Annotated in this window: 49 protein-coding genes, 1 tRNA gene and 1 riboswitch (2 of these 51 cut by a window edge); of the genes, 21 read left to right on the top strand and 29 right to left on the bottom strand. The window is 69.0% G+C overall.

The window, feature by feature from the left end:
- The 3 genes from IBX18_RS38915 to IBX18_RS38905 all read left to right on the top strand — a co-directional run.
- Window positions 1-682, top strand: the end of a protein-coding gene (locus IBX18_RS38915) for an aldehyde dehydrogenase family protein (protein ID WP_194838395.1). Its footprint begins 935 nt before the window's first position; 682 of the gene's 1617 nt are visible here — the last part of the coding sequence; its start codon lies beyond the left edge, outside the window; it ends in the stop codon at window positions 680-682.
- Window positions 679-1512 (top strand): SDR family oxidoreductase, encoded by an 834-nt coding sequence (locus tag IBX18_RS38910; RefSeq protein WP_194838394.1) that lies wholly within the window; start codon window positions 679-681, stop codon window positions 1510-1512. The genes IBX18_RS38915 and IBX18_RS38910 overlap by 4 nt, the downstream gene beginning before the upstream one ends.
- Before the next feature lie 434 nt (window positions 1513-1946).
- Window positions 1947-2840, top strand: a complete 894-nt coding sequence (locus tag IBX18_RS38905; protein ID WP_194838393.1) for a LysR family transcriptional regulator — start codon at window positions 1947-1949, stop codon at window positions 2838-2840.
- On the opposite strand, the gene IBX18_RS38900 is transcribed toward IBX18_RS38905, so the two are convergent.
- Window positions 2841-4406, bottom strand: a complete 1566-nt coding sequence (locus tag IBX18_RS38900; RefSeq protein WP_194838392.1) for an amidase — start codon at window positions 4404-4406, stop codon at window positions 2841-2843.
- Window positions 4407-4586: 180 nt separating this feature from the next.
- Between IBX18_RS38900 and IBX18_RS38895 the strand changes: the two genes are divergently transcribed.
- The 3 genes from IBX18_RS38895 to IBX18_RS38885 are packed head-to-tail and all read left to right on the top strand — an operon-like array spanning window position 4587 to window position 10095.
- Complete coding sequence (locus IBX18_RS38895; RefSeq protein WP_194838391.1) at window positions 4587-7157, top strand: serine/threonine-protein kinase; 2571 nt, start codon at window positions 4587-4589, stop codon at window positions 7155-7157.
- The gene (locus tag IBX18_RS38890) at window positions 7154-9379 is read left to right on the top strand and encodes a protein kinase (protein WP_194838390.1); all 2226 of its coding nucleotides are present in this window, start codon (window positions 7154-7156) and stop codon (window positions 9377-9379) included. The genes IBX18_RS38895 and IBX18_RS38890 overlap by 4 nt, the downstream gene beginning before the upstream one ends.
- Complete coding sequence (locus IBX18_RS38885) at window positions 9376-10095, top strand: cyclase family protein (RefSeq protein ID WP_194838389.1); 720 nt, start codon at window positions 9376-9378, stop codon at window positions 10093-10095. Before IBX18_RS38890 ends, IBX18_RS38885 begins: the two co-directional genes overlap by 4 nt.
- 5 nt (window positions 10096-10100) lie before the next feature.
- Here IBX18_RS38885 and hpt read toward each other — a convergent pair whose 3' ends face one another.
- From hpt to dacB, 4 genes are read right to left on the bottom strand one after another with little or no spacing between them, the layout of a single operon-like run.
- Entirely contained in the window at window positions 10101-10652 is a 552-nt protein-coding gene (hpt, locus tag IBX18_RS38880; RefSeq protein ID WP_107653817.1) for a hypoxanthine phosphoribosyltransferase, read from the bottom strand.
- A 54-nt stretch (window positions 10653-10706) separates the two neighbouring features.
- On the bottom strand, window positions 10707-11729 hold the full coding sequence (gene tilS, locus IBX18_RS38875) for a tRNA lysidine(34) synthetase TilS (protein ID WP_194838388.1): 1023 nt from the start codon (window positions 11727-11729) through the stop codon (window positions 10707-10709).
- A gap of 60 nt (window positions 11730-11789) precedes the next feature.
- Complete coding sequence (locus IBX18_RS38870) at window positions 11790-12923, bottom strand: zinc-dependent metalloprotease (protein ID WP_194838387.1); 1134 nt, start codon at window positions 12921-12923, stop codon at window positions 11790-11792.
- 13 nt (window positions 12924-12936) lie between these two features.
- Window positions 12937-14391 (bottom strand): D-alanyl-D-alanine carboxypeptidase/D-alanyl-D-alanine-endopeptidase, encoded by a 1455-nt coding sequence (gene dacB, locus IBX18_RS38865; RefSeq protein ID WP_373889269.1) that lies wholly within the window; start codon window positions 14389-14391, stop codon window positions 12937-12939.
- Between the two features lie 158 nt (window positions 14392-14549).
- Here dacB and IBX18_RS38860 point away from each other — a divergent pair, with 158 nt between their 5' ends.
- Entirely contained in the window at window positions 14550-15041 is a 492-nt protein-coding gene (locus tag IBX18_RS38860; RefSeq protein WP_107653814.1) for an inorganic diphosphatase, read from the top strand.
- A gap of 55 nt (window positions 15042-15096) precedes the next feature.
- On the opposite strand, the gene IBX18_RS38855 is transcribed toward IBX18_RS38860, so the two are convergent.
- Window positions 15097-18141 (bottom strand): BTAD domain-containing putative transcriptional regulator, encoded by a 3045-nt coding sequence (locus IBX18_RS38855; protein ID WP_194838386.1) that lies wholly within the window; start codon window positions 18139-18141, stop codon window positions 15097-15099.
- A gap of 319 nt (window positions 18142-18460) precedes the next feature.
- On the opposite strand from IBX18_RS38855, the gene IBX18_RS38850 reads away from it, so the two are divergent.
- Both IBX18_RS38850 and IBX18_RS38845 read left to right on the top strand, forming a co-directional pair.
- Window positions 18461-19651: a serine hydrolase gene (locus IBX18_RS38850; RefSeq protein ID WP_228542439.1), complete on the top strand. Its 1191-nt coding sequence runs from the start codon at window positions 18461-18463 to the stop codon at window positions 19649-19651.
- A 67-nt stretch (window positions 19652-19718) separates the two neighbouring features.
- Window positions 19719-21230, top strand: a complete 1512-nt coding sequence (locus IBX18_RS38845) for an alpha/beta fold hydrolase (protein WP_306796595.1) — start codon at window positions 19719-19721, stop codon at window positions 21228-21230.
- A 39-nt stretch (window positions 21231-21269) separates the two neighbouring features.
- On the opposite strand, the gene IBX18_RS38840 is transcribed toward IBX18_RS38845, so the two are convergent.
- From IBX18_RS38840 to IBX18_RS38820, 5 genes are all read right to left on the bottom strand, one after another.
- On the bottom strand, window positions 21270-21914 hold the full coding sequence (locus tag IBX18_RS38840; protein WP_194838384.1) for a response regulator transcription factor: 645 nt from the start codon (window positions 21912-21914) through the stop codon (window positions 21270-21272).
- A complete protein-coding gene (locus IBX18_RS38835; protein ID WP_194838383.1) occupies window positions 21902-23161 on the bottom strand; it encodes a sensor domain-containing protein in 1260 nt (419 codons plus the stop codon). The genes IBX18_RS38840 and IBX18_RS38835 overlap by 13 nt, the downstream gene beginning before the upstream one ends.
- Before the next feature lie 70 nt (window positions 23162-23231).
- Entirely contained in the window at window positions 23232-25040 is a 1809-nt protein-coding gene (locus IBX18_RS38830; protein ID WP_306796594.1) for an MDR family MFS transporter, read from the bottom strand.
- Complete coding sequence (locus tag IBX18_RS38825) at window positions 25037-25543, bottom strand: MarR family transcriptional regulator (RefSeq protein WP_306796593.1); 507 nt, start codon at window positions 25541-25543, stop codon at window positions 25037-25039. Before IBX18_RS38825 ends, IBX18_RS38830 begins: the two co-directional genes overlap by 4 nt.
- A gap of 87 nt (window positions 25544-25630) precedes the next feature.
- Window positions 25631-26452 (bottom strand): crotonase/enoyl-CoA hydratase family protein, encoded by an 822-nt coding sequence (locus tag IBX18_RS38820; protein ID WP_194838382.1) that lies wholly within the window; start codon window positions 26450-26452, stop codon window positions 25631-25633.
- A gap of 252 nt (window positions 26453-26704) precedes the next feature.
- Between IBX18_RS38820 and IBX18_RS38815 the strand changes: the two genes are divergently transcribed.
- From IBX18_RS38815 to IBX18_RS38805, 3 genes are read left to right on the top strand one after another with little or no spacing between them, the layout of a single operon-like run.
- On the top strand, window positions 26705-27025 hold the full coding sequence (locus tag IBX18_RS38815; RefSeq protein WP_147129503.1) for a 2-oxo-4-hydroxy-4-carboxy-5-ureidoimidazoline decarboxylase: 321 nt from the start codon (window positions 26705-26707) through the stop codon (window positions 27023-27025).
- Between the two features lie 53 nt (window positions 27026-27078).
- A complete protein-coding gene (locus tag IBX18_RS38810) occupies window positions 27079-27555 on the top strand; it encodes a YbaK/EbsC family protein (protein WP_107653807.1) in 477 nt (158 codons plus the stop codon).
- Window positions 27556-27614: 59 nt separating this feature from the next.
- Window positions 27615-28166, top strand: coding sequence for a flavin reductase family protein (locus IBX18_RS38805; RefSeq protein WP_135234466.1), 552 nt, complete (start codon window positions 27615-27617; stop codon window positions 28164-28166).
- A gap of 57 nt (window positions 28167-28223) precedes the next feature.
- Here the strand turns inward: IBX18_RS38805 and IBX18_RS38800 are convergent, their stop codons facing one another.
- The gene (locus IBX18_RS38800) at window positions 28224-29543 is read right to left on the bottom strand and encodes an aminotransferase class V-fold PLP-dependent enzyme (RefSeq protein WP_194838381.1); all 1320 of its coding nucleotides are present in this window, start codon (window positions 29541-29543) and stop codon (window positions 28224-28226) included.
- A gap of 47 nt (window positions 29544-29590) precedes the next feature.
- Window positions 29591-29704: riboswitch (SAM riboswitch) on the bottom strand.
- 108 nt (window positions 29705-29812) lie between these two features.
- On the opposite strand from IBX18_RS38800, the gene IBX18_RS38795 reads away from it, so the two are divergent.
- From IBX18_RS38795 to IBX18_RS38785, 3 genes are all read left to right on the top strand, one after another.
- The gene (locus tag IBX18_RS38795; RefSeq protein WP_194838380.1) at window positions 29813-30460 is read left to right on the top strand and encodes a LysE family translocator; all 648 of its coding nucleotides are present in this window, start codon (window positions 29813-29815) and stop codon (window positions 30458-30460) included.
- 338 nt (window positions 30461-30798) lie between these two features.
- Window positions 30799-34716: a Pls/PosA family non-ribosomal peptide synthetase gene (locus IBX18_RS38790; RefSeq protein ID WP_194838379.1), complete on the top strand. Its 3918-nt coding sequence runs from the start codon at window positions 30799-30801 to the stop codon at window positions 34714-34716.
- The gene (locus IBX18_RS38785; RefSeq protein ID WP_194838378.1) at window positions 34716-36050 is read left to right on the top strand and encodes a M1 family metallopeptidase; all 1335 of its coding nucleotides are present in this window, start codon (window positions 34716-34718) and stop codon (window positions 36048-36050) included. The genes IBX18_RS38790 and IBX18_RS38785 overlap by 1 nt, the downstream gene beginning before the upstream one ends.
- 1 nt (window position 36051) lies before the next feature.
- On the opposite strand, the gene IBX18_RS38780 is transcribed toward IBX18_RS38785, so the two are convergent.
- The 3 genes from IBX18_RS38780 to IBX18_RS38770 are packed head-to-tail and all read right to left on the bottom strand — an operon-like array spanning window position 36052 to window position 37221.
- Entirely contained in the window at window positions 36052-36240 is a 189-nt protein-coding gene (locus tag IBX18_RS38780) for a hypothetical protein (protein WP_194838377.1), read from the bottom strand.
- Between the two features lie 55 nt (window positions 36241-36295).
- Entirely contained in the window at window positions 36296-36760 is a 465-nt protein-coding gene (locus IBX18_RS42620; RefSeq protein WP_194838376.1) for a DUF2752 domain-containing protein, read from the bottom strand.
- 53 nt (window positions 36761-36813) lie between these two features.
- Window positions 36814-37221, bottom strand: coding sequence for a glyoxalase superfamily protein (locus IBX18_RS38770; protein ID WP_228542438.1), 408 nt, complete (start codon window positions 37219-37221; stop codon window positions 36814-36816).
- A gap of 252 nt (window positions 37222-37473) precedes the next feature.
- Between IBX18_RS38770 and IBX18_RS38765 the strand changes: the two genes are divergently transcribed.
- From IBX18_RS38765 to IBX18_RS38755, 3 genes are all read left to right on the top strand, one after another.
- Complete coding sequence (locus IBX18_RS38765; RefSeq protein ID WP_194838375.1) at window positions 37474-38526, top strand: alpha/beta fold hydrolase; 1053 nt, start codon at window positions 37474-37476, stop codon at window positions 38524-38526.
- A gap of 143 nt (window positions 38527-38669) precedes the next feature.
- Window positions 38670-38960, top strand: coding sequence for an antibiotic biosynthesis monooxygenase family protein (locus IBX18_RS38760; protein WP_194838374.1), 291 nt, complete (start codon window positions 38670-38672; stop codon window positions 38958-38960).
- A 172-nt stretch (window positions 38961-39132) separates the two neighbouring features.
- Window positions 39133-39621 carry a hypothetical protein gene (locus IBX18_RS38755; RefSeq protein ID WP_228542437.1) on the top strand — a complete coding sequence of 163 codons (489 nt, stop codon included), beginning with the start codon at window positions 39133-39135 and terminating at the stop codon, window positions 39619-39621.
- 37 nt (window positions 39622-39658) lie between these two features.
- Here IBX18_RS38755 and IBX18_RS38750 read toward each other — a convergent pair.
- Together IBX18_RS38750 and IBX18_RS38745 are read right to left on the bottom strand one after the other, a co-directional pair.
- Window positions 39659-39734: transfer RNA gene (locus IBX18_RS38750), tRNA-Thr, on the bottom strand.
- An 80-nt stretch (window positions 39735-39814) separates the two neighbouring features.
- Entirely contained in the window at window positions 39815-41020 is a 1206-nt protein-coding gene (locus IBX18_RS38745) for a DNA polymerase III subunit delta' (protein ID WP_107659953.1), read from the bottom strand.
- A gap of 119 nt (window positions 41021-41139) precedes the next feature.
- Here IBX18_RS38745 and IBX18_RS38740 point away from each other — a divergent pair, with 119 nt between their 5' ends.
- A complete protein-coding gene (locus tag IBX18_RS38740) occupies window positions 41140-41685 on the top strand; it encodes a DJ-1/PfpI family protein (RefSeq protein WP_222595013.1) in 546 nt (181 codons plus the stop codon).
- 19 nt (window positions 41686-41704) lie between these two features.
- Here IBX18_RS38740 and IBX18_RS38735 read toward each other — a convergent pair whose 3' ends face one another.
- From IBX18_RS38735 to IBX18_RS38725, 3 genes are all read right to left on the bottom strand, one after another.
- On the bottom strand, window positions 41705-42208 hold the full coding sequence (locus tag IBX18_RS38735) for a DUF664 domain-containing protein (protein WP_194838373.1): 504 nt from the start codon (window positions 42206-42208) through the stop codon (window positions 41705-41707).
- A 64-nt stretch (window positions 42209-42272) separates the two neighbouring features.
- A complete protein-coding gene (topA, locus tag IBX18_RS38730) occupies window positions 42273-45179 on the bottom strand; it encodes a type I DNA topoisomerase (RefSeq protein ID WP_194838372.1) in 2907 nt (968 codons plus the stop codon).
- A gap of 323 nt (window positions 45180-45502) precedes the next feature.
- Window positions 45503-45709, bottom strand: a complete 207-nt coding sequence (locus IBX18_RS38725; RefSeq protein WP_011206895.1) for a cold-shock protein — start codon at window positions 45707-45709, stop codon at window positions 45503-45505.
- A 436-nt stretch (window positions 45710-46145) separates the two neighbouring features.
- On the opposite strand from IBX18_RS38725, the gene IBX18_RS38720 reads away from it, so the two are divergent.
- Window positions 46146-48518: a DEAD/DEAH box helicase gene (locus IBX18_RS38720; RefSeq protein ID WP_194838371.1), complete on the top strand. Its 2373-nt coding sequence runs from the start codon at window positions 46146-46148 to the stop codon at window positions 48516-48518.
- Window positions 48519-48833: 315 nt separating this feature from the next.
- Here IBX18_RS38720 and IBX18_RS38715 read toward each other — a convergent pair whose 3' ends face one another.
- From IBX18_RS38715 to ssd, 7 genes are all read right to left on the bottom strand, one after another.
- Window positions 48834-49193 carry an Rv3654c family TadE-like protein gene (locus IBX18_RS38715; protein ID WP_194838370.1) on the bottom strand — a complete coding sequence of 120 codons (360 nt, stop codon included), beginning with the start codon at window positions 49191-49193 and terminating at the stop codon, window positions 48834-48836.
- A 52-nt stretch (window positions 49194-49245) separates the two neighbouring features.
- Window positions 49246-49560 (bottom strand): TadE family type IV pilus minor pilin, encoded by a 315-nt coding sequence (locus IBX18_RS38710; protein WP_194838369.1) that lies wholly within the window; start codon window positions 49558-49560, stop codon window positions 49246-49248.
- 62 nt (window positions 49561-49622) lie between these two features.
- On the bottom strand, window positions 49623-49808 hold the full coding sequence (locus IBX18_RS38705; protein ID WP_135237768.1) for a DUF4244 domain-containing protein: 186 nt from the start codon (window positions 49806-49808) through the stop codon (window positions 49623-49625).
- Window positions 49809-50206: 398 nt separating this feature from the next.
- Window positions 50207-50827, bottom strand: coding sequence for a type II secretion system F family protein (locus tag IBX18_RS38700; RefSeq protein WP_228542436.1), 621 nt, complete (start codon window positions 50825-50827; stop codon window positions 50207-50209).
- 153 nt (window positions 50828-50980) lie between these two features.
- A complete protein-coding gene (locus IBX18_RS38695; RefSeq protein WP_194838368.1) occupies window positions 50981-51772 on the bottom strand; it encodes a hypothetical protein in 792 nt (263 codons plus the stop codon).
- Window positions 51769-52953, bottom strand: coding sequence for a TadA family conjugal transfer-associated ATPase (locus IBX18_RS38690; protein WP_194838367.1), 1185 nt, complete (start codon window positions 52951-52953; stop codon window positions 51769-51771). Before IBX18_RS38690 ends, IBX18_RS38695 begins: the two co-directional genes overlap by 4 nt.
- A complete protein-coding gene (gene ssd / locus IBX18_RS38685) occupies window positions 52950-54062 on the bottom strand; it encodes a septum site-determining protein Ssd (RefSeq protein ID WP_194838366.1) in 1113 nt (370 codons plus the stop codon). The genes IBX18_RS38690 and ssd overlap by 4 nt, the downstream gene beginning before the upstream one ends.
- 449 nt (window positions 54063-54511) lie before the next feature.
- On the opposite strand from ssd, the gene IBX18_RS38680 reads away from it, so the two are divergent.
- Window positions 54512-55357 carry an HAD-IB family hydrolase gene (locus tag IBX18_RS38680; protein ID WP_373889268.1) on the top strand — a complete coding sequence of 282 codons (846 nt, stop codon included), beginning with the start codon at window positions 54512-54514 and terminating at the stop codon, window positions 55355-55357.
- Window positions 55358-55860: 503 nt separating this feature from the next.
- Here the strand turns inward: IBX18_RS38680 and IBX18_RS38675 are convergent.
- Together IBX18_RS38675 and IBX18_RS38670 are read right to left on the bottom strand one after the other, a co-directional pair.
- Entirely contained in the window at window positions 55861-56607 is a 747-nt protein-coding gene (locus IBX18_RS38675) for an oxidoreductase (protein ID WP_194838364.1), read from the bottom strand.
- A 368-nt stretch (window positions 56608-56975) separates the two neighbouring features.
- Window positions 56976-57671, bottom strand: the 3' end of a protein-coding gene (locus IBX18_RS38670; protein ID WP_194838363.1) for an ABC transporter ATP-binding protein. It continues 1011 nt past the right edge of the window; the window shows 696 of its 1707 coding nt (coding positions 1012-1707); its start codon lies beyond the right edge, outside the window — the gene reads right to left on this strand; it ends in the stop codon at window positions 56976-56978.

Below are 57671 nucleotides of genomic sequence, written 5' to 3'. Positions count from 1 at the left end.
GCTGACCGCGAACGTCAAGGCGCTGCGCCAGGGCATCGACGGCCGCGAGTCCAAGCACGATGTCGGCGCGCTGGCCAACGAGAACCAGACCTCCATCGTGCAGCGCCATGTCGACGAGGCCGTCGCGGCCGGAGCGAAGGTGCTCACCGGCGGCAAGCGGGCCGGGTTCGGCACCGCGTTCGAGCCGACGGTGCTCGTCGATGTCGACCACACCATGTCCTGCGTCGCCGAGGAGACCTTCGGCCCGACCCTGCCGGTGATGAAGGTGGCCGACGAGGCGGAAGCCGTTCGGCTGGCCAATGATTCGATCTACGGGCTGTCCGCGTCGGTGTGGACCGGCGACAAGGAACGCGGCGAGCGGATCGCCCGCCAGCTCAACGCGGGCGCGGTGAACATCAACGACGTCTTCGTCAACCTGTTCAGCTTCGCCCTGCCGATGGGCGGCTGGGGCCAGTCCGGCGTCGGCGCGCGCTGGGGCGGCGCCAACGGTGTCCGCAAGTACTGCCGTCAGCAGGCGATCACCACCCCGCTGCTGCCGACCCAGGAAAAGGAACTGTTCTGGTTCCCCTATCAGATGCCCAAATTGCTGTTCGCCGTCGCCGCGATGCGGGCCGCCGGGGCGCGCGGGCTGCGCCGGATCGACATTCCCGCTGTGCTGAAACTCAAGGGAGACAACAAGTGACCGACACTTCGAAGATTCGCGGCAAGGTCGTCGTCATCACCGGCGGCGCCCGCGGCATCGGGCTGGCCACCGCGACCGCGCTGCAGGCGCTCGGCGCCAAGGTCGCGATCGGCGATATCGACGAGGCCACGGTCAAGGAGTCCGGCACCGCCCGCGGCTTCGAGCTGTACGGCAAGCTCGATGTCACCGACGCCACCTCGTTCGAGAGCTTCCTGGACGAGGTCGAGCGCACCGTCGGCCCGATCGACGTGCTGATCAACAACGCGGGCATCATGCCGACCGGCAAGCTGGTGGACGAGCCGGACCAGATCACCCGGCGGATCCTGGACATCAATGTCTACGGCGTAATCCTGGGCTCCAAGCTGGGTCTGGCCCGGATGCTGCCGCGCGGCAGCGGCCACGTCATCAATATCGCCTCGCTCGCCGGCGAGACGCACATCCCCGGCCTGGCCACCTACAACGCGAGCAAGCACGCGGTGCTCGGCTTCACCGACACGCTGCGCGAGGAGTACCGGGAATCCGGTGTGCGCTTCTCCTCGGTGCTGCCGACACTGACCAATACCGAGCTCGGTGCGGGCGTCACCGCGCCGAAGTTGCTGCGCCCGGCCGAGCCGGAGGAGATCGCCGACGCCATCGTCGGGCTGATCGTCGCGCCGAAGTCGAAGGTCAGGGTGACCGCCGTGGCGGGCTTCATCTCGCAGGTCGTCGGCCTGCTGCCGGACGCGGTCGGCGACGGCATCGCCAGGGCGCTCGGCGCGGGTCACGCGTTCCTCGACTACGTCGACGCCGAGAAGCGCAAGGCGTACGAGGACCGGGCACGCAGCGTCTGATCCCGGTTCGGCAGCGGCGCCGCGGTTCAGGATTCGTCCGGGCCGCGGCGCTTTTACATGCGTAGCGAAGGTCCGAATTGCGAGTCTTGCAGCAATACAAACCAAAATGTGATGAAAGTCACTACGGAGGGGGCAAATGACCGCTGGTCGGCCAGATGGGGGTGTCCAGCGGACGAACGGCAACCGTACAGACCGCCAGTTCGGGCTTGCTCGACGCACCCCAAGCGAACATCATTGCTGGTCAAGCGCCCAGATGCGGTTCGCCGCCGAGACGAGCGGTTGCATGCCGAACATTCGCGGAGTCGATGGTGCATCACACCATCACAAGCAATATGCTGTCCCTAACAAACCTGTCGAATGTTTTGGTACCCGTATCCGAACTTTCTGGCCTGATAAGGCTGGAAATTCAGGACTGATTCTGATAGCAAGGGGCTATGGACCCGCATTTGCGCGACCTGCGGTATTTCGTCGCCGTCGCTGAGGAACTGCACTTCACCAACGCCGCTCAGCGGCTGCACATCGCTCAACCCACCCTGTCGCGTCAGATCCGGCAGCTGGAACGCCAGCTCGACGTGGTCCTGTTCGACCGCAACCAGCGCAGCGTCGCCCTGACCGTGGCGGGCAAGGAACTGCTCGAGGGCGCGCGCAAGATCCTGGAGCTGTGGGAGGTCACCAACGTCTCACTGCAGGAGGCGGGCGAGGTGCTGCGCGTCGGCATCCAATCCGCGCTCGGGCGTGGACTGTTGAACGATCTGGAGAGCGCCAGCGGTCACCGGCTCGCGCTGCACGCGGCCTCGTGGACCGACCCGTCCAGCGGCCTGTCCGGTCGGCAAGCCGACCTGTCGCTGGTGTGGCTGCCGCTGCCCGACCCGAACCGCTACCGCTGGCAGGTGCTGCGCACCGAGCCGCGCTGGGTGCTGCTCCCGGAGAACCACCCGCTGGCCGATCGGGAAACCATCGAGTTCACCGACCTGCTCGACGAGCCGTTCATCGCGCTGCCCACCGAAGCCGGTGCGGTGCGCGACTTCTGGCTCGGCAACGACGCACGCAACGGACGCCAGCCCAAGATCGGCGCCGAGGCGGCGACCCCCGAGGACAAGCTGGAGGCCGTGAGTCTCGGCCTCGGTGTCTGCCTGCTCGCCGAGAACAACGTGCCGATGTACCGCTGGCCCGGCCTCACCGCGCGACCGGTGGCCGGCCTCGCGCCGTGCGAGCTGGCCGTGGCGTGGCGCGCCGACGACCAGCGGCCGACCATTCTGGAGTTCGCCGGACGCGCCGTCGACGGTGGATTTTCGGTACAGCAGCCGCAACCCGCCGTCAGCGCTTGATCAGTTGATGGTGCGCCGCCAGGGGTGCAGCGATTCCAGTTGCGCGGACAGCCGCAGCAGGGTGGATTCGCTCCCCGGCGGACCGGCGAGCTGAGCGGCCACCGGCGTGCCGACGTCGGCGTGCATGCCCATCGGGATGGACGCGGCGGGCCAGCCGACCAGGTTCCAGAGCGGGGTGAATGGCGAAAACCGCGAGCTGGCAAGCACATTGGCCAGCCAACCGCGGTGGTGCCAGGCCCGCGCCTTGGGCGGCGGACCGGCGAGCGTGGGTGTGATCACCACGTCGTAGCGTTCGAAGTATTCGAGTAGCCGGGCCTCGACCCGGTCGACCTGCGCCGGGCGGACCAGGCGTAGTCGCTGCACCAGGCGGCCGAGCGCCAGGTGCCTGCGCGTACGCGGTTGCAGCCGTTCGGGATTCGGTAGCACGGCGGCGTCACGGGAACCGAAGGCCAACCAGCGCAAGAAGATCGAGATCAGCGCGTCGCCGTAGGGCAGCGTGGTCGGCTCGACGAGATGGCCTGCCGCCGCGGCCACCGATGCGGCGGTGCGGGCGGCATTGGTCCACTGCCGGTCGACGCGGAAGAAGCGGTACGGCGGAGCCACGGCTAGGCCGATGCGTAGTCGGCCCGGTGGATCCACCTCGGCTAGGTCCGGCCGGGCGGCCAGCACCGATAGCGCGAGCGCCGCGTCGCCGACTGTCGTTGCGAGCACACCGTTTTCGATCATCCCGGACCAGGAGTCGACGCCGATCTCCGCAGGCACCGTGTAGCGCCCCGGCTTGATGCCGAACACGCCGCAGCAGGCCGCGGGGATGCGCAGCGAGCCGAGCCCGTCGTTGCCGTGCGCGATCGGCACCAGCCCGGCGGCGACCGCGGCGGCCGCACCGCCGGACGAGCCGCCCGCGCTGCGCGCGACATTCCATGGGTTGCCGGTGATCCGGTCCGGGGTATCGGTGGTGCCCCACAGCCCGAGCTCCGGCACGGTGGTGAGCCCGACGATCACCGCGCCCGCGGCGCGCAGCCTGCGCACCACCGCATGATCATCGGCGACCGGGCGGGCATCGGTGGCCGCCGAGCCCGACCGCATCGTCTCGCCCGCCACCGCGATGTTGTGTTTGATCGCGATCGGCACACCGGCCAGCGGCAGCACGTCCAGGTCCGCGCGCTGTTCCAGCGCCGCCGCCTCGGATCGGGCCTTCTCGGCCCGAATGACGCTGAACGCATTGGTGTTCCGGTGTTCGGCGACGATCCGGGCGATGGTGGCCTCGACCACCTCCGTCGCGGTCAGCGAGCCGTCGCGGACACCGGCCGCGATGGCGGTCGCCGGACCGCGGGTGAGGTCCTGGCCGACCGCGATTTGGTCGTTCACACCGAGCGGACTATCTTGAGCGGGCGCGCTCGCCTCGACGTCGGATCGGGTAACCAATGACTGCGCGACGGCCACCTGGGTGAGCGTCGACTGTTTCGGATCGACGTGCGCGACCGCCGGGTGATCGGCGGGTGTTTCCGTGCCGGAAGTTTCGGTGCCCGCCGAACCATCCGCCACCGCTGTGGCCTTGATCTGCATGTGCTGGTCGTCCCCCGTCGCATCGTTGTCGAATTCGGGTGATCGCTCTCAAGCCGCAAGTTATCATTCCGAATACTGCTCGGGGGATGATGGCGGCGGGTGTGGCGGAATTTCTCCGCGATATCTAACCGACCGACCAGTGCGGATTCTCCGGTGTCCGCCGAGCCACTAGGTCCGAGAATGAGTGCCAACGCCGATAGAAGTTCCGATTCCACCGCGGGTTTCGCGGCGAGCGCTGGTTTCAGTAACCACCCGCTGCGCACCGAATTCAACGCCGTCGCCGCCTTCGCCGCGGCCTGGGAAGACGCCGCCGACACCGCCGCCGCCCACCCGCCCGAGATCGCCGAGTACCTGCCGGACGCCGAGACGCTGCGCACCGAGGCGCTGCTCGAACTGATCCGCGTCGACCTGCGGCACCGCTGGCTGCGCAAGTCCGTGCAAGACACCGCCCTGCCGGAACAGGCGGGCCCGCAGACCCGAAAACGTCTCGCCGAATACTGCGCCGAATTTCCCGAACTCGAGCCGGGCAGTATCCCGGCCGGGCTGGTGTACGAGGAGTTCGTCATCCGCCGCCACAGCGGCGAACGGGTGGATCCGCGCGAATGTCTGCGCGAATATCCGCACCAGGCGGGCGAACTGCGCGCCATGTTGAACGCCGACGACGACGATCCGAGCACCCGGCGGGCGGCGCTCGAGGATTCCACCCGGACCGCGCTCGCCCGGACCAGAGCCGCTTTCCTCGACAGTGAATTGAACCGAACCACCGAGTCCGTCCGTAGTTCAGAAGTGACCCGAGCAACCACCGACCCGACCGGAACGGCAACCGCCGTGCCGACCACGGTCGGCACCGGACCGGGCCACCTCGACGCGCTCGACCGGATCGAAATCGGCCAGCGGATCGATGATTTCGACCTGCTGACCGGGCTGGGCAGCGGCGCGTTCGCCCGCGTCTTCCTGGCCAGGCAGCGCTCCCTGCAGCGGCTGGTCGCGGTGAAGATCTCCGCCGACCACGGCACCGAGCCGCAGACGCTGGCTCAGCTCGACCACGACTACATCGTGCGGGTCTTCGACCAGCGGCTGCTCGACGATGCCGAGGCCGGTGCTTCGCGCAGGCTGCGGCTGCTCTATATGCAGTTCCTGCCGGGCGGCACACTGCTCGGCGTGCTGCGCTGGGTGCGCGCCACCCCGCCCGCCGAGCGCAGCGGTCAGCTGCTGCTCGACGCCGTGGACGCGGCCATGGAGGAGAAGGGCGAGATCCGGCCGACCGACTCCAGCGTGCGCGCCGAGATCGCCTCGCTCAGTTGGCCGGAGACGGTGGCGTGGCTGGGCCGCAGGCTGGCCGAGGCGCTCGACTACGCCTCGGCGCACGGCGTGCTGCACCGTGACGTGAAACCGGCCAATGTGCTGCTGACCGCCGAGGCGGTGCCGAAGCTGGCCGACTTCAACATCAGCTTCAGCCGCAATGTCGAGGGCACCAGCCCGGTGGCCTACTTCGGCGGTTCGCTCGCGTACATGTCGCCGGAGCAGCTGGAGGCCTGCCATCCCGGGTTCGGCCGCAGCGCCGCGGATCTGGATACCCGGGCCGACATCTACTCCCTCGGTGTGGTGCTGTGGGAATTGCTCACCGGGGCAAAGCCGTTCGACGACAGCACCGCGGGCGCCGACGGCTACGGCGACGACACGACGCTGGAGGCCATGCTCGAGCGGCGCACAGCGGGCGTGGACGCGGCCGCTTTGGAACGGGTGCCTGCCGATTGCCCGGCGGCGCTGCGCCGGGTGCTGCTGAGCTGTCTCTCGCCCGATCGGTCCATGCGCTGGGCCAACGGCTGCGTACTGGCCAGGCAGCTGGAACTCTGTCTGGACGCGCGCGCCCGTGAGCTGGTGGACCCGGCGCCCAACAGTTGGCGGCTGCGGTTGCGGCCGTGGATGGTGCTGGTCACGCTGCTGTCGGTCGGGCTGCCGAATGTGCTTGCCTCGCTGTACAACATCCAGCACAACCAGCACCTGATCATCAGCAGGCTCACCGAGGAGGCGCAGCACAGCTTCGTGATCATCACCGGTGTGGTGAACGCGGTGTTCTTTCCGGTGGGCATCGCGATCGTGGTGTACATGTCCCGGTCGCTGCTGACGGTGCCGCGCGGGCTACGCAAGGGGCGGCGCTACGACCCGGACACCCTCTGTCACGCCAGACGCGACGCGCTGTTGCTCGGCGATCGTGCGGTGGCCGTGGCGTTTTCGCTCTGGGTGCTGTCCGGTCTTACCTTTCCGCTGACGCTGCAGTTGGTGACTGGCGACCTGCCCGCGCGGGCGATCGTGCACTTCCTCGCGTCGCTGGTGGTGTGCGGCGCCATCGCGGTGGCCTACCCGTTCTTCCTGCTGACCTTCTACATGGTGCGCTGCATCTATCCCCTGTTCCTCCGGCACGGTGACATCAGCCCGGCGGACGCGGTCTGGCTGCGCGGGCTGGACCGGCGGTGCAACGGATATCTGGCGGTGGCGGCGTCGGTGCCGTTGCTCGCGGTGGCCGGGGTGACGTTCCTGCCACCGTCCGATATCCCGATGGTGATCTTCGCGGTGCGGGTGCTGTGCGCGGGCGGCATCATCGCCTTCGTGGTGTCCTACTTGCTGTTCCGGGCCTTGGAAGCCGACCTGCGCGCGCTGGAGCGGGTGGTTTCGCCGGCGTCGGCCGGCGGGCAGGCCGGTACGGCCGAGCGCGCGGCGGATGAGGCTGCCGTGGAGACTCGCACGTGACGTCGTCGCGCGCCGACGCCGTCGCGCGGTTCGCCGCCGATTGGCAGCGCAGCCTGCGCGCCGAGCACGTCACGCCGCCGCTGATCGCGGACTACGTGCCCGACGGCACCCAGGCGCGGCTCGCGGTGCTGACCGATCTGCTGCGCATCGATCTGCGCGAGCGCTGGGGCCGCGACGCCGACCTCGGCAAGCGGATCGCGGAGTACCGCAAGGAGTTTCCGGAGGTCGAGCACAGTCCCGAGCTGGCCGACCTGGTCTGCGAGGAGTTCCTGGCCCGGCGCAGGCACGCGCCGCTGGCCGTCGAGGAGTTCCTCACCGAGTATCCGGAGCTCGCCGACGCCGTACGAGAACGCTTGGCCGACTTCGACATCGATGACTTCGGCACCGCGGAGACCACCGAAGCCGTTGCCGCGCTGGCCGAGCTGAACCCCGGCCGGCGCATCGACGACTTCGACCTGATCACCGACCTCGGCAGCGGCCTGCTCGGGCGCGTCTTCCTGGCCAGGCAGCGATCCATGCAACGCCTTGTCGCGGTGCGTCTTTCGGCGGGCCGCGCGGCCGCACCGCACACCATGGCGCAGCTCGACCACGCGCACATCGTCCGAGTCTTCGATCAGCGGGTGTTGAGCACGGACACCACCCGGCTCGGCGCCGCGGCACCCCGGCTCGTCTACATGCAGTACCTGCCCGGCGGCACCGCGGTCGGCGTGCTCGATCAGCGGCGCACCGGCCCCGAGTCCGATGGTGGCGCGTTGCTGCTGCGCGCGATCGACACGGCGATGGCGGCGAAAGGTGAGATCCGGCCCTCGGATTCGAGCGTGCGGGTCGAGATCGCGGCGCTGAGCTGGCCGGAGACAGTGGCCTGGGTAGGGCGGCGGCTGGCCGACGCGCTCGATTACGCGGAGCACCACGGCGTGCTGCATCACGACATCAAACCGGCGAACGTCCTGTTCACCGCCGAGGGTATTCCGAAGTTGGCCGATTTCGCGTTGCGCGAGTCGGGCCCACGCCCGATGGCGGCCGATCCGGCTGCGCAAGCGGATGATTCGCTGCGGTACCAGTCGCCGGAGCAGCTGGCCCGGCTGCTCGACCCGGCCGCTCCCGCACCCGGCACCCGCAGTGATCTCTACGCGTTGGGTGTGTTGCTGTGGGAAATGCTCTCGGGCGCAAGCCCATTCGATGACGCGCCGCGGACCGGTGAATCGTCCGCCGAGACCTACGCGCGCATGCTCGCCGTACGCCGCGCCGGGGTCACCGAGGCCGCGCTGTCCCGGCTGCCCGCGGACACTCCGGCGGCGCTGCGCCGCGTGCTGCTGGACTGCCTGCACGCCGACCCGAAACGGCGCTGGCGCAACGGCTTCGAGCTGGCCGGTCAGCTCGACCTGTGCCTCGACGCCCGCGCGCGCAACCTGGCCGATCCGCCGCCGGCCAGCCTGGCCTACCGGTGCCGCGGCTGGCTGATCCCGTTCGCGGCCGTCTGCATCGGCGTGCCGAACGCGCTCGCGAGCTGGTACAACATCCAGCTGAACCAGTCGCTGATCGTCGACCGGATGTCGGCGGCCGACCAGGACCGGTTCGCCACGGTCGGCTTGCTCAACAACCTCATCGCCTTCCCGGTCGCGGCGCTGCTGTTGATCTTCCTGACCCGCAGGCCGCTGACCATCGGCTTCCGGTTGGCGCGCGGCCGTGCGTATTCCGCGCGCACGCTGGCCAAGGCCCGCCGCGACACCCTGCTGATGGCCGACTGGGCGGTGCTGGTGCCGTTCGGCTTCTGGCTCGTCGCCGGCGTGATCTGGCCGCTCGGCCTGGCCCTGTCCGGCGTCGAGCTGCCGCCGAAAACGTTCCTGCATTTCTTTGCCGCACAGGTGGTTTGCGCCGCCATCGCGCTGGCGTATCCGTTCTTCCCGATCGCGGTCTACGCGGTCCGCTCGGTGTATCCACAGTTGCTGGTGCGCGGCGGTATCGGGCCCGGCGACGAGCGCCAGCTGCGAAAGCTGGCCCGGCGCGGCAACTTCTACCTCGGCGTCGCCGCGTCGGTGCCGCTGCTCGGGGTGGCGGGCGCGACGTTCGTCGACGCCGAAGATCTGGAGTTGGTGATCGTTCCGGTCCGCATGCTCAGCGTGGGTGGCATTCTGGCTTTCGTGGTTACCTACCGGTTGTTCCGCTGGCTAGAGGCCGATCTGCTCGCGCTGGCGCGGGCCATCCCGCAGCGGAAGCGATGACCTCGCCGCGGCCGCTCGGGCGGCTGGTCAGCCTGTCGCATGTGCACGATCCGGCCACCACGCCGCTGTATCCGGACGATCCGGAGTTCCGCACCGACATCGTGGCGACGGTCGCCAACGACGGCTACTACCTGCGCTACATTCAGCAGGGCGAACACACCGGAACCCATTGGGGCGCACCGATTCACTTCCACTCCGACGGTCTCGGCGCCGACGAGCTGGACTTGGACGATCTGCTGCTACCCGCGGTGAAGGTCGATGTCCGGGAGCGGTGCGCCCGCGACCGGGATTACGCGATCACCGTCGCGGATCTGAAGCAGTGGGAGGGGCGGCACGGGCGCATCCCGAACGGCGCGGCGGTGATCGCCTGGACGGGCTGGGATGCCAAGTGGGGCACCGCGGAATTCCTCGGCACGGCCGAATCCGCGCATCATCAGCCGGGTTTCGCGGTCGAGTCCATCGAATGGCTGCTGCGCACCGGCCGGCTCGGCCATCGTGGCGCACTCGGCATCGACACCTTCGGTCCCGACCTGGGCACCGACGACAGCTACGCGGTCTCCAAGCTGCTCTACGGCGACCATCGCATCAGCCTGGAATGCCTGGCCAACCTGGCGGCCATCCCGGCGACGGGGGCCTGGATCCTGGTCGGCGGGCCGCTCTATCGTCGCGGCTCCGGCTCGCCCGCAACGATTTTCGGCATCCTGCCCGACCGCTGACGGAGCTAGGAGTAGACCTTCGGGTCGAGCGTGCCGATGTAGGGCAGGTCGCGGTAGCGCTCCGCGTAGTCGAGGCCGTAGCCGACGACGAATTCGTTCGGGATGTCGAAACCGACGTGGGCGACGTCGACGTGGGTGCGTAACGCGTCCGGCTTGCGTAACAGCGTGACCACCTCGAGCGAGGCCGGATTGCGGGTGGATAGGTTGCGCTTGAGCCAGGACAGCGTCAGGCCCGAGTCGATGATGTCCTCGACGATCAGCACATTGCGGCCCGCGATGTCCTTGTCCAGGTCTTTCATGATGCGGACCACGCCGGAGGAGGACGTGGACGACCCGTACGACGAGACGGCCATGAACTCCATCTGGGTCGGGATCGGCAACGCCTTGGCCAGGTCGGTCATGAAGAAGATCGCGCCCTTGAGCACGCCCACCAGTAGCAGGTCACCCTCGGGGGCGTCCGCGGGATAGCGCTTGGCGATCAGCTCGGCCAGCTCTTTCGTCTTGCCTGCGATCTCTTCCTGGGTGATCAGAACAGACGCGATGTCGTCCCCGTACACGTCAGCTGTTCCCTTCTGGTTTTCGCTCCCGGACGGCCGACCCATTATGTGTCATCAGCCGCTGCGCAGACGCAGTGTCAGCCTGCCATGTTCGCGCGCCGCGACCAACCTGCTACCTGCCGAGCCGCCGCTGACGGCGACGCCGCCCTGCCCGCGCCAATCGGTGATCAGCTCGTCCACCGCGTGTAAATGCTTGCCGGTCAGGGCTTTCGCCCCGCCCGCGAGCAGCCAGGCCCGGATCGCCCGGCGGCGCAGCGCGGCGGGGGCAGTGGCGAGCGTCTCGATCGACAGCGTCGCGCCATCACCGGCGGTGTGCAGCAGCTCACCGGCAAGCGCGTCGAGCACGGCGCCGTCGGCGCGCAGCTGTTCGGCCGTGCGCGCGAGCGCGGCGGCGACGCCACCGCCGAGCACGTCCTCCAGTAATGGCAGCACCTCGGCGCGCAGGCGCACCCTGGTGAACTCGGATGACGTGTTGTGCGGATCCTCGTGCGGGGTGAGCGCCGCGTCCGCGCACAGCTGCCGGGTGACCGCGCGCCGCACCGCGAGCAGCGGCCTGCCCCACGGCTCGGCCCAGGCGGCCATGCCTTGGATCGAGCGACCGCCGGACCCGCGTGCCAACCCGAGCAGCACGGTTTCCGCCTGATCATCGAGGGTGTGTCCGAGCAGCACTGGCAGCCCGTCGCGCGCTTCGTCCAAGGCCGCGTATCGAGCTCGCCGCGCCGCGGCTTCCATGCCGCCGTCGCCTACGACGTCGACCGCGAGCACCCGCGCCGATCGGCAACCGAGCGCGAGCGCCGTCGCCGCGGCATCGGCCGCGACCACGTCGGAGCCCGGCTGCAATCGATGGTCGACAACGAGCGCGTCGACTGCCTCCGCCTCGACAACCGCGGCCGCGGTCAGCGCCAAGGAGTCCGCCCCGCCGGAGAGCGCCACGGCGACACCGTCCGACGGGTACTCCCCCAGCCAACCTCGGACGGCCCGCCGAATCTCCAGCACCGCCGCCGTCTCGGGCAGTCGTGCTGGTGAACCGGGCACCGGACGGTCAACCCCTGCGGGTTGTCCGGGCACACGACTCATATCCGGAGCGTACCGACCCGCCGCACGTCCGCCCTCGGCAACCGCAGGGCCCGCTCGGCGTCAGCCGAGGACGCGGCTGACCCAGCGTTCCGGGTGCTCGATTTCGTCTGTGCGCGGCAAGGTTTCGCCGTCGGTCCAGATGGTGTTGAAGCGTTCCATGCCGACCCGGCCGACCACGTCGTCCACGAACGCCTTGCCGCGCACGTACTGCGCGACCTTGGCGTCCACGCCGAGCAGCGCGCGCATGATGCGCTGCAGCGGGTTGGTCGGGCGCTTGCGGCGCTGGTCGAAGGCGGAACGGATCTGCTCGACCGAGGGCACGACGGCGGGGCCGACGGCGTCCATCACGTGATCGGCGTGGCCTTCCAGCAGGGTGCCGAGCATCAGCAGGCGGTCGAGAGCCTCGCGCTGCGGCGGCGCCTGGGTGGCGCGCAGCAGGCCGACGATGCCGCGGGCGGCGGGATCGTCCGGGGTGCCGCCGCGGCGGCGGTCGCGCACCTCCTCGACCAGTCGTGACAGCATCTGGTTGAGCGGTTCGTCGCCGACCTCGCCGAGCACCTCGACGTTGGCGCGCATGTAGTCGGCCAGCCAGGGCGCGGAGGAGAACTGCACCCGGTGGGTCACCTCGTGCAGGCAGACCCAGAGCCGGAAGTCGCTGGGCGAGACGCCCAGTGCGCGCTCGACCGCCATGATGTTCGGCGCGACCAGCAGCAGCGTGCCGTCCGGCCCGGTGAACGGGTCGTACTGGCCGAGGATCGCGGTGGACAGGAACGCGAGCATCGCGCCGGCCTGCACGCCCGCCGGTTTGCCTTGCAGCAGCCCGCGCTCGCCGGTGTCGGCACCGGCGCCGGTGAGCTGGGACATCGAGTCGGCGGCCGCGCTGATCCAGCCGGGCCGGTCGACGATCCGGGCGGCGGGCACCGGCTGGTCGTCGAGCAGCCCGCTCACCTCCCGGACCGGTCCTTCGGCGCGCACCGAGGCGGTGGCCAGTTCGGCGACGACCTGCTCGGCCGAGTAGCGCGAGGTGCGTGGGCCGGACGGCACCAGCGCGGCGCCGGTCTTCGCGGCCAGCTTCCAGTCGACGGCACCGGAGAACCCCGACCGGCCCGTGGACCGGTCGACCGCGCCCTCGGCGGCAGGCAGCACGGAACTGCCCGTGCCTGTGTCAGCTGGGTCGGAATTTTCTCCGTGCATTGTCAACCACCCGTCACGAACATCCACAGTTGCGTAGCGTGCCTGCGATCGCGTCCAAGGCGGGCCTGCTCACCTCCGGCGGTCGATCGTTCGACATCAACGCGAAGGTCAGCACCCGCCCATCGGCGTCCAGCACATACCCGACCAACGCGCTGGACACCGACAGAGTTCCGGTCTTGGCCCGCACCCAACCCGCGGCGTTGCGGTCGCGCACCACGTAGCGGCTGGTCAGCGAGCCGGTCGCGCCCGCGATCGGGAGGGCGTCCAGCAGCGGTGCCAAAGTCGTGGCGAGCTGGTCGTTTTCGGGCCTGGCCATGGTGTTCGACGGCTGGATCGCGGTGGCCACGGTCGGCCTGGCCGCGGTGGCCACGATCCGGTCGAGCAGTCGCGCCGGAATCCGGTCGTCGACCGACAAGCCGCTGTTGTCGTGCATGGTCACCCCGGACACGTCGAATCCGGCCTTGCTGAGCGCGGCGTTCACCGCGTTGACCGCGCCGGTGAACGACGCCTCGCCGCCGGTGGCGACCGAGATCTCCCGCCCGACCGTCTCGGCGAGCACGTTGTCGGAGTAGACCATCAGGTCGCGCAGCCGGTCGCGCAGCGGCGCCGAGCGCACGCTCGCCACCTCGGCCGCACCCGGTGCCGCGGTGCCGAGCCGCACCTTGGCCGGGTCCAGGCCCAGGTCGGTGGCCAGTCGGCGCCCGGCATCCAAGCCCGGGGTCGGAGTGCGCGGCGAGTATTCGACGAGCGGGCGGAGCCTGCCGCCGTCGATCATCACCGGGTCGATCGGCGCGATCGAGCCGTCGCCGATGTCGATCGGGTCCCAGCCCTGGGCCATGGACGGTCCGGTGTAGGCGGAGGTGTCCACCAGGATCGTGTCGGCGGACCTGCCGGAACTCTTGATCTGGCTCACCAGATCGGACAGGCGCGGCCCGTTCGGGTAGTAACCCTTGCCCTCCGGCTCCGCGGTCAACGTCGGATCCCCGCCGCCAACGAGCACCAGCTCGTTGGGCGCGGTCCCCGCCACCACCTTGGTGGTGACCCGGTGGTCCGCGGGCAGCGTGAGCAGCGCGGCGGCGGTGAGCAGGATCTTCGCCGTGGACGACGGGATCATCGACCGGTTCGGGTCGCCGCTCCACAGCACCGTCGCGCTGTCGGCGTCGGTGACCTGACCGGAGAAGGCGCCCAGATCCGGATTGCCGATGACCGGCGCGAGCGCGGCGGCCACCCCGGCCGGGCTGGGCGCGGGCGCGTTCGACGGCGCGGGGGCGACCTGAGGAAAGGGGCGGACCGGCGCGGGCGGTGCGGCCGTGGTCAGCCCGCCGTGCCGGAATTCGTCGGTCCACGGCTTGACAGTGAGCAGCACCCCGCCGCCCGCTGCGAGCACCACGGCCAGCGTGAGACCGAACCCGATCCAGAGATTGCGGCGCCGCCGGGCAGCCAAGCCACCGATGTTCTTACCAACCACAGCCCGCAGCTCTCCTCGACTGATTTCCGCAGCAGCCGCCTGCCGCACCCATGTCCCCGCCGACCACACTATCCTCGTTGCGCAACGGTTCCCCCGAACAACCTGGCGAGTCGGCAGTCGTTACTGCTCATGCTCATAGATGCACCGAAGGAGATGGCGTGGAGTTCGACGTCACCATCGAGATCCCCAAGGGCTCTCGGAACAAGTACGAGGTCGATCACGAGACCGGACGGGTCCGGCTCGACCGGCACCTCTACACCTCCATGGTCTACCCCGCCGACTACGGCTACATCGAGAACACCCTGGGCGAGGACGGTGACCCGCTGGACGCGCTGGTCCTGCTGCCCGAGTCGGTGTTCCCCGGCTGCCTCATCGAGGTGCGCCCGGTGGCGATGTACAAGATGGTCGACGAGGCAGGCGGCGACGACAAGGTGCTGTGCGTGCCGGCCGGCGATCCGCGCTGGGACCACATCCAGGACCTGAAGGATGTGCCGGAGTTCGAGCTGGCCGCGATCAAGCACTTCTTCGAGCGCTACAAGGATCTCGAGCCGGGCAAGTACGTCAAGGGCTCGGAGTGGGTCGGCCGCGCCGAGGCCGAGACCGAGGTTGCCGCCTCGATCCAGCGGCTGAAGGACAACGGCGGCCACTGACGCCGTCAGGAAAGCGGGAAGTCCGTTCGGGCTTCCCGCTTTTCGTATTCAGGCGCTACCCGGCGGCACGATTGCGCCGCTGCTTGCGTTCGGCGATCACCTCGTCCAGGTGTTCGCGGAGCAATTGCAGGATCGGCGCCTCCACCTCGCTGTCGAGCCGCTCGTGGGTGAAGTGCGCGTCCTCCATCGGCGCGAAAGCCTCTGCCGCCGAACGGTATGCGCAATAGGCCTGATGGGTCCGGCCGAGCGCCTGCAGGATGAGCCCGTGCATCACCAGCACCCTGGCCCTGGTCAATGGCCCGATCGCGCGGTTGAGCATCCGGATCGCCGCGTCCGCGATCGGCTCGGCCTGGGTCAGCTGACCGGCCATCATGTGCACGTGCGCCAGCCGCGCCAGCGCCCAGCCTTCGCGTAGTTCCACCCCGCTGAGCCGGGCCAGCTGGACCGCCTCGCGGCACAGCTCGATCGCGTGGGTGTGATCGCCCTGAAAGCCGCGACTCACGCCGAGTTCGTGCGTCGCCATCGCCTCCAGCGCGGCATTGCCGATCTTGGCGGCGAGCGTCTTCGCCTCCGTCGCCCTGGCCTCGGCGGCGACGAATTGCCCACCGTCGGACAGGGTTTTGGCGATGTGCACCAGGCTGGCGCACTCGACCGCCGGATCCTCGACCCGGCGGGCCAGCCGGATCGCGCGTTCGGCGTGTGCGAGCGAGGCCGCCGTCTCGGTGCCCATCCTGGTCGACGAGGCGAGCAGCTGCCCGGCGAACGCGATCAGCCGAACGTCGCTGGCCGAGGCCGGGTTCAGCGAGAGCGCGATGCGCTGGTGGTCCCGGCCCTGGCGCAGCGTGCCGAGCGAGTAGCTGTAGTTCGCCCCGAGGGTCACCCGGATCCGGCATTCGACGCGGCGGTCACCCGCCCGCAACGCCGCGGCGAGCAGTTTGTCGAGCGCCCGGGACAGCTCCTGGCAGTGCGGGCCGCCGTCGATCAATTCCGCGCTGGCCCAGGCGATGTCGGCCGCGGGCACCAGCGCGGGACCACCCACCCGCGCGGTCTGCTCGTACAGCGAGATCAGGTTCGGCCGCTCGACATCGAGCCAGTACTGCGCGGCGATGCTGTCGGTGAACGTCAGTCCGTCGGCGACGGTGTCACCCAAGTGTTCCGGCAATCGCGAGCCCGGATTGCACACCGCCATCAGGTTTTTCATGGTGGCCAGGTAGAAGTCCAGCAGCCGGGCCAGCGCACCGGAGGTCGGTTCGTCGGCCTCGGGACCGTGCAGTTCACGCGCGAACAAGCGCGGCAGATCGTGATAGGTGTAGCGCCCGGACGAACTGGTCTCCATCAGGTTCAGGTCGACGAGCGATTCACACAGCTCCTCGACCAGCATCCGGTCCGCGCCGAGGATGGCGGCCGCGCCGTCGAGCGAGATCTCCGCGACCTCCGGCGCGGCCAGCATCCGAAAGGCCCTGGCCTGCGCGCAATCGAGCTGGTCGTAGCTGAGCCGGAACGCCGCCTCGACCGCGAGGTCGCCGCTGCGCAGCGTGCCGAGCCGCTGCTGCTCGTCGGCCAGCCGCTCGGCCAGGCTGCCGATGGTCCAGCTGGGCCTGGCCGCCAGCCGCGCGCCGACGATCCGGACGGCCAGCGGTAATCCGCCGCACGCCTCGAGCACGCTGTGCACCGCGGCGGGCTCGGCGGCCACCCGCCGCAGGCCGGCGATCCCGGCGAGCAGGGTGCGCGCCTCGACCGGGGCGAGCACATCGAGGCGCACACCGAGAACGCCTACTACGCAAGGTAATTCGGGCATCGAGGAGCGACTGGTGATCAGCACCGCCGAGCCGGGCGTGCCCGGTATCAGCGGGGCCACCTGGTCCACGTCGCGCGCGTTGTCCAGCACGACGAGCACCCGCTTGCCGTCGAGGATGCTGCGGAACTGGGCCGAGCGCTCGGCGAGCGTCGGCGCGATCTCACCCTCCGCGACGCCGAGGGCCCGCAGGAAATCGCCGAGGGTGTCCGCCGCCGGGGTACCTGCCTGGCCGCGACCGCGGGCCTGCGCGAAACCGTGCAGGTCGACGTGCAGCTGCCCGTCCGGGAACTGGTCCCGGACACGATGGCCGACATGCACCGCCAGCGCACTCTTGCCGATACCGCCCATGCCGTTGATCACACACACCGGCACCGCGAAACCGTCGGCGCGGGTGAGCCATTCGCTGATCCGCCGGACCGTCTCGGTGCGGCCGGTGAAGTCGACGACGTCGGCGGGCAGCTGTGCGACCCGCGCCACCGTGCGACGCGGCGGCCGCACGATCATCGCCGCATTGCCGGTATCGCGTTGTGGCGCACGCAGATCCCCGCGCAGGATGCGCTGGTGCAGCTCGGCGAGCGGCTGGCCGGGTTCGATGCCGAGCCGTTCGATGAGCACCTTGCGGGTGTCGGCGTACACCGCGAGCGCCTCGGCCTGCCTGCCCGCGTGATACAGCGCGGTCATCAGCAGGCCGCGCAGTTGCTCGCGCATCGGGTGCTCGGCCGACAGCGGCGTCAGCTCCGCGATCACCTCCGGATAGCGGCCCAGGCGCAGGTCCAGCTCGATGCGCTGCTCCAGCAGCGCGACCCGGCGTTCGATCAGCTGGGTGCGCTGCCGATCGGCATAGGGGCCGGGCAGCCCCGCCAGCGGCGTGCCCGACCACAGCCGCAGCGCGGTGTCGAGCCGCTCGCGCACCAACTCGACCGTGTGCTGCGGTTCCGTGCCGATCCGGTCCGGTTGCACCTCGACCAGCAGGTCGTCGACCAGCTCCACATCCACCGCGCCGGGAGCCAGCCGCAGCGCGTAGCCGCCGCCGAACCCGACGAGCACCGTGGCAGGCGCACCGGATGGGCGCTCCGGCTCCAGTGCCCGGCGTAGATGCAGGATGTGATTGCGGAGCGCGCCGATCGCGCTCGGCGTCGGATGCTCGCCCCAGACGCCGTCGATGAGTTCCGGCACCGTGGCCGAACGTCCGCTGCGCAGCAACAGCGCCGCCAGCAAGGCTCGGCGCTGTTTGGAGCCGAGATCGAGCTCCAGCTCGTCGCGCCACGCACGAACCTCGCCGAGCACAGCGAACTTCAGCATTCGGTCCCCTCTCTCACCATCGGACCTCCAGCTATGAACGTAGACAATCGTCCGACGTCTTCGTTGACCTTGCTGCGCGAAGTCACCGATGAGCCACTGTTGATCTGACGTCATCGTTACAGACATCCAACCAATGAATCCCTGAGCTTTTCGTGACGGCCAACTGTCGTGGTGGTGCTAGCACCACCACGACACGCCAGCAGACAGTACCCAGCATTCGGGTGTCCGCGGCATGGGCGCGAGAGCTCCCGATTCCTAGGCTCGAATCGTCGGGGACGCACCCATGCCTTCCGGCTCGAACAGGAGGAAGACACTGCTCATGAACCCATTTCGGCGCAACTCCGGTAAAGCGGCCCTTTCGGTCGTAGTGGCGGGCGCGGTGCTCGCCGCGGCCGCGTGCGGTGGTGAGACGTCGGTGGGCGCACCGGACGAGGCGGCGACGACGACGCCGCCCGCCGTGGCCGCCGCGATGGACAAGGTGGTGCGCCAAGGATTTCCCGGTGTGCAGGTGGTGATCGACGGACCCGCCGGACATCGGACGTTCACCGCGGGGGTCGGCGACCTGAACACCCGGGCACCGTTCCCGGACGACGCGCGCGTCCGGATCGGCAGCAACACCAAGACCTACGTGGCGACGGTGATCATGCAGCTGGTCGCCGAGGGCAAGGTCGACCTGGACGCGTCGATCGAGCGCTACCTGCCCGGCATGGTGCAGGGCAACGGCAACGACGGCAACCGGATCACGGTGCGCCAGGTGTTGCAGCACACCAGCGGCGTGCCGGACTACCTCGGTCGTGGCGCGGGCGACGGCATCACGACGCAGAATTCCGAACAGATCGACCCGGACGAGGAAACGCTGCGGTGGCAGCACTTCGAGATGACCGAGCTGGTCCGCCGGGCGATGACGGCACCGCCCCAGTTCGAGCCGGGCGCGAAGTCCGTCTACACGAACACCAACTACCTGCTGGCCGGTCTGCTGATCGAGCGGGTGACCGGCAATCCGGCCGCCGACGAGATCGGGCGCCGGATCCTCGAGCCGCTCGGCCTGCGCGACACCTATGTGCCCGCCGCCCGCGAAACCGGTATCCGTGGCCCGCACGCCCGCGGCTACCACCGAATCGACGGTAAGCCAGTCGATTTCACCGACTTCGACCCGTCCTGGGGTGCCACCGCGGGTGACATGATCGCCACCCCGACCGATATGAACCGGTTCTTCACCGCGCTGCTGGCCGGAAAGATCTTGCCGCCTGCGCAATTGGCCGAGATGAAGCGCACCGTGCCGTTCGACCGCATGCCGGGCGCGGACTACGGCCTCGCGCTGATCCACCGGACCGCGCCGTGCGGCAAAGAGGTCTGGGGGCACGGCGGCAGCATTCCCGGCTTCGAGACGCGCAACGGCGTGACGGCCGAAGGCACCGCGGTGACCGTCACGGTCAACCAGCTGCCGGCCACCGAGGAGGAGGCCGATGCGGTCAACGGCGTATTGGACGCCGCCCTGTGCGCCTCGTGATCGCCCCACCCACCAGTAACCACGGCCCCCATATCGGATGCGGCCGAACAACTTCCGAGGAGCAACAGTGAAACGCGCGAAAGGGCTGACGGTCGCCTTGACCGGCCTGGTGGCCTGTGCCGGACTGATCGGCTGTGCCGGTCCCAAGGCCGAGGCGAAACCGCAAACGCCGGTGCCGGACCGGTTCACCAGTCAGCAGCTGGACTGGAAAGCCTGCGGGGTTCCGAAATTGGATGACGCCGGGGCGCAGTGCGCCGACGTCACCGTGCCGGTGAATTACGCTGACCCGCAAGGGCCCACACTCACCGTGGCGATCTCCCGGATCGCAGGCACCGATCCCGCACCGCAGCGCGGCGTCATGCTGTCCAACTCCGGCGGCCCCGGCGGCGAAGGCCTGGACTTCATGGTCGATGTCGGCAAGGCGATGACGCCCGAGGTGCGCGCCCGCTACGACCTGATCGGCATGGACCCGCGTGGCGTCGGACGCTCGTCCGCTGTCCACTGCGGGTGGCCGATCGGCTTCGGGTTGCACTCGGCGGGCCTCGACGCGGCGGGTTTCGCGGAATCCGTTGCGATACATAGCGATCTGGCCGCCCGCTGCGCCACCGCCGAAGGGGCTCGCCTGCCGTACATCACCACGCGCAACACCGCGCGGGACATGGACGTCATCCGCGGCATTCTCGGCGCGGAGAAAATCAGCTACTTCGGCACCTCGTACGGCACCTACCTCGGTGCGGTGTACATGCAGATGTTCCCCGAACGCAGCGACCGGATGGTGCTGGACAGCGCGGCCGACCCGGACGCCTACGGGACGGTCGGCATGATGCAGGCCATGGGTCCGGCCAACGAGGCCGCGCTCGACCTGTGGGCGGATTGGGTCGCGGCGCGCGATGGTGAATACCACTTCGGCACGAGCCGGGCGCAGGTCCGCGGCACTGTCCAGGACCTGATCAAACAGGCTGCGGACAAGCCGATCCGGTTGGGCGAGTACGAGATCGACGAACATTGGCTGCCCGTAGTGCTGTTCGTCGGGCTGGACAGTCCCGATCAGTACGGGATGCTCGCCGGTCAGATCCGTACCATCGCCGATGCCGCCGCGGGCAAGCCCGCCCAGCCCGACGAAACATTGAACGCCACACTGGGATTCGCGCTGAAGGCACGTCCGAACGACAATTCATCGCAGATGGCCATCATGTGCGGTGACGTCGCCGCGCCGCGGGATCCAGGATTCTATTGGCGCAACATCGAGGCCGCCCGCGCCACCGAACCGGTGTTCGCCGGATTCACCAACAACATCACCCCGTGCGCGTTCTGGGCTCCGCCCGCCGAGCCGGCCACGGTGGTGCGCAATGCGGTGCCCGCCATGATCGTGCAGTCCACCGGTGACACCAGGACCGCCTACGACGGAGCGGTCGCCATGCACAACGACCTGAGCGCGTCCCGCATGGTCACCCTCCAGGATGTGCCGATCCACTGGATCTTCGGGCGCTACCAGAACTCCTGCGTGTACTCGGCGGTGAACACCTACTTCCGCGACGGCACGCTGCCCGCCGAGGATATGACCTGTCGGGTCGACTGACCGGAGCCGTGAGCCCTGAGCCCCAACGGGTTCAGGGCTTCACGCGTTCAAGTAGGCCAGTACGGCAAGTACGCGCCGATGGCCGACATCCTCGGTGGAGAGCCCGAGCTTCGCGAAGATGCTCCGAATGTGTTTGTGCACAGCGCCTTCGCTGACCACCAGCCGCTCGGCGATGGTCGCGTTGTTGTGCCCCTCGGCCATCAGCGCCAGCACCTCGCGCTCGCGGGCGGTCAGCGCGGCCATCGGGTCATCGGCCTTGCGCCGCACCAGCAGTTGCGAGATCACCTCGGGGTCCATCGCGGTGCCGCCCGCCGCGACCCGGCGCAGCGAATCGAGAAAGCGGTCCACCTTGCCGACCCGCTCCTTGAGCAGGTAGCCGACACCGCCCATGCCGTCGCCGAGCAGTTCCGCGGCGTAGCTGTCCTCCACCCAGGACGACAGCACCAGCACCGGCAGGCCGGGGTGCAGCTTGCGCGCGCTGACGGCCGCGCGTAAACCGTCGTCGGTGAACGTCGGCGGCAGGCGCACATCGACGACGACCGCGTCCGGTCGATCCGCGGCCACCGCCGCGAGGAAGTCGTCCGCGTTGTCCACAGCGGCCACCACCTCGATGCCCGCCGTACTCAGCAGCAGCACCAGACCCTCCCGCAGCAGGGCATCGTCCTCGGCGATCATGACCCGCACGGCAACTCCACCCGCAATACAGTAGGGCCACCGGGTGGACTGGTCAGCGTCATCCGGCCGTCGAGCGCCTCGGCCCGGCGCCGGATACCGGCCAGCCCGCCGCCGTAGGTCTCCACGGCGCCGCCTACCCCGTCGTCGCGGACCTCGATCGTCAACAGTTCCGGCGCACCGCCGAGCACCAGCGAGATGCCCACGGCGCCGGAGTGCTTGGTGGCGTTGGTGAGTGCCTCGGTGATCACGAAGTACGCCGCCGCCTCCACCGCGGCGGGACGCCTGCCCACCTCGCGGAGATCGAGCACACAGGGAATGGGATTGCGGGCGGCCACCGCCGAAATGGCGCTCGCCAGACCACGATCGGTGAGCACCGGCGGATACACGTTGCGCACCACGTCCCGCAGTTCGGCCAGCGCGGCCGTCGCGGTGTCCTGCGCCTTGCGCACGAGACCCTGCGCCGTTTCCGGATCCTGTTCGCGCAATTGGTCGGCCAGCCCGAGCTGCATGATCACCGCCGCGAGCCGGGCCTGCGCGCCGTCGTGCAGGTCGCGCTCGATCCGGCGCAGCTCGGCACCGTGCGCGTCCAGCGCGGCGGCGCGGGTCGCGGTGAGTGCCGCGACGCGGTCGGCCAGCATGGCGCCCTCGGTCGGTTTCAGCAGGGCGTGGCTGGCCATCGCCTGCCAGCGCGCGGCCACCGGAAGTTGCAGGGTCACCAGGGCGACGGGGAAGGCGAGGAAGAAGCTGAGGATCGCCTTGGGCCACGAGTCGACCACGAAACCGAAACTGGCGAACTCCTGCCCCGGCGGCAACAGCTGCCAGAATTCCGGGATCGCCAGCTGAGCGAGGGTGCTCAGCGGCAGCGCGATGGCGAAGACCGCGAGATAGATGCCGGTCAGCGCGTGCGCGACCAGCCAGCCGAAGTCCCGCCGGTTGGCCGGATCGGTGAACACGGTCGCGACCCGCTGCCGCAGCCCGCCGGTGAACGGCTGATAAGCCTCCGCCGCCTGTTCACCGAGATACCGTGCGGCCCTGCGCCGATCGAACGACACCAACGGACGGACCAACCGGATCGCCTCGGGCAGCGCCGGTATCCCTACACCGATCAGGCAGAACGCGCCGACGATCAGCAGGCCGACCACCGCGAACAACGCGAGCATCGAGGTGACACCGCCGACCGCCAGGTACCAGACAGCGCCCGGCAGTCGCCGTGCTTTGTCCAGCGCGGAGCGCAGTGCGTTGATCACGCTCGTCATGCTGTCAGAACAGGACGCGACCGCGACCGGCCGGTGCCCGAGGCGCGTATCGCCCCGGGCACGGCTTCGCTCATTCCGATCCGGACCCGCCCGCTGGTCTGCCCGCGCCACGATCGCCCGGATCACTGCCGTCGCGCGGACCCACCGCGCCACCACCGCCGAGCACCAGCCCCGCCTGATCGACCACGCGCGACTCGGTCGCGAGTACCGACTCCTCGGCCTCCTCGGCCTCGGCCCGCGCCGCCTGCAGCCCGCCGACCATCCGCAGCGGCACCTCCCGCCAGAACAGCACGAGAATCAACGCGATCAACGCGACACCGGTGGCCGACAGGAACACCATCGACATGGAGTCCGCGAAGCCGACCTTGAACGGCCGGGCCAGCTCCGGGCTCAGCTGCTGAATGATCGAGCTGTCCTTCAGCACCTGTCCTGCGGCCGAAGTATCTTGCGCCAGCAAGCCTTTCGCCAACGCCGCATCGACCGGGTTGCTGCTGCGCGCACCCTCCACCACCGCTTGCTGGAACTGCGGATCCGCAGCGGCACTGCGCATCTCGTCGGAGATGTTCGGCGTCAGCTGGGCGAACAGGATGGACAGGAACACCGCGACACCGAGCGTGCCGCCGATCTGCCGGAAGAAGGTCGCGGCCGCGGTGGACACGCCCATGTCCTTGGGCGGCAACGCGTTCTGCAGCGCCAGGGTGAGCGGCTGCATCAGGTTGCCGAGCCCGAATCCGGTGCACGCCATGAAGATCATCGCCAGCCACAGCGGGCTGTCGGCGGTCAGGAAGTGCAGCAGGAACAGACCGAGCGTCAGCATGGTCGCGCCGATGATGGTGAAGGTGCGGTAGCGGCCGGTCCGCGAGATCAGCTGACCCGACACCACCGAACCGGTCATCAGGCCGAGCACCATCGGCAGCATCTGCAGGCCCGCCAGCGTCGGGCTCGCCCCGCGCACCACCTGCAGGTACTGCGGCAGCAGCGAGATACCGCCGAACATGCCCGCGCCGACCACGAACGAGATCACCACGCCCAGTGCGAAAGTCCGGTTCTTGAAGATGCGCAGCGGGATCAGCGCGGCGTCGCGCAGCGCCTTCTCCACGAAGACGAACCCGATGATGCCGGCCACCCCGATCACGTAGCAGGCGATGGCACGCCCACTGCCCCAACCCCATTCGCGGCCCTGCTCGGCGACGATGAGCAGCGGGACGAGACCGATCGCCAGCGCGAGCACGCCCCACCAGTCCACCCGATCGGTGGAGTGCGGTCGCTTCGGCAGCTTCAGCACCCGGTACACCACCGCGAGCGCGATCAGGCCGATCGGCACGTTCACCAGGAACACCCAGCGCCAGCCGCTCACCCCGAGGATCGTCTCCTGTCCGGCGAGCACCCCGCCGAGCACCGGGCCGATCACGCTGGAGGTACCGAACACGGCCAGGAAGTACCCCTGGTACTTGGCGCGTTCGCGTGGCCCGACGATGTCGCCGAGGATGGTCAGCGCCAGCGACATCAGCCCGCCCGCGCCGACGCCCTGCACCGCACGGAAGGCCGCGAGCTGGTACATCGACTGCGACATCGTGCACAGCAGCGAGCCGACGATGAAAATCGCGATCGCGAGCATGAAGAACTGCTTGCGGCCGAACATGTCGGACAACTTGCCGTACAGCGGGGTCGCCAGCGTCGCGGTGATCAGATAGGCGGTGGTCGCCCACGCCTGCATCGAGTAGCCATTGAGGTCGTCGGCGATGGTGCGGATCGCGGTGGACACGATCGTCTGGTCGAGCGCGGCCAGCAGCATCCCGAGCATCAAGCCACTCAGGATCACCAGGATCTGGCGATGGGTGAACTCGGGCGGCGATTCCACCTTCTCAGCCGTTGTCACGTCTCGTTCTCCGTCCCAGTAAAGGTCTCGTCCCAGTTGCGGCGCATCGCGGCGATCATGTCGGGCCTGGTGCGCTCGAAGTCGTCCACGAACTGTTCGAGCAGTCCGGCGAAGTCGGCCCTGGACTGTGGCGTCCATCCGGCCATCACCCGGGTCAGGTTCTCGTTGCGCCGCCTGCGGATCTCTTCGGCGACGGCCCGACCACGGTCGGTGACGACGAGCACGGTGGCTCTGCCGTCCGCCGGGTCGGCCTGCCGCTCGACCAACTTCCTGCCGACGAGCTGGGCGACCTGACGGCTGACCGTCGAGGCATCCGAGTGCAGCGCGCCGGCCAGCGCGCCCGATCGCATCGGTCCGTCACAGCACAACCGGATCAGCGCGCCGAAGGCGGCCGGGTCCAGTCCATCCTTGGTCCACGTGCTCAGCTGGGCCGCGGTGCGGTCGCGAATTCGCTGCAATCGGGTGAGTTGCATCGCGATCGTGTCGATCGTCCGGTCGTCCACACCTCATCCTTGCTTGCATCAATCAATTAGTTGCGCAATGCAAGTATGCGGACGACCCTCCCACTGGGGCAAGCGATATACGGCGCTTTACTCGCCCTTGAACTCCGGTGCCCGCTTCTCGAACACCGCCTTGATCGCCTCGGTGAGGTCCTGCGACGGCAGGAACGCGGAGTTCCACGCGGACACATAGCGCAGCCCGGCGGCCACCTCGTCCTTGCGCCGCTGATCCAGCACGTCCTTCACACCCTGCACCACCAGCGGCGGGTTCACCGCGATCTCGCGTGCCGTGGCGTGTGCGGCGTCCAGTGCCGCGGCCTGATCCGCGAATACCTCGTTGACCAGGCCGATCTTCTCCGCCCGCGCCGCGTCGATGTCCTTGCCGGTGTAGGCGAGCTCGCGCAGCTGACCCTCGCCGATGATGCCCGGCAGCCGCTGCAGCGAACCGATGTCGGCGACGATGGCGACCTTCGCCTCGCGCAGGCTGAACTTCGCGTCCGCGCTCGCGTAGCGGATATCCACGGCGGCGATCAGGTCCAGGCCGCCGCCGATGCACCAGCCGGAGATGGCCGCGATCACCGGCTTGCGGCAGTCCGCCACCGCCGTCACCGCGCCCTGCATCTTGCGCAGCTCCACCAGGAACTCGGTGCGCGGCGCGGCCAGCGCCCGTTCCGCCATCAGCGGGCCGAACATGCCGCTCATCGCGGGCAGGTCGAGGCCGTAGGAGAAATGCTTGCCCGAACCGGTGAGCACGATCGCGCGCACCTCGGGGTCGGCGTCGAGCGCCTGGAAGATCTCCGGCAGCTCCCGCCAGAAATCCGGGCCCATCGCATTGCCCTTGCCGGGACCCGTCAACGTCACCTGCGCGACGTGGTCCTTCGTTTCAACGGTGAAAGCCTGCCAGTCAGTCATTTGTACAGCGTATCGAGGAGAGTGGAACCTAGTGCTTCGCATCCCGGAAATGGGCATCTACCAGTGCCGCGCCACGCCATCCCGACCCAGCCACCACAGCGCGAGTTTTGCGAGCGCCGTTCGCGGCGCCCGCGCGGCAGAAGACTCTGTAAAAACTGCGCAAAATTGGTGCGGCGCACTGGTTCCCCGTTCGTCGCCGGACGGATCATTAAAGCTCGTCAGCAAACCTCGATTCTGGATTCGGAGGCCATCATGCTGATGCATCAAGGAATCGGCCTCGAGCGGTTCAACCAAATCTCGCGTGCCCGTGCGATACACGCGCTGTTCGCCTGCTGCTGCAACGTCACCTGGGCCGCCACCCTCGCCGATGCCAGGCCGTATCCGAACAGGGACGCGCTGCTGGCCATGGCCGATGTCGAGTTGCTCGCGCTGTCCCAGGACGATCTGGATCGGGCACTCGAAGCAGTTGTGCACGAACAGGTCTCGGGCGGCAGCATGGCCGAGCTCGCGCAGATCACGCAGGCGCGCATCACCCGGATGCTCGGGCCGAGCGAGGGCTATCCGGAATACTGACGCATTCGCCGAGTAGCCCGGCGCACCGCCCGCAATCGCTCTACTCTGGTGGCATGCGCAGGTCGACATTGCCACCGATCGCCTGCCGAGTCGCGGACACCCTCATCGCCCGAGGCCATCACGGTGTCATCGTGACCCAGCCGGCCCCCACCCCCACCGTTGCGGATGCCGCGCGCACGCTCGGCGTCGACGTGGGCGCCATCACCAGCTCCCTGGTCTTCCTGCTGGACGAGGATCCGGTGCTGCTCCTGGTTTCCGGCGCGCACGAGGTGGACCTCGAGTCCACCGGAAAACGCCTGGAGGGCACCCTGACTCACGCCCCCGCCGACATGATCCGCCAGGTCACCGGCCAGCCGATCGGCGGCGTAGCCCCGGTGGGCCACCCCACCAACCTGCCCACCTGGGTGGACACCGCCCTCTCGAACCACCGCGAGGTCTGGGCCGCGGGCGGCCACCCGAACACGGTGTTCCGCACCTCTTTCCACGAGCTGGTCCGGATAACCGCCGGTCTACCGATCGACGTCGACTGATTACACCCCTGGATCTGGCCTGAATCCCCGGGGAGGCGGGACAGCGTAGGTTCGTATAGGTGACCGAAGCTGAACGGCCCGCCACGGATTTCCAGATCCCTGATGATCTGAGCGGGATTACTGCCGAGCAATTCCGCGCATCGATGCGCCATTATCCGGCGGGCGTCACCGTCGTCACACTGAACTCACCGAAGGGCCCGATCGGTTTCACCGCGACTTCTTTCGCCTCCCTGTCGCTGGCACCGCCGCTCGTCTCCTTCAATATCGCGCATACCTCGTCGAGCCTGGCCGCCCTGCTCGACGCCGACTCGGTCGTCATCCATTTCCTCGGCGAACACCAGCACCACCTGGCCCAGCGTTTCGCCCGCACCGCCGAGGACCGCTTCAGCGACCGCTCCCTCTGGACCACCCTCGACACGGGCGAACCGGTCCTGCACGGCACCCCCATCTGGCTGCGCGCGACCATCCACCAGCTCATCCCGCTGGGTGACCACACCCTGGTCGTGGGTCTGGTGACCCGGGTGCACGACAACACCAACGAAACCCCGGCTGCCGCTCCCCTGCTCTACTACAACGGCCGCTACCACCGGCCGACCAAACTCGGCGACTGAGCGACGTTTTCGACCATGGCCGTCCGGCGTAGTGCCGGGCGGCCACCTTTGCAATGACTACCCGGTGAGGCAGGGAGCGGCGCCGGTCGGGGCCTGGGACGTGAAGGGGCGGGTCTCCGGAGTGGGGTTCCAGAGGTTGTTGGTGGTGGCGTAGTTCCAGCTCGGCCCTAGATGGACGAGCGTGGCCACGGCTTCGATGAGACGGTCGACGTGCGCCGTCGTGGTGCCCAGGCCGATGCTGGCGCGGAGCGCACCGTCGAGGTCGAGGCGGGCGAGCAGCGGGTGCGCGCAGAAGCGGCCGTCGCGGACGCCGATACCGTGTTCGGCGGAGAGATAAGCGGCGACGTGGCCGGGGACGAAACCGTCCAGGGTGAAGGCGACGATGCCGACGGTGTCGGGGGCGTCGGCCCAGATGCGCAGCAGGTTGACGCCGGGGATCGCGGCGAGGCCGTCGCGCAGCCGGTCGGCGAGGTGGTGTTCGTGGGCGGCGAGGGTTTCCGCATCGATCTCACACAGCGCGTCACAGGCGGCGGCGAGGGCGGCGGCGCCGAGCACGTTGGGCGAACCACCCTCGTGGCGCTGCGGGGCCTGCGCCCATTCGGTGCCTGCGGTGGTGACCTCACGGACCGCGCCACCACCGGCGAGGTACGGCTCGGCGTTGTCGAGCCAGTCGCGGCGGCCGACGAGCACGCCCGCGCCGAACGGGGCGTACAGCTTGTGGCCGGAGAAGGCGAGGTAGTCGATGCCGGTGTCGCGCAAGCTGATTCGCCGATGCGGCGCGAGCTGGGCGGCATCGACGAGGATGCGGGCGCCGCACTGGTGGGCGATGGTGGCCAGCCGCTCCAGCGGCAGCACCTCGCCGGTGACGTTGGACGCGCCGGTCACCGCGAGCAGCGCGGCGGGCTTGCTGCACAGCTCGGCGACGAGCCTGCCGATGGTCTCCTCGACGGTGGCCCCGGCCTGCACGACGCGGCGGCCGTGCTTGGTCCAGGGCAGGAAGTTCGCGTGATGCTCGATGTCGAGCACCACGGTGTCACCGGGCACGCAGGACGCGAGCAGGTTCAGCGAGTCGGTGGTGTTGCGGGTGAACACCACCACCTGGTCGTCGGCCGCGTCGAGGAATCGGGTGACCGACCCGCGGGCCGCCTCGTAGCACTCGGTGGAGATCCGCGAGGCGTAGCCCGCACCGCGGTGCACGCTCGCGTAGAACGGCAGCAGCTGCTGCACCCGATCGGTCACCTGCGCCAATGCGGGTGCGCTGGCGGCGTAGTCGAAGTTGGCATATGTGGTCGTCCCGCCCTGGACGAGCGGCACCTGGAGATCGTCGCCGGAAACCCGGGCAAGGGGGGCACAGTTCTGGGTTACCACAGCAGTCATCACGAAAATCCCATCGGCTCCGGGACCCGCAATCAGGTGATTCGTCGAGTCCGCGCTTGCCGCACCCGGTCGGGCGTCGGCCTGGTCGTCACCCGGAGCACCCCACCGCGGAGGAGGGTTGCCGACCAGCAAGCCGGGGCTGAACGCTGGTACTCATGACCTGACCCGAGATTGGCAGACGAGAACCCGAGCTGTCAAGACCAACGGCCGGGTGGGCGCGGCGGCGGAAATGCGTTGCGTGTTCGGCGGCATTGGGGTCACATCATTGGATGTCGCTCTCCCTGCTGCTGAGCTTTATCGGCCTGTGCGTTCTGCTGTCGCTCACTCCCGGCCCGGACTCGTTCCTGGTGCTGCGGTTTTCGCTGGTGGACGCGCGACCGGGGATCGCCGCGGCGATCGGGTCGGCACTCGGCGGGATCTTGTGGGCAGTGGTGGTCGCGGCCGGCGTCGCGGCGCTGCTGGAGCAGTCGGCGACCGCGTACCGCGCGTTGAAGGTGATCGGCGGAATCTACTTGATGTACTTGGGAATTCGCGCGTTGCTCGACCAACGGCGGCAGCGCAGGGCGGCGCGCGAAGCCGATGGCGTCGGTGGTCTGGCGGACAACTCAGCGGGCACCCGGACATCGGTTCGCTCGGCGTTCACCGCGGGTGTCGTCTCCTGCATGTTCAACCCGAAGGTCGGCCTGTTCTATCTCGCGGTGCTGCCCCAGTTCCTCACCGAGGTCACCTTCGTCAACACCCTCGCCCTCGGTGCCATCGAATCGGTGATCGCCGCGGTAGAGATGGTGCTCCTGGCCTTGGTCGCCTCCCGCGCGGTCGCGCTGCTGCGCCGCCCGAAGATCCGGGAGCGGCTCGAACAGGCCAGCGCCGCCATTCTCACCACCCTCGGCATCGGCACCGCCGCCTCCGCAGCCTGACCGATCCAGCGCGAAACGCGCTGAGCTGCAAGATCACCAGCGGGATGAGGGGAATCACAGCGGCGCGCGCTGGGCGACCCAGCGACCGCCCGGCGAACCCACCCGGTAACCCGCCCACCAGGCGTTGCTTCGGCGCGTCCGACGGAAATCGCCACGACCTGCAACGACCTCGCCCGCGACCGCCAGCGCGGCAACCTCGGCGGTGAACAACAAACGTCGACAACCCCGAGTACCGTGGACAACTGGTCACCATGGTGTTTGCCCATTGGTAACCCAGCTATGACACAACAACACCAGGGAAGTGCGAGGCAGGTCGAATGGGAGGTGGGCAGGGCGTCATGCTCCAGCCACAGGTTGACGCGACGGTACACCCGCTCCTACGGACCGCGCACACGCCACCGGCCCGCACCCTCGTCGACATCCTGACCGCTACCGCGCTGACCCATCCCGACGCACCCGCCATCGATGACGGCGACACGGTGCTCACCTATCTCGAACTCGTGGTGGAGATCGAGAAGACGATGGCCCGCCTCGCCACGGCCGGTGTGCGCCCGGGCGACCGGGTCGGCGTGCGGATGCCGTCCGGCTCGCGCGAGCTCTACCTCACCATCCTCGCCGTCCTGTACGCGGGCGCCGCCTATGTGCCGGTCGACGCCGACGACCCGGACGAGCGCGCCCAGCTGGTCTTCGGCGAGGCGCAGGTCACCGCGATCGTCACCGCGGCGGGAATCGAGACGACGCCGGCGGGAATCCGTGCGGCAGCGGACAATCCGGCCGACGCCGCCACGAGCACCCTGCCCACCCCCGCCGACGACGCCTGGATCATCTTCACCTCCGGGTCCACCGGAACGCCGAAAGGTGTTGCGGTGACCCATCGCAACGCCGCCGCGTTCGTGGACGCCGAAGCCAGGCTCTTCCTGCCGGACGCCCCGATCGGCCCCGGCGACCGGGTGCTCGCCGGACTCTCAGTCGCCTTCGACGCCTCCTGCGAGGAGATGTGGCTGGCCTGGCGCAACGGCGCCTGCCTCGTCCCCGCCCCGCGCGACCTGGTCCGCACCGGCGCCGATCTCGGCCCGTGGCTGGTGCGCCGGGAGATCAGCATCGTCTCCACCGTGCCGACGCTGGCCGCGACCTGGCCCGCCGAGGCGCTGGACGCGGTCCGGCTGTTGATCTTCGGCGGCGAGGCGGTGCCGCCGGAACTCGCGGAACGCCTTGCCGGCAACGGTGATACGGAGCGCGAGGTCTGGAATACCTACGGCCCCACCGAGGCCACGGTGGTCGCCTGCGCCGCGCTGCTCGACGGCGAGTGGCCCATCCGGATCGGGCTCCCGCTCGACGGCTGGGATCTCGTGGTGATCGACGCGGCCGGAAACCCGGTGGGCGAGGGCGAATCCGGCGAACTGGTGATCGGCGGCGTCGGCCTGGCCCGCTACCTCGATCCCGCGAAGGACGCCGAGAAGTACGCGCCGCTGCCCTCGGTCGGCTGGGATCGCGCCTACCGCAGCGGCGACCTGGTCCGCAACGACAGCGCGGGCCTGGTCTTCCTCGGCCGCGCCGACGATCAGATCAAGCTCGGTGGCCGGCGCATCGAGCTCGGCGAGATCGACAACGCGCTGCAGCACCTGCCCGGTGTCACCGGTGCCGCCGCCGCTATCCGAACGACCAAGGCGGGCAACAAGATTCTGGTCGGCTACCTCACCGGCCCGGGGCCTGATTTCGATCTCAAAGCCGCCAGAACTCAACTGGCCGAACACCTTCCGGCTCCGCTGGTGCCGCGGCTCGCGGTCGTCGACGAACTGCCGACCCGCACCTCCGGCAAGGTAGACCGCAACGCGCTGCCCTGGCCGCTGCCCAACAGCGCCGACGACGAGGCCGACAACGATCTCACCGGTACCGCGCAGTGGGTTGCCGGATTGTGGGATTCGATCCTCGGCGGCGAGGTGCTCGACCTCGACGCCGACTTCTTCGACCTCGGCGGCGGCTCGCTGGCCGCGGCCCAGCTGGTGACCGCGCTGCGCGCCCGTTATCCCCAGATCACCGTCGCCGACCTGTACGACCACCCGCGCCTCGGCGCGCTGGTGGAACTGCTGGAGCAGAGCACCCCGGCCGTCGCCGTCGAGGAACGCGTGGTGCGCCCGACACCGCGGCGCGCCCAGTGGACCCAGGTGCTGGCCACCATCCCGCTCACCACGCTCACCGGCCTGCAGTGGCTCACCTGGCTGGCCATCGTCGGCAATATCGCGGCCTGGTCCGGCTCGCTGCCGTGGCTGCCGCAGCTGTCCTGGTGGTGGACGCTGGTGGCGTTCCTGCTCTTCATCTCCCCGCCTGGCCGGATGGGGATCTGCGTGGTCGGTGCCCGCCTGCTGCTGCGTGGGGTGGAACCCGGCCGGCATCCGCGCGGCGGCTCGGTGCATCTGCGGCTGTGGGCCGCGGTACGCCTGTCCGAGGCCAGCGGTGCCGAAAACCTCTCCGGCGCACCGTGGATGGTGCCGTTCGCGCGGGCGCTCGGCGCCAAGATCGGCAAGGGCGTCGACCTGCACACGCTGCCGCCGGTGACCGGCCTGCTCGAACTGGGCGACGGGTGCAGCGTGGAACCCGAGGTCGACCTGTCCGGCTACTGGATCGACGGCGACGTGGTCCACATCGGCCCGGTGACCGTCGGCGCGGGCGCGGTGGTCGGCTCGCGATCGATCCTGTTGCCCGGCACCAGGATCGGCAAGAACGCCGAAGTCGCGCCCGGCTCCGCCGTGTCCGGCAAGGTCAAGGCCGAGCAGGAGTGGGCGGGCTCGCCCGCCGCGAAAATCGGTAAGGCACACCATCGCTGGCCCGCGCACACGCCCGACCGCGCGGCGCACTGGGTGGCGATCTTCGGCGTCACCTCGATGGCGCTGGCCGCGGTGCCCATCCTCGGCCTCGGCGCCGGTGGCCTGTTCATCGCCTGGTTCATCCGCGACGCCCGCACCCTCGCGGGCGGTTTGGGCCGTGCCTTCGCAATCCTGCCGGTAGCGACGCTGCTCAGCCTCGCCGTGTACGCGGCGATCACCATCATCGCGGTGCGGCTGCTCAGCTTCCGGCTGCGCGAGGGCTATCACCCGGTGCGCAGCCGCACCGGCTGGCAGGTGTGGTCCACCGAACGCCTGCTCGATTCGGCGCGCACCTTCCTGTTCCCGCTGTACGCGAGCCTGCTCACACCGATCTGGCTAAGGCTGCTGGGCGCGAACATCGGCAAGGGCGTCGAGGCGTCGACGGTGCTGCTGCTGCCCAAATTCACCACGGTCGCCGACGGCGCGTTCCTGGCCGACGACACCATGATCGCCAGCTACGAACTCGGCGGCGGCTGGCTGCGCATCGGCGAGGCGAAGGTCGGCAAGCGCGCGTTCCTCGGCAACTCGGGCATGACCGCGCCGGGGCGGCGAGTACCGAAAAATGGCCTGGTCGCGGTCCTTTCGGCCGCACCGTCCAAGTCGAAGGCGGGCTCGTCCTGGCTGGGCAGTCCGCCGGTGCGGCTGCGCCGCGCACCGGAGAGCTCGGACACCGCACGCACCTTCGATCCGCCGCCGAAGCTGCGGATCGCCCGCGCCGTCGTCGAAACCTGCCGCCTGTTCCCGGTATTGGTGACCTTCGCGATCGGGCTCGGCGTGCTGTTCACCCTCGCCTGGCTCGCCCGCACCCTCGGTCATCTGCCCACCGCCCTGCTCAGCGGGCTGGTGCTGCTGGCCGCGGGCGCGGTGGCCGGGGCCAGCTCGGTGGCCGCGAAGTGGTTGCTCGTCGGGCGGATTCGCGCCGAAGAACATCCGCTGTGGAGTTCGTTCGTGTGGCGCAACGAGGTGTCCGACACCTTCGTGGAAACCGTTGCGGCGCCGTGGTTCGCGCGCGCCGCGACGGGTACACCGGTGCTGAACCTGTGGCTTCGTGGGCTCGGTGCCCGGATCGGCCGCGGGGTATGGTGCGAGTCCTATTGGCTACCGGAGGCGGACCTGGTGACACTCGGTGACGGCGCGACCGTGGAACGCGGCTGCGTCGTGCAGACCCACCTGTTCCACGACCGCATCATGTCCATGGACACGGTCACCCTCGGCGCGGGCGCCACCCTCGGCCCGCACTGCGTCGCACTGCCCGCCTCGACCATCGGCGAGGGCGCGACCATCGGCCCCGCCTCGCTGGTCATGCGCGGCGACACTGTTCCCCCGTCCACTCGGTGGTGGGGCAACCCGATCGCGCCTTGGTTCGGAGGCGACCCGGGGGCGGCCCGCTGATGCCGGGCAAGTTCTACGAGGCGCCCATCGACGAATACCTGCCGCAGAACGGGAATCGGGGCTACCGGGTATCGCGGTACGAGCTGGACCTCGTCTACAAGGTGGCCAGCAACCGGTTGGCGGGCCGTGCGGAGATCACCGCGGTGACCACCGTTGCGCAGCCGAGGTTTTCGCTGGATCTGTCCCAAGCGCTCGCCGTGTCCAAGGTGTTCGTCAACGGCACCAAGGCCGCCAAATACGCCCACCAGCGCGGCAAATTGGTGATCACGCCACAGCAGCGCATCCCGGCGGGCGGTGTGCTCTCGCTGGTCGTCCAGTACGGCGGCGTGCCGCAGCCGGTGCGCGGACCGTGGGGTGCGGTCGGCTGGGAGGAACTCACCGAGGGCGCGCTGGTGGCCAGCCAGCCGAACGGTGCCGCCTCCTGGTTCCCCTGCGACGATCATCCGAGTTCCAAAGCCAGCTACCGGATTTCGATCACCACCGACAGTCCGTACTACGCGCTGGCCAACGGCACGCTGCTGCGTAAGCAGGTCAAGGCCAGCCAGACCACCTGGGTCTACGAGCAGGCCGAACCGATGGCCACCTACCTGGCGACCATTCAGATCGGGCCGTACCAGAAGCACCGCATCGTTTCCCCGCCCAGCTCGGTGCCCATGCACGCGGTGGCCCCGCCCCGGCTGCGCGGCAACTTCGAGCACGACTTCGCGCGGCAGCCGCAGATGATGGAGCTCTTCACCGAGCGGTTCGGGCCGTACCCCTTCGAGACGTACACCGTGGTCGTCACCGACGACGACCTGGAGATTCCGATCGAGGCCCAGGGCATCTCCATCTTCGGCGCCAACCACTGCGACGGCAGGCGCGGCGCCGAACGGCTGGTCGCCCACGAGCTGGCGCACCAGTGGTTCGGCAACAGCCTCACCATCCGGCAGTGGCGCGACATCTGGCTACACGAGGGCTTCGCCTGCTACGCCGAATGGATCTGGTCCGAGGCGGCAGGCGGCCCGACGGCGGACCAGCTCGCCCGCGCGGCCAGGCACAATCTGTCCAGGCAGCCGCAGGACATCGCGGTCGGTGATCCCGGACCGCAGCACATGTTCGACGATCGCGTCTACAAGCGCGGCGCGCTCACCCTGCACGCGTTGCGCCTGGAACTGGGCGACCAGGCCTTCTTCGATCTGGTGCGGGAGTGGACGATTCGCTACCGCCACGGGTCGGTGAGTACCGAGGATTTCACCGATCTGGCCGGGCATTACAGCCGGATTCCGCTGCGGCCGCTGTGGGACAGCTGGCTGGCCGGGAAGCCGCTGCCGCAACTGCCGCCCTCGGCGGCGTAGGTCAGAACACCAGGTATCGGGAGGCGAGTTCCTCCACCAAGGGGTCGTCGTCGGAGACGCTGTTGAGGGCCTCGAGGTCGGATTCGACCGAGACCTGGCGGGGGTCGTCGTGTTCGGCGTCGGGGCCGTCGTCTTCGGCGAGTTGACGCAATAGCTTGGCCCTGATGCGGTCTTTCAACGAATCACTCATGGTTTCAGCTTGCCCGGTTCGCGGCGCGGGAATCGCCCGGGCGCGCCGGATGGGTCTAGACCGGGGCGAGCCAGGTTCCCCACGGCGTATTGCGCAGCACGGTGTACACCGCGAGCAATGCGAAGAAGGTCCACATCGTCACGGAGCCGATCGAGGGCAGGCGCATGCGTTGACCGCGCCAGGCGCGCAGGCTCCAGTCGGCTATCCACAGCACGAAGGCGAGCACCAGCGGAATCGCAAGCAGGTTGCTGTGCAAGGAATCCAGCACCTGGCCGTCGGTGAGGTTGTGGATGGCTCGCATGCCGCCGCAGCCCGGACACCACCAGCCGGTCAGCGCGTAGACCGGGCACACGCCGTAGGAACCCTCGACGTGCGGGTCGCGCACGTGCAGCAGCACGCCGATCCCGATGCCGACGCCCGCCACCAGCAGCGGCACCCCTACGCCGCGCCAACCGGACTTGGCCGGGTGCGCCGGATCCTGCTGCGCCGCCGATTCCGGTGCCACGTGCGTGCTGTCCACAGCACCAACGGTAACTGTGGCGCGCCCGTCGCCGCCAGCGGATGGCCGGGGTGCTATTCGGGCTGGGCGAAGCGCAGGGTGTTGCCGAACGGGTCGGCCAGCTCGAAACCGGGTCCACCGGGCCCGTCCTCGGGGCAGCCCGGCTTGGCGTAGCGGTACTCCTTGCCTGCTAGCTCGGTGTGCCACGCGTGAATGTCGTCCACCGCGATCCACACGACGGTCCCGGGTGTTCCGTCACCATGGTGCTCACTGAGGTGCAGTTGCGCCGAGCCGCGCGACACCTGCGCGTACAACGGGAAGTCGTCGCCGAATCGGTGTTCCCAGTCGACGGTGAAACCCAGGTAGTCGCAGTAGAATTCGTACGCTTTGGCGACGTCGAACATGCGGAGAACCGGGATGGGTGCTGCGAAGCCGATCTCATCGGAAGCCACGCCGACGATCATCGCACCGGGGTACGACATTTCGTGGTTCGTCCACGCGTGCGCAAAACCGTTACTGGATCGCCACTTTCGCGCACTAACGCAACCAGCCTGGACAGACGATGAAGTCAGCAGAGCTAGCTTCGCCATGATTTATTTGTGAACAGAGACAGTGTCACTGCACCGAATTACGGGTATTCCTACCTTCGAGCCAGAAGATCCGTTGCGGTGCGCTTGCACTAGCAAGCACCCAGCTTGCACTGTACTGTGGCGGCAGACACAAAGGAGTGCCCGATGCTGGTGAAGTCGATGAAGACTTTGGCGGACGCGCGTAATGGCGCCCTGACCGCCGCTTATCGCGCCGGACTGCGATCACGTACCTTCCGGACCGCGTCGTTGAACGCTCCCACCGCTCCCCTCGAGGTCATCCCGGTCACCACCGTGGACGGCGCCCGCCTGCGGGTGCACGCCTACGGCCCCGCCGACGGCGACGTCATCGTGCTGATCCACGGCTGGAGCTGCAGCATCGAGTACTGGAACCCGCAGATCAACGCCTTCGCCGACCGGTATCGCGTGGTCTGCTACGACCAGCGCGGCCACGGCGAGAGCCAGCTCGGCCGCCTGCTGCCCAGCCGGGACACCCTCGCCGACGACCTGTCCGCCGTGCTCGACGCCACCCTGCGCCCCGGTCAGCGCGCCGTGCTCGCCGGCCACAGCATGGGCGGCATCACCCTGCAGGCGTGGGCGGCGCGCTACCCCGAGCAGGTCCGGCGCCGAGCCGCCGCCGCCATCCTGCTCAACACCACCTCGGGCAATATCCGCTACGACACCGACCTGCTCCCGCTGCTGAACAAGCAGCTCACGGTGCAGAACAAGCCGATCACCCTGCTCGGCGCCCCCGTCCGGTTGCCGAACTTCGTCTCCGAAACAGTGCTGACCACCCCGGTCCCGCTGCCCGGCGGCTGGCTGGTCAGCGCGGTATTGAAGGACCGGGTGATGAACAAGCGAGCGACCGTCGACGAGGTGAACTTCGCCCTCGGCATCGTCCGCTCCTGCCGCCCACTGACCCGTGGCCGCCACGCCGCCGCCCTGGCCGACCTCGACGTCACCGACGGCGCGGCACACCTCACCGTGCCCACCACGGTCATCGCGGGCCGCCACGACCGACTGCTGCCGGAACGAATGGCCCGCCGAATCGCCGACACCCTCGCGCGCACCGGCCACCTCGCCGCGTACCACTGCTGGCCGACCGGCCACCTCGGCAACATCGAGGCCGCCGAGCGCTTCAACGCCGAACTCGCGCATGTTGCCGAGCAGGCGACCCTGCGGACAGCCGCCGCAGGCTGATCCTGATCCCCTAACTGTTCTCCCGGGCCGGTCAACGGCGCCCGACCCGGGAGCAACATCCGACCGCACCGATGAAATCACCGGCCGCGCCTCGTCCTGACTGCTGAGCACGCAATCATCCTTCGGCAGAAGAGGTTCCGCCTGTGTTGATCATCGCCGGTTATGCGGAAGTCGACCCCGGCCAGCGCGACGCCTACGTCAGCGCCTTCCACGACTTGCTGCGCCGCTGTCGAACAGCTCCCGGTTGCCTCGACTGCGCCATCACCGCCGACCCCGCCGACCCGGCGCGGGTGAACGTCTTCGAACTCTGGGATACCGCGGCGAACCTGGAAGCCTGGCGATCCGTCGCCAACGCGCCGGACCCCGGCATCGCCATCAAGAACAACACCGTGCTGAAGTACACCGTCACCGATGCCCGCCCGCCCTTCGACTGATCGGTTGTGGCCCAACACTTTTCGTGCGCAAAAGGCGCATATATAGCGCACTGCGGTGCCCGGATCCGCTGCGCCACCGGGATGCTGTCCACTGAACAGCGGATATTCGGCAACCCCTCCCGGTGGCATCGTGTTCAACGGACGTTCCCCAACTATTCGTGAAGGAAATACGTTGAGTACTAACGGAATTCGGCATTTTGGTGTGCGCAGTGCGACGGCAGCAGCATTGGCAGGCGCGGCGACCCTCGCCCTTGCCGCCGGTGTTTCCGCAGCACCTCCCTCAGGAAGCAGCGGAAGTGGGAGTGGCAGCAGCGGAAGTGGGAGTGGCAGCGGCAGCGGACCGGCCGCACCACCCACCCAGCAGTGCAATCAGTCGACCAAGTCCGGTGGCGCAGGCGTCACCGAGACCGCGCATCACCTCGGCCGTACCGGCCCCGCCTCGTTCGTCCTGTCCTACGAGACCTTCGCCATCCCGGACCAGATCGAGGTCTTCTACCAGGGCGGCCGAGTCCACAACACCGGCTACATCGGCGACAACATCAACGAAGGCACCGGCTCCGCCGTAATCAACATCCCCGCAGGCACCGCAACAACCGTCTCGGTCCGCGTCACCGGCCCGGGCGGCACCGACTGGAACTACACAGTCCACTGCCCCCGCTGACCTGGTCGACCGACGATTCGGTCGACCAGGGAATTAGTGGAGCCGCCTGCGAGAATCGAACTCGCGACCTTTTCATTACGAGTGAAGCGCTCTACCGACTGAGCTAAGGCGGCGTGCCTTTCGGCGTGGCGAGTCTATCGTCTCGGGGGGTGGAACGCGAAAACGGGTGGTCACCGGGGCCGATCGGTCGGGGTCAGGTGGTTTGGGCGGCCATCAGGGCGGCGGCCAGGGCGGCCAGGGCGAAGCGGGGTTTGACGTTGAGGTCGAGGGCTTCGCGGCAGGCCAGGACGGCGTCGATGGATTTCAGCAGGCCCTCGGGGCGGACGCGGCGGGCCAGGTCGTGGATCTGGTCGGACATGTCGGGGTGGGTGAGGGCGACGCCGGAGCCGTTGCGGGCGGCGCCGAAGCGGACGGCGAGGGCGTCGCGGTAGACGCCGGCCACGTCGATGAGGGCGCGGTCGAGGGAGTCGCGGCCGGTGCGGGTGGCGCGCGACTTCTGCCGTCGTTCCAGGTCTTTCAGCACACCGGCCGAACCGCGGGTGGCGCCTGCGGCACCTTTACCGGTGCCGCCCGCGCCCATCGCGGTGGCGAGTTCTTCGCGTTCGCGGTCGTCGCGGGTGGCGCTCATCTGTTTGGCTTCGTCGTCGGCGGCCTTGACCAGTTCGTCGGCCGCGGCGTAGGCGGCGCCGGGCTTCGAGGCGGCGCCGACCAAGGCCAGCGCCCGCTGGCGGCGGGCCCGCGCTTCTTCGTCGGTGGCCAGGCGCCGGGCCCGGCCGACGTGTCCGCCGCTGATCGAGGCGGCCCAGTTCGCGGTCTTCTCATCGAGTTTGTCGCGGTCGCGCAGCACCTGCGCGATGGCGGGCACCGACGGCGTGACCAGGTGCACGTGCCTGCAGCGGGAGCGCAGGGTCACCGAGATGTCCTCGGGGTCGACCGACGGCGCGCACAGCAGGAACACCGTCCGGTCCGGCGGCTCCTCGACCACCTTCAGCAGCACGTTGCCCGCGGCCTCGGTCAACCGGTCGGCGTCCTCGATGACGACCACCTGCCAGCGACCGGTGCTGGGCCTGCGCGAGGCGATCTGCACGATCTCGCGCATCTCCTTGGTGCTGATGCTCAGGCCCTCCGGGATCACCCGGCGCACGTCGCCGTGCGTGCCGGCCATGGTGGTGGTGCAGGCATGGCAGCGGCCGCAGCCCGGCGAGCCGGGGTCGGTGCATTGCAGCGCCGCCGCGAAGCACAGTGCCGCAACGGATCTGCCCGATCCGGGCGGCCCGGTGAACAGCCACGAGTGCGTCATCGCGCCCTGCACCACCTCGGCGCGAGCCGCGACCGAGGCGGCCGTCAGCGCGGACTCGACCGCATCCTGGCCGACCAACCGATCGAAGACACCTGCCACGCCGTACACCCTAGCCGCCCGTACCGACACCGATCGCGGGGTCGGCTCGGTGCGACGCGCGGACCGGTATTGCTTCTGTCGCGGGCCGGGCGGATCCTCGAGAGGGAGGTGTAATCACCGTGAAAATTCTGTTGATCACCGGCGATGCGGCCGAAGACCTCGAGGTCATGTATCCGTATCAGCGCCTGCTCGAAGAGGGCCACGAGGTGGACATCGCGGCCCCCGCCGTCAAGAAACTCCAGTTCGTGGTGCACGACTTCGTAGACGGCTTCGACACCTACACCGAAAAACTCGGGCACAGTTGGCCTGCCGACGTCGCGTTCGCCGACGTCGACCCGGCCGGTTACGACGCGTTGGTCGTGCCGGGTGGCCGGGCCCCGGAGTATCTGCGCAACAACCCGGACTGCCAGCGCCTAGCGCGGCACTTCGCGGAGGCGGGCAAGCCCATCGCCGCGCTCTGCCACGGACCGCTGATCCTCGCTGCCGCAGGGGTTTTGGTCGGTCGCTCGTGCAGCGCCTACCCGGCCTTGGCCCCGGATATCGAGGCAGCCGGGGCCAAGTTCGTGGACAGCGAGGCTTATGTGGACGAAAACATCGTCACCGGCCGCGCCTGGCCCGATCACCCCGCTTGGATGCGTGAATTCCTCAGGGTGCTTGGCAAATAGCGCCGGCTGAGCACAGAGCTCAGGAAATCCGCGAGTAGGTGGTGTTCGCGCCGTCGAGTTCCTCGCGGATGATGTCGGCGTGCCCGGAGTGGTGCGAGATCTCGCGAAAGATGTGCAGCAGCGTGTAGCGCACCGTCCACCACTCGCGCTCCGGCGACCACGGGGCGGTCGGGGTCGGGACCGAGATGTCCAGGCTGTCCACCGTGCGGATCAGCTCCGCTGTGGCCGCCGCGACCCCGTCCCATTCGGCGAGCAGGCCGTCGACGGTCTCGCCCTCGGCCATCAGGTACTCGCCCGCCATTCGCGAGACGTCGAGCTCGGCGTTCTCGTCGCGCTCGGTGAGCACGGTGATCCAGTGGCGTTCGCAGCTGATCAGGTGGTGCAGCAGCCCGCCGAGGGTCAGTTCGCTGGCGGTGGTGCGCCTGCGTGCCTGTTCGTCGTCGATGCCGCGCACCGTGATACGGAACAGTTCTCGCTGTTCGGCGAGGATGCTGATCAGCTCTTCGCGTTCCTGGTCGGCCATGGGCAATCCTTTCGCGGGTCGTGCACTTCGGACCGTAGGTTACGGCCCGGCACGACCCGCGAGCTCAGGAATTACCGACGCCGGTCTTCTTCGCCGCCGCCTTCTTGGCAGCGGTCTTCTTGGCGACCGTCTTGGTGGTCGTCGATTTGGCGGCAGTGGCCTTCTTGGCTGCCGTCTTCTTGGCAGCGGGCTTCTTCGCAGGCGCCTTCTTGGCCGCCGCCTTCTTCTTCACCGGTCCACGGGCCCGGCGGTCGGCGAGCAACTCCATCGCCCGTTCCGGGGTGATCGACTCGATCTCGTCGCCCTTGCGCAGCGTCGCGTTGGTCTCACCGTCGGTGACGTACGGGCCGAAGCGACCGTCCTTGATCACCATCGGCTGACCGGAGGCCGAGTCGTTGCCCAGTTCACGCAGCGGTGCCGCGGCGGAGGCCTGCCTGCCGCGCCGCTTCGGCTCGGCGTAGATCTTCAGCGCCTCCTCGAGCGTCACGTCGAAGATCTGATCCTCGCCGGTGAGCGAACGAGAGTCGGTGCCCTTCTTCAGATATGGGCCGTAGCGACCGTTCTGCGCGGTGATCTCCTCGCCGGAGGCCGGGTCCTTGCCGACCACCCTGGGCAACGACAGCAGCTTGAGCGCGTCGTCGAGGGTGACCGTCGCCAAGTCCATCGACTTGAACAGCGAACCGGTGCGCGGCTTGGGCGCGGTCGCCTTCTTCGCCGTTTTCTTGGCGGGTGCCGTCGTTTCCGCCGCGGCGGGTTCGGGCAGCACCTCGGTGACGTACGGGCCGAAACGTCCTTCCTTGGCGACGATTTCGTGCCCGCTCGCCGGATCCGTGCCCAGCGAGCGCCCCTCCTGCGGGGTCGAGAACAACTTCTCGGCGACCTCGCGGGTCAGCTCGTCCGGCGGCAGATCGTCGGGCAGGTTGGCCCGCTGCGAGATCGAATCACCTTCGGGGTCATCGGGATTGGTGACCATCCGCTCCAGGTACGGACCGTACCGGCCGACCCGGACGACGACGTCGCGTCCCTCTTCGTCGGCAAACAGCTTGATGGAGTTGATCTCTCGCGCGTCGATGTCGTCGAGCCGCTCGCCGACCATCTTCTTCAGCCCGCCGGAGCGCGCGACCGAGCCCTCGACGCCGGTCTCGCCGCCGAAATAGAAGCTGGACAACCAACTTCCGCGCTGTTCGCGACCACCGGCGATGGCATCGAGGTCGTCCTCCATGCCCGCGGTGAAGTCGAAATCGACCAGCCTGCCGAAATGTTCTTCCAGCAGCCCGATCACGGCGAACGCCACCCACGACGGCACCAGCGCGCTACCGCGCTTGTACACATAGCCGCGGTCGAGAATCGTCTTGATGATCGACGCGTACGTCGACGGGCGGCCGATGCCCAGCTCTTCGAGCGTCTTGATGAGTGAGGCTTCGGTGTATCTGGCCGGCGGATTCGTGCTGTGCCCATCGGGATTCAGCTCGACCGCGGTGACGCCCTGACCCTCGTCCAGCGCGGGCAGCCTGGACTCGGCGTCGTCGGATTGACCGCCCGCCTCCTCGTCCACACTCTCCACGTAAGCCTTGAGGAAGCCGGCGAAGGTGATGGTGCGACCCGAGGCCGAGAACACGCATTCCTCGCCGGTCGTCGCGACGCCGGTGATGCGCAGCGTCAGCGTGGTGCCCCTGGCGTCGGCCATCTGCGAGGCGACCGTGCGCTGCCAGATCATCTCGTAGAGCCGGAACTCGTCGTTGTCCAGTCGCGCGTGCAACTGGCCGGGGGTGGCGAAGGTATCGCCGGCCGGGCGGATCGCCTCGTGTGCTTCCTGCGCGTTCTTCACCTTGCGGGTGTATTGGCGCGGGGTGGGATGCACGTATTCGGCGCCGTACAGCTGGGTCGCCTGCGACCTGGCCGCGGCGATGGCCGACTCCGACAGCGTGGTCGAGTCGGTACGCATATAGGTGATGTAGCCGTTTTCGTACAGTCGCTGCGCGACCCGCATCGTGCGCTCGGAGTTGAAGCGCAGCTTGCGCCCGGCCTCCTGTTGCAGCGTCGAGGTCATGAACGGCGGGTACGGCTTGCGGCTGTACGGCTTGGCCTCCGCGGAGGAGACGACCAGGTCGGCGCCGTCGAGGGCCTGCGCCAAGCGGCGCGCGTAACCCTCGTCCAGCACGACGACACCGGAGGCGGTCTTGAGCTGACCGTCCGAGCCGAAGTCACGACCGCTCGCGACGCGCGCACCGGCGACACTGACCAGCCGCGCCCCGAAGGTCCGCGGATTGCTGGTGTCCCCGTCTTCGCCCGGGCCCGCATCGAGTTTCGCAGCGATGTCCCAGTATTCGGCGGAACGGAAAGCCATCCGCTCGCGCTCGCGCTGGACGATCACCCTGGTGGCGACGGACTGCACCCGTCCCGCCGACAGTCGCGGCATCACCTTTTTCCACAGCACCGGGCTGACTTCGTAGCCGTACAGCCGGTCCAGGATGCGGCGGGTCTCCTGCGCGTCGACCAGGTCGTTGTCCAGGTCGCGGGTGTCGGCGGCGGCCGCCTGGATGGCGGGCTCGGTGATCTCGTGGAACACCATGCGCCGGACCGGGACCTTGGGCTTGAGCGTTTCCAGCAGGTGCCAGGCGATGGCCTCGCCCTCGCGGTCGGGGTCGGTGGCGAGGTAGAGCTCGTCGGCGTCCTTCAGCAGGGCCTTGAGCTCGGCGACCTTGGCCTTCTTATCGGGGCTCACCACATAGATGGCCTCGAAGTCGTGGTCCACGTCGACGCCGAGCCGGGCCCAGGACTCGCCCTTGTATTTGGCGGGAACGTCCGCCGCACCACGCGGCAGGTCCCGGATATGTCCGACCGAAGCCTCGACCGTGTAGTTACGGCCTAGATAGGGCGCTATCTTGCGGGCCTTGGTTGGGGACTCGACGATCACGAGACGACGCAGGGGACGGCCCTGGTCGGCTGCACCGCGGTCTCGTGTTGCCACCGGCGAATACACCTTTCCTGTCGACCCGCGCGGGCGCTTTTCGGCGCTGTGCGCGGCTGGGGCAAGCGGGGACGACGGCTGGGCGTCGCCACCAGACACGTTTATACCTTGACGCTACGTGTGGCCGAGTGCTTGCGACTTGAACCACAGAGCGTACGCGCGTCACTGCGACTCAGTATGCCTTGTGTTCAGGCCCCGGCTGTGCCACGGCGTGTTCACAGGCTCCTGACCTCAGTCGCCGGGTGTGTCTTTGCCCCGGATATAGCTCGTCCCCCACCTCCGGCTGACCGGCGGTGAGGGACGAGTGTGTTGGATTGCGTCGCTCAGCTGAGCGCGCGAACTCCGGTGGCCTGCGGGCCCTTGGTGCCCTGGCCGACCTCGAACTCGACCTTCTGGTTCTCTTCGAGGGTGCGGAAGCCCGACCCCTGAATTTCGGAGTAGTGGACGAAGACGTCAGCGGAGCCGTCCTCGGGCGCGATGAAGCCGAACCCCTTCTCCGCGTTGAACCACTTCACAGTTCCCTGTGCCATTCTGTTCCTTCTCTTTTCTTACCGGAACGGCGGACAACTGGGTTCGTCCACCGGGCCCGTTCCGACCGCTGTACTGTTGGTTCCCCCTGCAGGAAAGCACCAAGCACACCGTTCGCAACATCGATCCTGCTGACGGTTTGGACTTTGGATCCGACCCTCGAACACAGAAGCTTGCGACCAGGAACCAGTGAACCATGTCTTCGAGCAATTCAACAGTCGAGTTACCGACAATTTGCAAAAAAGTTGATCTTGCGAATGCGCAGGTGAGGGACACAATGCCGGAATCCAGACTTGAGGTTCGTTTGCCTCCCGATAACCGAGTGCGCGTATGGCAAAGAGCCTGTGACCCAGGTCGCTATTTGGTATCGAATTGGCAGGTAGACGTTCCTAACCGTCCACGTTTCACACTTTCTGAGCGTGTCGTGGCGCGCGCCGCATGAATCCGACCAACTCGACCGCTCGCACGGCACCCCCTAACGGCCTCAGCTACGGGACATCGTTGCTGAATCGTGTCCTAGTCGGAGTGCCCGCCGACGAGCCCCGGTTGACCCACGTCGTCGAGCTGCCCGCTCGCGCCGCCGAGCTCACCACCTGGCCCGATTGGACATCGCCGGAGGTGATCTCGGCATTACGGGACACCGGCGTCGACGCGCCGTGGAGCCATCAGACCCGCACCGCCGACCTCGCGCACGGTGGCGCCCACGTGGTGGTCAGCACCGGCACAGCATCCGGCAAGTCGATGGGTTATCAGCTACCGGTATTGACCGCGCTGCGCGAAGACTCGCGCGCCACTGCCATTTATCTGGCACCCACCAAAGCGCTCGGCGCGGATCAGCTACGGGCCGTCGGCGCGCTGACGCACGAGGGACCGCTGCGCGATATTCATCCAGCCACCTATGACGGCGATACTCCTGCCGAGATCAGGCAGTGGGTGCGGGCGAACGCACGCTGGGTTTTCACCAATCCCGACATGCTGCATCTGGGCATCTTGCGCTCGCATCAGCGCTGGGCGCGGGTGCTGCGCAGGCTGCGCTACATCGTGGTCGACGAATGCCATGCCTACCGGGGCGTTTTCGGCTCGCACGTGGCGCTGGTGCTGCGCAGGCTGCGGCGGATCGCCGCACGCTACGGCGCGGATCCGGTGTTCGTGCTGTGCTCGGCCACCACGGCGGAGCCCGCAGCCGCCGCCTCCCGGTTGATCGGGGCGCCGTGTGTCGCGGTCACCGAGGACGGGTCACCGCAGGGGCCGCGCACGGTCGCGCTGTGGGAGCCGCCGCTGCTCACCACCGTGACCGGCGAAAACGGTGCACCGGTGCGCCGAGCGGCCACCACGGAGGCCGCCCGGATCATGGCCGACCTGGTGGTCGAGGGCGCGCGGACGCTGACCTTCGTGCGGTCCCGTCGCGCCGCCGAACTGACCGCGATGGACGCGCGGCGGTTGCTGAGCGAGGTCGATCCGGACCTCGCCGAGCGCGTCGCCGCGTACCGCGCCGGGTACCTCGCGGAGGATCGGCGCGCGCTGGAGACGGCGTTGTCGGACGGTTCGCTGCTCGGCGCGGCCACCACCAATGCGCTCGAACTCGGGGTCGATATCGCCGGGCTCGATGCCGTGGTGATCTGCGGTTTTCCCGGCACCGTCGCCTCGTTCTGGCAGCAGGCGGGCCGGGCGGGCCGGCGCACCCAGGGGTCCTTGGTCCTGCTGGTGGCCAGGGACGACCCGCTGGATACCTACCTCGTGCATCACCCGGAAGCGCTGCTGGACAAGCCCGTCGAGGCCACCATCACCGACCCGCGCAATCCCTATGTACTGGGTCCCCAGTTGCTGTGCGCGGCGTTGGAACTGCCGCTCACCGACGCCGAGGTGGACGAGCTCGGCGCGCGGGAAGTGCTGGCCGGTCTCGCCGAGAAGGGATTGATCAGGCGTCGCGTGGTCACGGGTGCCGAAGAGCGGGGGCGCTGGTACGTCACCGCGGAGACGCAGCCGCACGACGCCGTCGATGTGCGCGGCGGGATCGGTACGCCGGTGGCCATCGTCGACGGCGAGACCGGGCGATTGCTCGGCACGGCCGATGCCGGGCGGGCGCCGGCGACGCTGCATCAGGGCGCCGTCCACCTGCATCAGGGCGAGACCTTCGTCGTCGACGAGCTGGATCTCGAGGGCGGCGTCGCGTTCGTGCACGCGGCCGAACCGGGATGGACCACCAGCGCCCGCTCGGTCACCTCGATCGCCATCGACGAGCTGACCGAGGAGCGACGGTTCGGCCAGGTGACCACAGCGTTGGCGCAGGTCAGGGTGACCAGTCAGGTGGTCGGGTATCTGCGCACGCTGGTCACCGGCGAGGTGCTCGACCTGGTCGAACTCGACATGCCCGAGCACACGCTGCCCACCAGGGCGGTGCTTTATACGGTGCGCCCAGAGTTGTTGGCGCTGGCCGGCATCGACCCGGCGGACGTGCCCGGTGCGCTGCACGCGGCCGAGCATGCGGCGATCGGGCTGTTGCCGCTGGTGGCGACCTGCGATCGGTGGGATATCGGCGGGGTCTCCATCGCCGAGCATCCGGATACCGGGCTGCCGACGGTGTTCGTCTACGACGGTCAACCGGGTGGGGCGGGCTTCGCCGAGCGCGGGTACGCCCAGTTGCAGCGCTGGCTGTCGGCGACCCTCGCCGTGATCGAGTCCTGCGCCTGCGCCGCGGGCTGTCCGTCGTGCGTCCAGTCGCCCAAGTGCGGGAACGGGAACCATCCGCTCGACAAGGCCGGTGCGGCACGCCTGCTCACCGTGGTGCTGGCCGAGCTGTCGGTCCGGTGACGGCGCCGCGCTCGGTTCGTGACAACGCCGAGCTCCGCATGTGATCGAATGTCTACCTGACCTGGGGCGATCTACCTGGGAGCCGGACGCGGACGTGGCGGACCGCAGTCCGGCCTCCCCGGGTCGAATAAAGAGGAATGTATTCAGGTTAACTGCGCTATTGCCGGACCGTCGCCTGCGCACATGCGCATTCGTTCGTTTCTTTATCCGCGTCCCTGCGGACAATTGTGCCGTCTGAAATTATTTGGCCAGGCTATTTACCGATTTCCGCTACTCGCGACAACGGCTGGGTGCAAGTCGACACTTAGGTTTCTCTCAGTTTTCAACAGGCCCGGCGCGTGCGACAGCGCGCACCATGTGGGTTCCTAACAGACCCATTGGTACATTCCTGTTAACAATCACAGTCGCATCCCACTCGGCGACTTCGCACTCTTCCATCCGCGCCGCCATCCGCCGCACCACCGCTGCCGCCGCAGCGCATCCCGCGTCGACCCCCTCGGCTAATGCCGCGGCTGCCGCCAGCGCCGCCAAGTCGGCGGCCGCCTGCGCCCGGTGTCGCGTGACAACCACCACACCGACCTGCCCGATCATCAGCGTCGCTGCGATGAGCGCGGTGAGCGCGAGACACGCGAAGACCGTCGCCGCGCCGTCGTCGGCCCGGAGCTCTCCCCTCATCCACTCCCCCGATGCTGTGTGCCTGCGCCTCTGTTCACTCGCTCATACCCACTCACGGTGTCGTTCCAGGCTCACGGGCCGCGACGGCGTCCGCGTGCAGCGTCAGCAGCGGTAGCAGGGGCGCGCGGGTGGCGACTCGGGCGATCACGTGGTTGCCCTCGCTGCGCAGCGAGATGTCCGCGGCCGGAGGTGCGACGCGGCGAGCAGCGGCGATCGCGTTCGCTTCGTCGCCGCGGGCGGACAGGCGGGCCGCCTCACGGGCGGCGTCGACACAGCGCACCTGCGTCGACGCCGCCAGCAATGCTCCGATACACAGCACGACCGCGACGACCAGGGTGGCGAGCGCGATCGCCGCCTCGACCGTCACCGAACCCCGATCATCACCGAGACCCTTTGCACCCCAACGGTTTACCCGGAACCGCCAGGCTGCTACACGGTGGTGTTGAGAGCGCGGTCGATGATCTTCGTCAGCGCGTTCACAATGCTGTCGCCGGTCACCACCCCGTACAGCACGGCGCCGAACGCCGCCGCGGCGATGGTCCCGATCGCATACTCGGCCGTGCTCATTCCGTCGTCGGCGGTCGCCGCGTGCAGGATTCGCGAACGCAGCTCCATATATACAGCCTCCACACCGTGGATCGCGTTGCTCGTGGCTCGCTCGATCAGCACCTGATTCCCCTCTCACTGCGGCCCGCGCGGCCGATCCGCGCGGACACGTTCCGGTAGGCCGAGCAGACGGTGCGCGCACGGCTCCAAGCACGCCGACGGCTCCCCCGCTCGTGACGTAGTTGCCTGCGTGCGGGCTCGGCCGGCACGCAGGCGCACAGCGCCTTCGACGCACGCGCTGGCGCTCACCCATGTCCCGATCTCGCTGACACCAAGGTCCGCAGCACACAAGGCCATCCCAATCCTGTTGCCCAGCGGCTGATGGTCGTTTGCAATTCCACCTGGCTGAGGCTGAGCCCAGCCGTGCACGAGAGCACTGGGTCTGCAGCCCGCCCGCTGGCGCTCGCTCACAGCAGTCCACCGCCGAGCACCCGGCCGGCCAGGCCGATCACCACCGGCACGATGCCGAGGCAGACGAACGCGGGGAGGAAGCAGAGGCCGAGGGGACCGCCGATCATTACCCCGGCCCGCTCGGCCTTCGCCGCGGCGGCATCCTCGACCGCACCCCGCCGCTGTTCGGCCAGTTCGCCGACCGCGACCGCCAGCGAGGCGCCCGATCGCGCGGACCGTCGCGCCATCCGCGCCAACGACTCCACCTCCTCGGCACCCGCCCGGCCGGCCTCGGCTTCCGCCGCGCGCTCCCATGCCGTCGCAGGATCGGCACCGAGTGCGAGCAGATCGGCGGCTCGTCGCAGCGCCTCCCCCAACGGTTCGGGCGCGCCGGGTGCCACCGCCCGCGCCGCGCCCGCCATCGGCAGTCCCGCGCGCAGGCACGCGGCCAGCAGATCGAAGACCGAGGCCGTGGCCAGCGGATCGAGCTGTTGCGACGATGTCGGCACGACGGCGCGCATCACCGCGGGCCGCCGGAGCGCCCGCAGTCGACGGCTCACCGCGACCCGGCCGGGCAGCAGGAGCAGTGCGACCGCAAGCAACACCACCGGCAGGGCCGGATACATCGCCAACCCCATCCAGCGCCTCCTCACACGTCTCGTCGCACCAATTCGACTCGAACACAGCACAATTCGTATCCACAGGACCAAATTTGCCCGGGCGGTCCGAAGGGCTGCTCGAATTCGTTTGCCACACAAGGGATCGACCCCGCTTACGACAACGCTGCTGATTCATACGAGCACCTTTCGGGTGATGGCATCGGCCCACAGCAAGCCCGCGCAAGCGAGAGCGGCACCGAGCGGGAGCAGCACGGTCCCTGCTGACGAAGCGAACAGCACGTGCAACGGGGCAGCGCCCATCAGCTGACCGAGACCGAGCCCGAGCAGTGGCAGGGCGGCCAGCACGGTGGCGGTGGCGCGGGCACCGGCGAGAGCGGCGGTGGTGCGGCCGTGGAAACGGATGCGGCCCACCAGGTCCGTTCGCGCTGCGGACAGCAGCTCGGCCAGCGCGAGTCCGTGCTGCTCGGCCACCTGCCACGCGTCGGCGATGCGGGACAGCTCCACCGCGACGATGGAATCGGGCTGTCGCAGCCCTGCGGCCGCGGAACCGCCCAGCCTGCTGCGCCCGGCACTCACCGCGAACGCCTCGGCGGCCTCGCCCCGCGCCTCGCAGGCCGCGACCTCGGCCGCCGCACTCGGATGCGCACCGACCCGCAGCTCCCCGATCACCGCCTCCAATGCGTCCAGCAGGTAGGCACATTCGGCGCTTCTGCGCCGCTCCACGCTCGCCCGGCGAGCTCGGAACCCGACCGTTCCCACCACCATCGCCGTCGCAAGCAGTGGACCGATCCCGAAGACCGACACCACAGCCACACCGACGCAGACTCCGAGCCGGAGTACACTGTCGCCCTGCACTTTTCGAGCCACCACCGGTACGGCGAACAACCCGCCGAACCGACGACGTGACGGCGATGTCGGTGCCGCGAGCAATGCGAGCGCGAGACACACCAACGCCGCGCTCATCGGTCGAGCCGCTCGTCGAGCAACCGATTCAGTTCGCCCGCCGCAGGAGTCGGGTCGCACGCGTGCCAAGCGGGGGCGATGTGGACGCGGCCGCTGTCGTCACGGCGGACGAGCCCGATCTCGCGCAGGCCCCGAGAACCGTCCGTCCGACGGTGGACGTGCAGCACGACCTGGACGGCGGCGGCGAGCTGGCTGTGCAGTGCGGCGCGGTCCATTCCACCGAGTGCCGCAAGGGCTTCCAGCCGGGCGGGTACCTCCTGCGGCGAGTTCGCGTGGACTGTTCCGGCGCCGCCGTCGTGGCCGGTGTTCAGCGCGGTCAGCAGGTCGACCACCTCGGCGCCGCGGACCTCGCCGACCACGATGCGGTCGGGACGCATGCGGAGCGCCTGCCGCACCAGATCGCGAACGGTCACCGCACCGACGCCCTCGACGTTCGCGGTGCGCGCGACGAGTCGCACCACATGCGGATGCGGCGGCGCCAGTTCGGCGGCGTCCTCCACGCACACAATGCGTTCGCGCGGACCCACCTTGGCCAGCAGACCGGAGAGCAGCGTCGTCTTGCCCGCGCCGGTACCGCCGACCACCAGGAACGCCAGCCGGGCCCGAATGATCCGCTCCAACAGCCGCTTTGCCTCGGCCGGTACCGCCCCGGCTGCGGCCAGCGCATCCAAGCCCTGGGTGGCGGGCCGTAGCACGCGCAGCGACAGACAGGTGCCGCCGTGCGCCACCGGCGCGAGCACGGCGTGCAGTCGCACACCGAACGAATCCCCCAGCGCCGCTCCGGTTCCGGACAACCGACCGTCGACCCACGGCTGCGCGTCGTCCAGTCGCCGACCGGCTGAGAGGGCGAGCCGCTGCGCCAGCCTGCGCACCGCGGCCTCGTCGGGGAAGGTGATCGCGGTCTTCTCCAGACCGTGCCCGCGATCTATCCACACCGCGTCCGGCGCAGTCACCAGCACATCGGCGACCTGTGGATCGTGCAGCAGCGGCTCGAGCACCCCGGCACCGGTCATCTCGGTCTGCAACAGCCGCAGCGCCCGCAGCAGATCCGTATCGCCGAGTACCGCACCAGCCTCCGCCCGAATAGCGGCGGCCACCTGGGCCGGATCCGGATCACCCGAACCGCCGGACAGCCGTTCCCGCACCCGATCCAGTAGCTCGGAGGTCACCAGCGCACTCATCGCCGCTGTCCAGCAGGCGCACTCAGCACGGCCAGCACCGCATCGGCGGCATCGCGCAGCGGTCCGCGCCGGTGCACGGTGAGCCCGCCGCGTTCCAGCCGGGCGGCCAAACCGGATTGGGCGCGCACGGCGGCGAGCAGTGGCAGGTCGAGTACCTCGGCGACCTCGGAGCCACGCAGACCGCCGGGGGCAGGTCCGCGAACGACCAAGCCCTGATTGGGGTTTCGTCGCCCGATGTGCGCGGCGACCGCCTCGGCGGCGGCGACGGCACGCAGCCGCGCGGGTACCACCAGCACGACGAGGTCGGCGGAGTCGAGCATTTGATCGGCGTGCGGGCCGCGTTCGCCGGAAATGTCGCAAACCACCAAATCGCCTGCGGCACGGCCTGCTTCGATGACGGCACGGACGGCGGCGGCGCCGATCTCGCGTGGCAACCGGCCCGCACCGCAGCGTCCGCAGGCGAGTACCGCTAAGCCGGGCGCCGCGGCGGGCAGTGCGGAGTGCAGCGCCGCCGCGGAGACCCTGCCGTCCTCGACGACCAGGTCCGGCCAGCGCGGGCCGGTGCTTGTTTCGATGCCGAGCAGCAGGTCGAGGCCGCCGCCGAGGGGCGCACCGTCGACCAATACGGTGTCGCGGCGGAACCCCTCCGCAGCGGCTCGCAGCGCGACGGCGGCGGCCAGGGTTGACGCGCCTGCCCCGCCTGCCGCACCCGCCACGGCGACGACAACCCCGTCTCCGGTGCGGTGTTCGCCGTACTCAGCAAACATCTCGATAAGTCCTTCGGCGGCGCCGGGCAGCGCGATCACCCGCTCGGCGCCGACGGCCGCGGCGGCTTGCCAATCGGGCAGTTCCGGTTCGCCGTCGGTGGCCAGGACGACGCCGACCCGGCGCAGATATCCGGCCTCGGCGGCCGCCCGCGCGGCGGTTGTGTCCAGGATCACCAGTGGCGCACCGGTCCACGCGTGCCGCCCGACGGGTAGCAGGCGTTCGTCGAGTCCGCGTTCGGCCGCCGCGGCGACGCGCCGCACTTCGTCGCGAAGCCGGGGGTCGTGCAGGAGCACGAGGGCCGGTGGCGGGCTGCTGTTGTCCGGCGCCACTTCAAGATTCATGCGGCTGAGCGTGGCCGAAATCGGCGGACGGCAGAAGAGGCGATGCGCCGATTGTGGATAACTCGGGGGTGTGTAGAACTTTCGAGTTCCGTGACGACGGGATTCGGCGCCGGCGAAGGGGGAGGCGAACCGTCCCCGGAATAGAGGACGGCCCCAGCCGGGGGGGGAGGAGGCTGGGGCCGTCGGGTTCAGCCCCGGGGGGTCGGGCTGAACGCGCCTGGACCATGTCCAGGTGCCAGCAATACTACACCCAAGCCCCGCCCACAACGCAAGTCTGTTGCGGCAGAAGTTTCCGGCGATTACGGGCTCCGCAGGGGGGCGGCAAACTCCCCGCTCGCGGCCGTGGATACCGCCGTGTGGGCCGCCGCAGCCCCCATCGCAGCGCCCGCGCTCGATCCCCAGTCGGATCCCCAGTTCTGCGCCGCTCGGCAGCCGCCGCGGGCCCGCGCGTGCCGGAAGGGCGGTGGCGGTACGCCTATGCTGGTCGGGTGGACTCACCCACTGCGGACGGGCGCGTCGCCGCCTTCTTCGATCTGGACAAGACCGTGATCGCGAAATCGAGCACGTTCGTCTTCAGCAAGCCCTTTTACGCGCAAGGCCTGTTGAATCGCCGCGATGTGCTCGAAAGCAGCTACGCGCACTTCCTGTTCATGCTGTCCGGCGCCGACCACGACCAAATGGAGCGGATGCGCGCCCATCTCACGAACATGTGTGCCGGGTGGGACGTCGAGCAGGTGAAAACCATTGTGGCCGAGACGCTTCACGAGCTGGTGGATCCGCTGATCTACGCCGAGGCGGCCGATCTCATTGCCGACCACAAGATCCGGGGCCACGATGTGGTGATCGTGTCGGCCTCGGGCGAGGAGATCGTCGGTCCGATCGCGGAGGTGCTCGGCGCCTCGCACACCGCAGCGACGCGGATGGTCGTCGCGGACGGCAAGTACACCGGCGAGGTCGAGTTCTACTGCTACGGCGCGGGCAAGGTCGCCGCGATCGAAAAGCTCGCCGCCAGTGAGGGTTACGATCTCACGCGCTGTTATGCGTACTCCGATTCGGTCACCGATCTGCCGCTGCTGCACGCGGTGGGCCATCCGACGGCGGTCAATCCCGACCGCGGCCTGCGCCGCGAAGCGCTCGCCGAGGGCTGGCCGATCTTGGCCTTCTCGAACCCGGTGTCGCTGTGGGCTCGGTTCCAGGCGCCCTCGTCCACCACCCTTGCCGCGACCGCGGTGGTCGGCCTGAGCGCGTTGCTCGCCGGCGCGATCAGCTATCGATTGCTGCGCCGGCGCAGCTGAGCTTTAGCCACCACCGACACAGGCGTGACCGCCGCTGCTCGAGCGGAAGCCTGGTACTTGCCGGAGGGGTTTGCTGAGCGCACGCGCAAGAAGTTGCGACCAGGCATTGAACCACGAAACGCCGATCGACACGCCGCAAATCGAATGTCTGAGCAGCTCTTGATGTGAAGGCTGTCACAGAGTAGAAAGGTAACTACGGAAGGTCGGAAGGCCAAGGCAGGACCGGAAGAGAAGGTTCCGTCTCCCGTCCATCCTTCCCAGCACGGGCACCAGGCACCCACGCGGAGCGCGCCGCGACAAGGGCAGAAGCGTTGTGGGCCTGCGAAATCCGGGTCTTCGTCGGCGATGGCCTCGCACAGGTTGCGGGGATGAACCGCCGGAGGTCGGACTCTCGCCGAGGCCGTAAAACACAACCCACCCAGCACGCTTGGTAACCGGGTAGTCCGTGCTACGCGGGCGGTGAAGTCGGCAACGACACGCCGCCCGCTTTGACGTGTAGCGGCCTACCCCGACGCCGAATCGGCGATCGACGTGGCCTCCCGCGCACCGTCCTCCAGCGCGCCGCAGCACAGCAGCACCCAGCTGCCGACAGCGTCCGCCGCACCGGATCCGAACGCCGTCGCGGCGTCAAGATACGCCTGCCTGCGCCGCAGCCAGAAAACCTCGGGCACTCCCAAACTGTGCGGATCCAGCCCGCTGGACACCGCGACGAGTCGCGAGGCCGCCCGCGCGACGACCCCGTCCGCGGTCCCGAACGGGCGCAATGCGAGCAGCTCACCGTGCACCACCGCCGCGATCACCGGAGCAGGCGCATGCGACCCGAGCACCGTCTGCACCAGCAGATCGAGCCGCTCCGCCACCCCGGCGTCGGACCGCGGCCTGCCGAGCGCCGCCTCGTCGGCGACCAGGTCGGCGGCGGCGAGCAGATGCAGCCGAGCCAGCGCCTGCAACGGTGCCCGCTGCCAGGTGCCGACCAGATTGCGCAGCGCGTCACCGTCCAAAGCCTGGCCAACGCGCAGCGACCCGGCCAAAATCGGGTCGCCGACCTGACCGTCGGCGGGCAATTCGGTGCTACCGCCGTCGATGGCGGCGGACGATCGGGCGGCCCGCACCGCTGCTTCGGCGGCGGTGGTCGGCCAGCCGCGCCGATTCGCCTTGTGCCGATGCACCTCGGCGAGCGCATCGCGGGCGCGGTCGGCCGCGGCGCGGACACCCGGTAGATCGACGAGGGGCTGTAGCGGATCGGTCACGGTTTACGAGGCTACTTGCGCCCGCCCCGCCGCCGGACCCAAGCCCACCCCGCTGCGGCCGGGGCCTAACCCGGCCCCAACTCATGCCCGCCCCGGCCGGCCGCGCGGTGCAGCGCGGTCCTGGGCAGCGCGATGCCATGCCGTGCTGTGCGGGCCGTGCACTGCCGTCCGTGCCGCGGTGCTGTGCGGCGCAGTTCAGTGCCGGACATCCCTGACGCCGGACAACGCCCAGAACTGCGCGAGCAGGTCGGTGCACAGCCGCTGTCCGGCCCATACTCGGCGCTGCACACCGAGCAGCCACCCCAACCCAACGGGCCGGGGTGGCCGCCGAACTTCGAGTGTGCCGCCGATCTCGACGAGCCGATTGCTCAGCTCACCAACAGATCTCGGCCCGGGATGGCATCGAGCAGCCGCCGGGTGTACTCCTCCCGGGGATTGTCGAAGACCTCCTGGGTGGATGCCGCCTCGACCACCTTGCCGGTCTGCATGACCAGCACGTCGTCCGCGATCTGCCGGACAACAGCCAGGTCGTGGGTGATGAACACATACGACAGACCCAACTCGGCCTGCAGATCGTTCAGCAACCGCAGAATCTGCGCCTGCACCAGCACGTCGAGCGCGGACACCGCCTCGTCACAGACCACGACCTCGGGCGAGAGCGCGAGGGCGCGGGCCACGGCGACGCGCTGACGCTGGCCACCCGACAACTCGTTCGGGTACCGCCGCATCACGGTCGACGGCAGCGACACCTTGTCGAGCAGCTCGCGCACCGTGGCCTCGCGCTCCTTCGAAGTGCCGATGTCGTGCGTGCGCAGCGGCTCCTCGATGGTGCGGTAGATCGAGTACATCGGGTCCAGCGAGCCGTACGGGTCCTGGAAGATCGGCTGCACCCGGCGCCGGAACGCGAAGGCGGCCTTGCGATCCAGCTTCGCCACCTCTTGACCGTCGAAGGTGACCTTGCCCGAGGTCGGTTCGAGCAGACCGAGGATCATCTGCGCGACCGTCGATTTTCCCGAGCCGGATTCGCCGACGATGGCGGTGGTGGTGCCGCGCCGGAGCCGGAA

The sequence above is a fragment of the Nocardia sp. XZ_19_369 genome (assembly GCF_015355715.1).
In the GTDB taxonomy this organism is placed as follows: domain Bacteria; phylum Actinomycetota; class Actinomycetes; order Mycobacteriales; family Mycobacteriaceae; genus Nocardia.
The sequence above is the reverse complement of the archived record's forward strand: the minus strand, read 5'-3'. Positions and strand labels throughout refer to the sequence as shown.

What these genes read in the sequence shown, in the direction of transcription:
- IBX18_RS38765 (WP_194838375.1), top strand. Translation starts at nt 37,474, where the DNA reads ATGCTGGTGAAGTCGATGAAGACTTTGGCGGACGCGCGTAATGGCGCC.
- IBX18_RS38895 (WP_194838391.1), top strand. Translation starts at nt 4,587, where the DNA reads ATGAGTGCCAACGCCGATAGAAGTTCCGATTCCACCGCGGGTTTCGCG.
- IBX18_RS38770 (WP_228542438.1), bottom strand. Translation starts at nt 37,221, where the DNA reads ATGTCGTACCCCGGTGCGATGATCGTCGGCGTGGCTTCCGATGAGATC.
- IBX18_RS38900 (WP_194838392.1), bottom strand. Translation starts at nt 4,406, where the DNA reads ATGCAGATCAAGGCCACAGCGGTGGCGGATGGTTCGGCGGGCACCGAA.
- IBX18_RS38725 (WP_011206895.1), bottom strand. Translation starts at nt 45,709, where the DNA reads ATGGCACAGGGAACTGTGAAGTGGTTCAACGCGGAGAAGGGGTTCGGC.
- IBX18_RS38870 (WP_194838387.1), bottom strand. Translation starts at nt 12,923, where the DNA reads ATGCACGGAGAAAATTCCGACCCAGCTGACACAGGCACGGGCAGTTCC.
- IBX18_RS38715 (WP_194838370.1), bottom strand. Translation starts at nt 49,193, where the DNA reads ATGAGGGGAGAGCTCCGGGCCGACGACGGCGCGGCGACGGTCTTCGCG.
- IBX18_RS38785 (WP_194838378.1), top strand. Translation starts at nt 34,716, where the DNA reads ATGCCGGGCAAGTTCTACGAGGCGCCCATCGACGAATACCTGCCGCAG.
- IBX18_RS38780 (WP_194838377.1), bottom strand. Translation starts at nt 36,240, where the DNA reads ATGAGTGATTCGTTGAAAGACCGCATCAGGGCCAAGCTATTGCGTCAA.
- IBX18_RS38735 (WP_194838373.1), bottom strand. Translation starts at nt 42,208, where the DNA reads ATGGCCGACCAGGAACGCGAAGAGCTGATCAGCATCCTCGCCGAACAG.
- ssd (WP_194838366.1), bottom strand. Translation starts at nt 54,062, where the DNA reads ATGAATCTTGAAGTGGCGCCGGACAACAGCAGCCCGCCACCGGCCCTC.
- IBX18_RS38800 (WP_194838381.1), bottom strand. Translation starts at nt 29,543, where the DNA reads ATGACTGCTGTGGTAACCCAGAACTGTGCCCCCCTTGCCCGGGTTTCC.
- IBX18_RS38850 (WP_228542439.1), top strand. Translation starts at nt 18,461, where the DNA reads ATGAACCCATTTCGGCGCAACTCCGGTAAAGCGGCCCTTTCGGTCGTA.
- IBX18_RS38810 (WP_107653807.1), top strand. Translation starts at nt 27,079, where the DNA reads ATGCGCAGGTCGACATTGCCACCGATCGCCTGCCGAGTCGCGGACACC.
- IBX18_RS38790 (WP_194838379.1), top strand. Translation starts at nt 30,799, where the DNA reads ATGCTCCAGCCACAGGTTGACGCGACGGTACACCCGCTCCTACGGACC.
- IBX18_RS38835 (WP_194838383.1), bottom strand. Translation starts at nt 23,161, where the DNA reads ATGACGAGCGTGATCAACGCACTGCGCTCCGCGCTGGACAAAGCACGG.
- IBX18_RS38705 (WP_135237768.1), bottom strand. Translation starts at nt 49,808, where the DNA reads ATGGAGCTGCGTTCGCGAATCCTGCACGCGGCGACCGCCGACGACGGA.
- IBX18_RS38905 (WP_194838393.1), top strand. Translation starts at nt 1,947, where the DNA reads ATGGACCCGCATTTGCGCGACCTGCGGTATTTCGTCGCCGTCGCTGAG.
- IBX18_RS38795 (WP_194838380.1), top strand. Translation starts at nt 29,813, where the DNA reads ATGTCGCTCTCCCTGCTGCTGAGCTTTATCGGCCTGTGCGTTCTGCTG.
- IBX18_RS38700 (WP_228542436.1), bottom strand. Translation starts at nt 50,827, where the DNA reads ATGGGGTTGGCGATGTATCCGGCCCTGCCGGTGGTGTTGCTTGCGGTC.
- IBX18_RS38695 (WP_194838368.1), bottom strand. Translation starts at nt 51,772, where the DNA reads ATGAGCGCGGCGTTGGTGTGTCTCGCGCTCGCATTGCTCGCGGCACCG.
- IBX18_RS38690 (WP_194838367.1), bottom strand. Translation starts at nt 52,953, where the DNA reads ATGAGTGCGCTGGTGACCTCCGAGCTACTGGATCGGGTGCGGGAACGG.
- IBX18_RS38720 (WP_194838371.1), top strand. Translation starts at nt 46,146, where the DNA reads ATGAATCCGACCAACTCGACCGCTCGCACGGCACCCCCTAACGGCCTC.
- tilS (WP_194838388.1), bottom strand. Translation starts at nt 11,729, where the DNA reads ATGAGTCGTGTGCCCGGACAACCCGCAGGGGTTGACCGTCCGGTGCCC.
- IBX18_RS38855 (WP_194838386.1), bottom strand. Translation starts at nt 18,141, where the DNA reads ATGCTGAAGTTCGCTGTGCTCGGCGAGGTTCGTGCGTGGCGCGACGAG.
- IBX18_RS38815 (WP_147129503.1), top strand. Translation starts at nt 26,705, where the DNA reads ATGCTGATGCATCAAGGAATCGGCCTCGAGCGGTTCAACCAAATCTCG.
- IBX18_RS38820 (WP_194838382.1), bottom strand. Translation starts at nt 26,452, where the DNA reads ATGACTGACTGGCAGGCTTTCACCGTTGAAACGAAGGACCACGTCGCG.
- IBX18_RS38885 (WP_194838389.1), top strand. Translation starts at nt 9,376, where the DNA reads ATGACCTCGCCGCGGCCGCTCGGGCGGCTGGTCAGCCTGTCGCATGTG.